The 56,099-nt window shown below is 63.0% G+C and carries 54 protein-coding genes and 1 pseudogene (2 of these 55 running past the window's edge); 29 read left to right on the top strand and 26 right to left on the bottom strand.

The annotated features are described in order from the left end of the window. Positions 1 to 182 carry the 3' portion of a zinc-dependent alcohol dehydrogenase family protein gene (locus NKH42_RS02800; protein WP_352740496.1) on the top strand. It extends 841 nt beyond the left edge of the window, so only the last 182 of its 1,023 coding nucleotides appear in the window; the start codon falls outside the window, past its left edge; its stop codon occupies positions 180 to 182. A gap of 66 nt (positions 183 to 248) precedes the next feature. Here the strand turns inward: NKH42_RS02800 and NKH42_RS02795 are convergent, their stop codons facing one another. Then, positions 249 to 1,358, bottom strand: a complete 1,110-nt coding sequence (locus NKH42_RS02795) for a TRAP transporter substrate-binding protein (RefSeq protein ID WP_352469878.1) — start codon at positions 1,356 to 1,358, stop codon at positions 249 to 251. 284 nt (positions 1,359 to 1,642) lie between these two features. Between NKH42_RS02795 and NKH42_RS02790 the strand changes: the two genes are divergently transcribed. Next, positions 1,643 to 2,416 (top strand): gamma-glutamyl-gamma-aminobutyrate hydrolase family protein, encoded by a 774-nt coding sequence (locus NKH42_RS02790; RefSeq protein WP_352480083.1) that lies wholly within the window; start codon positions 1,643 to 1,645, stop codon positions 2,414 to 2,416. Positions 2,417 to 2,422: 6 nt separating this feature from the next. On the opposite strand, the gene NKH42_RS02785 is transcribed toward NKH42_RS02790, so the two are convergent. The 5 genes from NKH42_RS02785 to NKH42_RS02765 form a co-directional block, all read right to left on the bottom strand. Beyond that, complete coding sequence (locus tag NKH42_RS02785) at positions 2,423 to 2,818, bottom strand: hypothetical protein (protein ID WP_352480082.1); 396 nt, start codon at positions 2,816 to 2,818, stop codon at positions 2,423 to 2,425. 152 nt (positions 2,819 to 2,970) lie between these two features. Beyond that, positions 2,971 to 3,951 (bottom strand): 2-hydroxyacid dehydrogenase, encoded by a 981-nt coding sequence (locus NKH42_RS02780; protein WP_352740490.1) that lies wholly within the window; start codon positions 3,949 to 3,951, stop codon positions 2,971 to 2,973. Further along, entirely contained in the window at positions 3,948 to 4,970 is a 1,023-nt protein-coding gene (locus NKH42_RS02775; protein ID WP_023676245.1) for a LacI family DNA-binding transcriptional regulator, read from the bottom strand. The genes NKH42_RS02780 and NKH42_RS02775 overlap by 4 nt, the downstream gene beginning before the upstream one ends. A 68-nt stretch (positions 4,971 to 5,038) precedes the next feature. Beyond that, positions 5,039 to 5,923 carry a DMT family transporter gene (locus NKH42_RS02770; RefSeq protein ID WP_352505889.1) on the bottom strand — a complete coding sequence of 295 codons (885 nt, stop codon included), beginning with the start codon at positions 5,921 to 5,923 and terminating at the stop codon, positions 5,039 to 5,041. A gap of 176 nt (positions 5,924 to 6,099) precedes the next feature. After that, positions 6,100 to 6,507 (bottom strand): DUF2000 family protein, encoded by a 408-nt coding sequence (locus tag NKH42_RS02765; RefSeq protein WP_352505890.1) that lies wholly within the window; start codon positions 6,505 to 6,507, stop codon positions 6,100 to 6,102. A gap of 50 nt (positions 6,508 to 6,557) precedes the next feature. Here NKH42_RS02765 and NKH42_RS02760 point away from each other — a divergent pair, with 50 nt between their 5' ends. Further along, a complete protein-coding gene (locus NKH42_RS02760) occupies positions 6,558 to 7,430 on the top strand; it encodes an AraC family transcriptional regulator (protein ID WP_352686621.1) in 873 nt (290 codons plus the stop codon). Between the two features lies 1 nt (position 7,431). Here the strand turns inward: NKH42_RS02760 and NKH42_RS02755 are convergent, their stop codons facing one another. Both NKH42_RS02755 and NKH42_RS02750 read right to left on the bottom strand, forming a co-directional pair. Further along, the gene (locus NKH42_RS02755) at positions 7,432 to 7,914 is read right to left on the bottom strand and encodes a MarR family winged helix-turn-helix transcriptional regulator (protein WP_352686618.1); all 483 of its coding nucleotides are present in this window, start codon (positions 7,912 to 7,914) and stop codon (positions 7,432 to 7,434) included. Positions 7,915 to 8,116: 202 nt separating this feature from the next. Next, the gene (locus NKH42_RS02750) at positions 8,117 to 8,839 is read right to left on the bottom strand and encodes an intradiol ring-cleavage dioxygenase (RefSeq protein ID WP_352686615.1); all 723 of its coding nucleotides are present in this window, start codon (positions 8,837 to 8,839) and stop codon (positions 8,117 to 8,119) included. A gap of 199 nt (positions 8,840 to 9,038) precedes the next feature. Here NKH42_RS02750 and NKH42_RS02745 point away from each other — a divergent pair, with 199 nt between their 5' ends. Together NKH42_RS02745 and NKH42_RS02740 are read left to right on the top strand one after the other, a co-directional pair. Next, on the top strand, positions 9,039 to 10,106 hold the full coding sequence (locus tag NKH42_RS02745) for a CobW family GTP-binding protein (RefSeq protein WP_352650084.1): 1,068 nt from the start codon (positions 9,039 to 9,041) through the stop codon (positions 10,104 to 10,106). Between the two features lie 152 nt (positions 10,107 to 10,258). Next, positions 10,259 to 11,233 carry a WD40 repeat domain-containing protein gene (locus NKH42_RS02740; protein ID WP_352686612.1) on the top strand — a complete coding sequence of 325 codons (975 nt, stop codon included), beginning with the start codon at positions 10,259 to 10,261 and terminating at the stop codon, positions 11,231 to 11,233. A gap of 8 nt (positions 11,234 to 11,241) precedes the next feature. On the opposite strand, the gene NKH42_RS02735 is transcribed toward NKH42_RS02740, so the two are convergent. Continuing rightward, positions 11,242 to 11,697, bottom strand: a complete 456-nt coding sequence (locus NKH42_RS02735; RefSeq protein ID WP_302893581.1) for a hypothetical protein — start codon at positions 11,695 to 11,697, stop codon at positions 11,242 to 11,244. A gap of 157 nt (positions 11,698 to 11,854) precedes the next feature. Here NKH42_RS02735 and NKH42_RS02730 point away from each other — a divergent pair, with 157 nt between their 5' ends. The 3 genes from NKH42_RS02730 to NKH42_RS02720 all read left to right on the top strand — a co-directional run bounded on the left by NKH42_RS02730 (position 11,855) and on the right by NKH42_RS02720 (position 15,482). Next, on the top strand, positions 11,855 to 13,237 hold the full coding sequence (locus tag NKH42_RS02730; RefSeq protein WP_352686609.1) for an aspartate aminotransferase family protein: 1,383 nt from the start codon (positions 11,855 to 11,857) through the stop codon (positions 13,235 to 13,237). Positions 13,238 to 13,251: 14 nt separating this feature from the next. Continuing rightward, complete coding sequence (locus tag NKH42_RS02725) at positions 13,252 to 14,673, top strand: glutamine synthetase family protein (protein WP_352686607.1); 1,422 nt, start codon at positions 13,252 to 13,254, stop codon at positions 14,671 to 14,673. A gap of 86 nt (positions 14,674 to 14,759) precedes the next feature. Next, positions 14,760 to 15,482 (top strand): UdgX family uracil-DNA binding protein, encoded by a 723-nt coding sequence (locus NKH42_RS02720; RefSeq protein ID WP_352686676.1) that lies wholly within the window; start codon positions 14,760 to 14,762, stop codon positions 15,480 to 15,482. 1 nt (position 15,483) lies between these two features. Here the strand turns inward: NKH42_RS02720 and NKH42_RS02715 are convergent, their stop codons facing one another. The 4 genes from NKH42_RS02715 to NKH42_RS02700 all read right to left on the bottom strand — a co-directional run bounded on the left by NKH42_RS02715 (position 15,484) and on the right by NKH42_RS02700 (position 19,856). Beyond that, positions 15,484 to 16,749 (bottom strand): glycerate kinase type-2 family protein, encoded by a 1,266-nt coding sequence (locus NKH42_RS02715; protein ID WP_352973918.1) that lies wholly within the window; start codon positions 16,747 to 16,749, stop codon positions 15,484 to 15,486. Continuing rightward, positions 16,746 to 17,249, bottom strand: a complete 504-nt coding sequence (locus tag NKH42_RS02710; protein ID WP_352505898.1) for a heme-degrading domain-containing protein — start codon at positions 17,247 to 17,249, stop codon at positions 16,746 to 16,748. The genes NKH42_RS02715 and NKH42_RS02710 overlap by 4 nt, the downstream gene beginning before the upstream one ends. A gap of 74 nt (positions 17,250 to 17,323) precedes the next feature. Continuing rightward, entirely contained in the window at positions 17,324 to 18,637 is a 1,314-nt protein-coding gene (gene guaD, locus NKH42_RS02705) for a guanine deaminase (RefSeq protein WP_352505899.1), read from the bottom strand. A gap of 1 nt (position 18,638) precedes the next feature. After that, positions 18,639 to 19,856 (bottom strand): urate hydroxylase PuuD, encoded by a 1,218-nt coding sequence (locus NKH42_RS02700; RefSeq protein ID WP_352751851.1) that lies wholly within the window; start codon positions 19,854 to 19,856, stop codon positions 18,639 to 18,641. A 139-nt stretch (positions 19,857 to 19,995) separates the two neighbouring features. On the opposite strand from NKH42_RS02700, the gene NKH42_RS02695 reads away from it, so the two are divergent. From NKH42_RS02695 to dps, 4 genes are all read left to right on the top strand, one after another. Beyond that, positions 19,996 to 20,916, top strand: coding sequence for a LysR family transcriptional regulator (locus NKH42_RS02695; protein WP_254816018.1), 921 nt, complete (start codon positions 19,996 to 19,998; stop codon positions 20,914 to 20,916). Between the two features lie 75 nt (positions 20,917 to 20,991). Further along, positions 20,992 to 22,005, top strand: a complete 1,014-nt coding sequence (locus NKH42_RS02690; RefSeq protein ID WP_352505901.1) for an LLM class flavin-dependent oxidoreductase — start codon at positions 20,992 to 20,994, stop codon at positions 22,003 to 22,005. Beyond that, positions 22,002 to 23,255, top strand: coding sequence for an LLM class flavin-dependent oxidoreductase (locus NKH42_RS02685; RefSeq protein WP_352505902.1), 1,254 nt, complete (start codon positions 22,002 to 22,004; stop codon positions 23,253 to 23,255). The genes NKH42_RS02690 and NKH42_RS02685 overlap by 4 nt, the downstream gene beginning before the upstream one ends. A 147-nt stretch (positions 23,256 to 23,402) precedes the next feature. Continuing rightward, positions 23,403 to 23,891, top strand: a complete 489-nt coding sequence (dps, locus tag NKH42_RS02680) for a DNA starvation/stationary phase protection protein Dps (protein WP_023676226.1) — start codon at positions 23,403 to 23,405, stop codon at positions 23,889 to 23,891. Between the two features lie 8 nt (positions 23,892 to 23,899). Here dps and xdhC read toward each other — a convergent pair whose 3' ends face one another. From xdhC to uraH, 4 genes are all read right to left on the bottom strand, one after another. Further along, the gene (gene xdhC, locus NKH42_RS02675; protein WP_352505903.1) at positions 23,900 to 24,880 is read right to left on the bottom strand and encodes a xanthine dehydrogenase accessory protein XdhC; all 981 of its coding nucleotides are present in this window, start codon (positions 24,878 to 24,880) and stop codon (positions 23,900 to 23,902) included. Between the two features lie 62 nt (positions 24,881 to 24,942). Then, positions 24,943 to 27,294: a xanthine dehydrogenase molybdopterin binding subunit gene (gene xdhB / locus NKH42_RS02670; protein ID WP_352505904.1), complete on the bottom strand. Its 2,352-nt coding sequence runs from the start codon at positions 27,292 to 27,294 to the stop codon at positions 24,943 to 24,945. After that, a complete protein-coding gene (xdhA, locus tag NKH42_RS02665; RefSeq protein ID WP_352505905.1) occupies positions 27,294 to 28,775 on the bottom strand; it encodes a xanthine dehydrogenase small subunit in 1,482 nt (493 codons plus the stop codon). Before xdhA ends, xdhB begins: the two co-directional genes overlap by 1 nt. A 1-nt stretch (position 28,776) precedes the next feature. Further along, positions 28,777 to 29,151: a hydroxyisourate hydrolase gene (gene uraH / locus NKH42_RS02660; protein WP_352505907.1), complete on the bottom strand. Its 375-nt coding sequence runs from the start codon at positions 29,149 to 29,151 to the stop codon at positions 28,777 to 28,779. A gap of 173 nt (positions 29,152 to 29,324) precedes the next feature. Between uraH and puuE the strand changes: the two genes are divergently transcribed. The 12 genes and pseudogenes from puuE to NKH42_RS02600 all read left to right on the top strand — a co-directional run bounded on the left by puuE (position 29,325) and on the right by NKH42_RS02600 (position 42,192). Next, positions 29,325 to 30,758: an allantoinase PuuE gene (gene puuE / locus NKH42_RS02655; RefSeq protein ID WP_352505908.1), complete on the top strand. Its 1,434-nt coding sequence runs from the start codon at positions 29,325 to 29,327 to the stop codon at positions 30,756 to 30,758. Between the two features lie 63 nt (positions 30,759 to 30,821). Then, complete coding sequence (locus tag NKH42_RS02650; RefSeq protein WP_502896203.1) at positions 30,822 to 31,670, top strand: bifunctional allantoicase/(S)-ureidoglycine aminohydrolase; 849 nt, start codon at positions 30,822 to 30,824, stop codon at positions 31,668 to 31,670. Then, the gene (locus NKH42_RS02645) at positions 31,667 to 32,170 is read left to right on the top strand and encodes an ureidoglycolate lyase (protein WP_352505910.1); all 504 of its coding nucleotides are present in this window, start codon (positions 31,667 to 31,669) and stop codon (positions 32,168 to 32,170) included. The genes NKH42_RS02650 and NKH42_RS02645 overlap by 4 nt, the downstream gene beginning before the upstream one ends. Further along, positions 32,170 to 32,763, top strand: coding sequence for a nucleoside deaminase (locus NKH42_RS02640; protein ID WP_352505911.1), 594 nt, complete (start codon positions 32,170 to 32,172; stop codon positions 32,761 to 32,763). The genes NKH42_RS02645 and NKH42_RS02640 overlap by 1 nt, the downstream gene beginning before the upstream one ends. 69 nt (positions 32,764 to 32,832) lie before the next feature. Then, positions 32,833 to 34,815: a CocE/NonD family hydrolase gene (locus NKH42_RS02635; protein WP_352973916.1), complete on the top strand. Its 1,983-nt coding sequence runs from the start codon at positions 32,833 to 32,835 to the stop codon at positions 34,813 to 34,815. A 155-nt stretch (positions 34,816 to 34,970) separates the two neighbouring features. Beyond that, positions 34,971 to 36,557, top strand: a complete 1,587-nt coding sequence (locus tag NKH42_RS02630; protein WP_254816007.1) for an ABC transporter substrate-binding protein — start codon at positions 34,971 to 34,973, stop codon at positions 36,555 to 36,557. 16 nt (positions 36,558 to 36,573) lie between these two features. Next, positions 36,574 to 37,533: an ABC transporter permease gene (locus NKH42_RS02625; protein WP_352505913.1), complete on the top strand. Its 960-nt coding sequence runs from the start codon at positions 36,574 to 36,576 to the stop codon at positions 37,531 to 37,533. A gap of 11 nt (positions 37,534 to 37,544) precedes the next feature. Continuing rightward, the gene (locus NKH42_RS02620; RefSeq protein WP_254816006.1) at positions 37,545 to 38,372 is read left to right on the top strand and encodes an ABC transporter permease; all 828 of its coding nucleotides are present in this window, start codon (positions 37,545 to 37,547) and stop codon (positions 38,370 to 38,372) included. Next, positions 38,372 to 40,057 (top strand): ABC transporter ATP-binding protein, encoded by a 1,686-nt coding sequence (locus NKH42_RS02615; protein WP_352736838.1) that lies wholly within the window; start codon positions 38,372 to 38,374, stop codon positions 40,055 to 40,057. Before NKH42_RS02620 ends, NKH42_RS02615 begins: the two co-directional genes overlap by 1 nt. 93 nt (positions 40,058 to 40,150) lie before the next feature. Further along, on the top strand, positions 40,151 to 40,990 hold the full coding sequence (locus tag NKH42_RS02610; protein ID WP_352686584.1) for an alkaline phosphatase family protein: 840 nt from the start codon (positions 40,151 to 40,153) through the stop codon (positions 40,988 to 40,990). 133 nt (positions 40,991 to 41,123) lie between these two features. Continuing rightward, a pseudogene (locus tag NKH42_RS02605) lies at positions 41,124 to 41,527 on the top strand (sigma-70 family RNA polymerase sigma factor). Continuing rightward, positions 41,524 to 42,192 (top strand): anti-sigma factor, encoded by a 669-nt coding sequence (locus NKH42_RS02600; RefSeq protein ID WP_352686581.1) that lies wholly within the window; start codon positions 41,524 to 41,526, stop codon positions 42,190 to 42,192. The pseudogene NKH42_RS02605 and the gene NKH42_RS02600 overlap by 4 nt, the downstream one beginning before the upstream one ends. A gap of 327 nt (positions 42,193 to 42,519) precedes the next feature. On the opposite strand, the gene NKH42_RS02595 is transcribed toward NKH42_RS02600, so the two are convergent. After that, positions 42,520 to 43,542, bottom strand: coding sequence for a substrate-binding domain-containing protein (locus NKH42_RS02595; protein WP_031213013.1), 1,023 nt, complete (start codon positions 43,540 to 43,542; stop codon positions 42,520 to 42,522). A gap of 353 nt (positions 43,543 to 43,895) precedes the next feature. On the opposite strand from NKH42_RS02595, the gene NKH42_RS02590 reads away from it, so the two are divergent. The 5 genes from NKH42_RS02590 to NKH42_RS02570 all read left to right on the top strand — a co-directional run bounded on the left by NKH42_RS02590 (position 43,896) and on the right by NKH42_RS02570 (position 50,453). After that, on the top strand, positions 43,896 to 45,251 hold the full coding sequence (locus NKH42_RS02590) for an ABC transporter substrate-binding protein (protein ID WP_352686578.1): 1,356 nt from the start codon (positions 43,896 to 43,898) through the stop codon (positions 45,249 to 45,251). Positions 45,252 to 45,476: 225 nt separating this feature from the next. Then, positions 45,477 to 46,490: a carbohydrate ABC transporter permease gene (locus tag NKH42_RS02585; protein ID WP_352505917.1), complete on the top strand. Its 1,014-nt coding sequence runs from the start codon at positions 45,477 to 45,479 to the stop codon at positions 46,488 to 46,490. Between the two features lies 1 nt (position 46,491). Next, positions 46,492 to 47,646, top strand: coding sequence for a carbohydrate ABC transporter permease (locus tag NKH42_RS02580; RefSeq protein ID WP_352505918.1), 1,155 nt, complete (start codon positions 46,492 to 46,494; stop codon positions 47,644 to 47,646). A gap of 4 nt (positions 47,647 to 47,650) precedes the next feature. Next, on the top strand, positions 47,651 to 49,315 hold the full coding sequence (gene bglA, locus NKH42_RS02575; RefSeq protein ID WP_352505919.1) for a beta-galactosidase BglA: 1,665 nt from the start codon (positions 47,651 to 47,653) through the stop codon (positions 49,313 to 49,315). 25 nt (positions 49,316 to 49,340) lie between these two features. Continuing rightward, positions 49,341 to 50,453: an ABC transporter ATP-binding protein gene (locus NKH42_RS02570; RefSeq protein WP_352480043.1), complete on the top strand. Its 1,113-nt coding sequence runs from the start codon at positions 49,341 to 49,343 to the stop codon at positions 50,451 to 50,453. A gap of 80 nt (positions 50,454 to 50,533) precedes the next feature. On the opposite strand, the gene NKH42_RS02565 is transcribed toward NKH42_RS02570, so the two are convergent. The 8 genes from NKH42_RS02565 to NKH42_RS02530 form a co-directional block, all read right to left on the bottom strand. Beyond that, complete coding sequence (locus NKH42_RS02565) at positions 50,534 to 50,773, bottom strand: DUF680 domain-containing protein (RefSeq protein ID WP_254815996.1); 240 nt, start codon at positions 50,771 to 50,773, stop codon at positions 50,534 to 50,536. A gap of 68 nt (positions 50,774 to 50,841) precedes the next feature. Then, positions 50,842 to 51,048 (bottom strand): DUF680 domain-containing protein, encoded by a 207-nt coding sequence (locus tag NKH42_RS02560; RefSeq protein ID WP_254815995.1) that lies wholly within the window; start codon positions 51,046 to 51,048, stop codon positions 50,842 to 50,844. A 71-nt stretch (positions 51,049 to 51,119) separates the two neighbouring features. Continuing rightward, positions 51,120 to 51,323, bottom strand: a complete 204-nt coding sequence (locus tag NKH42_RS02555) for a DUF680 domain-containing protein (protein WP_352480241.1) — start codon at positions 51,321 to 51,323, stop codon at positions 51,120 to 51,122. 440 nt (positions 51,324 to 51,763) lie between these two features. Continuing rightward, entirely contained in the window at positions 51,764 to 52,510 is a 747-nt protein-coding gene (locus NKH42_RS02550; protein ID WP_352480240.1) for an FAD-binding oxidoreductase, read from the bottom strand. Then, positions 52,507 to 53,118, bottom strand: a complete 612-nt coding sequence (locus NKH42_RS02545; protein ID WP_352505920.1) for a molybdopterin-dependent oxidoreductase — start codon at positions 53,116 to 53,118, stop codon at positions 52,507 to 52,509. The genes NKH42_RS02550 and NKH42_RS02545 overlap by 4 nt, the downstream gene beginning before the upstream one ends. 129 nt (positions 53,119 to 53,247) lie before the next feature. Further along, the gene (locus NKH42_RS02540; protein WP_352505921.1) at positions 53,248 to 54,786 is read right to left on the bottom strand and encodes a DegQ family serine endoprotease; all 1,539 of its coding nucleotides are present in this window, start codon (positions 54,784 to 54,786) and stop codon (positions 53,248 to 53,250) included. Between the two features lie 364 nt (positions 54,787 to 55,150). Beyond that, complete coding sequence (locus NKH42_RS02535; RefSeq protein ID WP_352505922.1) at positions 55,151 to 55,876, bottom strand: MBL fold metallo-hydrolase; 726 nt, start codon at positions 55,874 to 55,876, stop codon at positions 55,151 to 55,153. A 16-nt stretch (positions 55,877 to 55,892) separates the two neighbouring features. Then, a protein-coding gene (locus NKH42_RS02530) for a diphosphate--fructose-6-phosphate 1-phosphotransferase (RefSeq protein ID WP_352505923.1) crosses the window boundary here: on the bottom strand, positions 55,893 to 56,099 show its 3' end. The gene runs 960 nt beyond the window's last position; only the last 207 of its 1,167 coding nucleotides appear in the window; its start codon lies off the right edge, out of view; it ends in the stop codon at positions 55,893 to 55,895.

Raw genomic sequence — 56,099 nt, 5'->3', positions numbered from 1 at the left:
TGAAGGTCCTGGGCTCCTTCCTCAATCCCTTTACCCATCGCCGGGCCGCCGATCTTATCGCTTCGGGGGCTATCGAGGTAGACCGGCTGATATCGCGGCAGGTCACGCTTGAAGAGTCAGCTGCAGTGATCGCCAATCCGCCTGCGCCAGGCGAAGTCAAGGTTCTGGTGGTGCCCGGCTGATCGCAAACGGAATGCGCTGCGGCGCCAGCGTCCCGAAGGAACGCCGGCGCCGCAGAGCAGCAAGGTTCAGAGCTTGCTGTTGCGCTGCTGGACCATCATGAAGGTGTCGTAGTTGTACTCGGCCACCTGCGCCCAGAGATAATGCTCCTTGCGGAACGCCTTGATCGAGTCCCAGATCTTCTTGAACGGCGCGTTCGAGGCTTCCATCTCGGCATAGACCTCGTTGGCCTTTTCGAAGCAGGCGGCCATGATCTCCTGGCTGAACGGACTCAACTTGGCGCCGCCGGCAACCAGCCGCTTCACCGCCGCCGGGTTGAGGTAGTCGTATTTCTGCAGCATGTTGGCATCGGCCGCTTGGGCGGCAGTGTGCACCAGCGACTTGTAAGCCGGCGAAAGTTCGTCGTATTTCGCCTTGTTGAACATCAGATGGACGGTCGGTCCACCTTCCCACCAGCCGGGATAGTAGTAATAGGGCGCAACCTTGTAGAAGCCGAGCTTCTCGTCATCATAAGGGCCAACCCATTCGGCGGCATCGATCGTGCCCTTTTCCAGCGCCGGATAAATGTCGCCACCGGCGATCTGCTGCGGAACCACGCCGAGCCTTTGCACCACTTTGCCGGCAAAACCGCCGATGCGCATCTTGAGGCCGGAAAGGTCGGCAACCGTTTTGATCTCCTTGCGAAACCAGCCGCCCATCTGCACGCCGGTATTGCCGCCCGGCAGCCCGAACAGACCCTGCGTCGCCAGGAACTCGTTGAACAGATCGATGCCCCCGCCATGATAGTGCCAGGCGTTGATGCCGCGCGCGTTGAGCGAAAACGGAACCGCCGCTCCCAGCGCCCAGGTCGGGTCCTTGCCCCAGTAATAGTATGCCACAGTATGGCAGGCCTCGACCGTGCCGGCTGTGGTGGCATCGGCGGCCTGCAGGCCGGGAACGAGTTCGCCGGAGGCGAAGACCTGGACCTGGAAGTTGCCGTCGGTCGCCTCCGAAAGCATCTTGGAAAACACTTCGGCACCGCCGTAGATCGTATCGAGCGACTTCGGGAAGGACGACGCCAGCCGCCAGGTTACTTTCGGATTGGACTGGGCGATGGCCGGCGCAGCAAGTGTCGCGGCAGCGGCCGCAGCGCCGAAACCCGTGGTGCCGGCCTTGCGGATGAACGAACGACGATCCATGAAGTTCCTCCCGTTTGGATCAACTGACCGACGTTCGGGACGCTTCGGCGCCCGCATCGGCTTCGAGCCGACAATACACAGGCAAGGAGTCGAGTCCAGCGCGGCAGCCCGGTTTGAGTGGCGCATTTCGGAGAAATTCACGGCGTTGGGCCAGATCTTGCAACTATAGTCTAACGTCGATTAACTGGCCTACGCGACACGCCGAAACTTGCCATGGAAATGCACCTTCGGATCGCCTATTTTGCAGGCAGATAATTCGTTGCACCCGATGGGATCCGGACCAAATGCACCAGCCGCTCGTCGCCATATCGACCGACGTCCGCCAGTTCGACAATTACACCTGGCATGCCGCGCCGCAGCAATATCTTGAAGCGGCGCTTTCAGGGGCAGGCGTGTTCCCGCTGCTGGTACCGTCCTTCGGCGACCGGCTCGACTTCGATGAACTGCTTTCCGCCGTCGACGGCGTCATGGTCACCGGTTCGAAGTCCAACGTTCATCCCTCGCTCTACGGCGGTGACGCCAGTGAAGCCAATGGTCCCTACGACCCCGCCCGCGACGCCACCACGCTGCCGCTGATCCGCAGGGCGGTGGAGCGCGGAGTACCGCTGCTCGCGATCTGCCGCGGCATCCAGGAGATGAATGTGGCGCTGGGTGGCACGCTGGCCACTGAAATCCAGGAACGCGCCGGTTCGCTCGATCATCGTGCGCCTGCAAGCGACAATCAGGACGAACGCTTCGCCATCCGCCAGAGCGTGTCGATAAAACCCGGCAGCTGCCTGGCCGGGGTCTTCGGCGCCGGCGACATCATGGTCAATTCGGTGCATCGCCAGGCTGTCGACCGGCTTGGCCCAAAGCTGCAGGTCGAAGCGGTCGCCGCCGACGGCACTGTCGAGGCGGTCTCGGTGCGCGATGCACGGGCTTTCGCCGTCGGCGTCCAGTGGCATCCCGAATACTGGGTCAAATCGGACAGCATCTCGGTAAAGATATTTCGCGCTTTCGGTGACGCCGTGCGGCTGCATCAGGCGGCGAAATCGGGTGCGCGCGCTGCGGCAGAATAGGGCTCGTCAGTTGCCGGCCGACGCCAGGGTCAGCAGCGGCAGCACCGGCGCGTAGGATTCGTAACCGTCGCCATCGGCGACCGAGAACATGACGATCGGATCGTTGCCGTTGGCGCTGAATGTGACCGTGCCGTCATCCTGCTCTCGCCAGAACTTCGCCTGCTCGACACCGGGCAACACCCGGCGGCAATTCGCGGCGACCGTCAACAGCGACAGGCCTTGCGAAATCTCGGCGCCACGGGTGACCGCACAAGACGCCTCGTCACCATGGGCTACCAGCCTGTAGGTGCTGGACGAAGGTGCTGGCTCACTGGCTGCGCGGCTTTGACCGCTACCGGCGTAAAACAGCTGGACGCTGCCTAACAGCGCAGCAATCGCCATCAATGCGGGAAGCGTTTTCATCCTGTTTCTCCGCGCATTTCAAGCGCGCCGTGTTCGATGTCATCAGGAGGAGGCGCGCTTCATCTTGCTGCCATGTGCTGTCAAGGGGACATACACTAGCCAAGGAGGCAGAATGATTCCGAAGGGTTAAGCTGAAGTTAACAATAGGGCGGTCACGGCCTCGCCTTGACGTTTGCCGTCTCCGGCACCGGCGTCAGCGCCTTGCGCTGCGAAAACCACGAGACCAGATTGTCGACGCACAGGTCCGCCATGGCGCGGCGGGTGTGCTGCGAGGCCGAGCCGACATGAGGCAAAAGCGAGGTGTTGGGCGCGGCAAGCAACGCCGCAGGCACGTTCGGCTCGTCGGCAAAAACGTCTAGCCCGGCAGCGGCGATGCTGCCGCCGGCAAGTGCGGCGGCAAGAGCTGGTTCGTCGACCGTGCTGCCCCGGCCGATATTGACGAAGACGCCGTTCGGCCCCAGAGCCGAGAGGATTTCGGCATTGACGGCCTTGTCCGTCGAGGCCGCACCGGGCGCCACCGAGATCAGCGTGTCGACCGCCTCGGCGAGACCTTTCAGCGTCGGGTGATAGTCATAGGGCAGGCCTTCGACGCGGCGCCGGTTGTGATAGGCGATGGGCAGTCCGAAAGCATCGAGCCGGCGGGCAATGGCGAGGCCGATGCGGCCCATGCCGAAGATGCCGACATGGCGACCGCGCAAAGTCAGCCGGCTCAGCGGATAGTTGCCGTTGCGCAGCCAATTTCCATCGCGCAGCCAGGCCTCGGCGCGCGGCAGTTCGCGGATGGTATTGATCAACAGGCCGAGCGCCGTATCGGCGACCTCTTCGGTCAGCACATCCGGTGTGTTGGTGACCATGATGCCGCGCCGTGCGGCGTGGTGGACATCGACCGAATCATAGCCGACGCCGAAATTGGCGATAATCTCGAGCTTTGGCAGCGCGTCCATCAACGCGGCGCTTATGCCGCCAAAGGCGGCTATGCCGCGCACGGTAAGGCGCATCTCGTCGGTGACCAGCGACGGATCGGCGCGTTCGATCCGGACGCGGCTGAACGCCCCGTCGATGCGGCCGACCGCATGGTCGTTGAACTGGCCCGGCACCAGAATGGTAACAGCTTGCTGGTCGGTTTTTGTCATGCACGTTCCACCGGTTTGCCGGTCGACTGGCGCACATGCAGTTCCGGCTTGATCAGTTCCTGCGACGGCCGCACCGTCTGTCCGTTGAGTTTGTCGAGCAGCGCGCTGGCAGCGCGGCGGCCAACCTCACGCTGGCCGTTCCAGACCGTGGTTAGCGCCGGCGTCGCGATCGCCGCCTCCTCGAGGTCGTCATAGCCAGTGACCGAAATGTCGATGCCCGGCACCAGACCAGCGCGGGCAATGCCGTTCATCAGGCCGATGGCGACGAGGTCGTTCCAGCAGCAGGCCGCGGTCGGCCTGTCCTTTAGCGCCAGGAACTGCCCGGCAGCCTCGAAGCCGGCCTGCTTGGTGCGCGGGCCGGCGATGCGCCAGGACGGCCTGACCTCAAGCCCCGCCGCCTCCATGGCGTTGACATATCCCTGATAGCGGTCGCGGCCGGTCGACGTCTGATCGGTACCGCCGATCATTGCGATGCGCTTGTGGCCAAGCGAGATCAGATGGTTGGTGGCAAGCCCGGTGCCATAGGCATCGTCGCCGCGAAACACCGGCACGTCGGCACCTTCGACGGTGCGTGCAATCAGCACTGCCGGGAGACCGTTCTCCTCGGCCATGATTATGTCTTCGGGCGGCGTGCCGATGGCCGGCGACATGATGACCCCGTCAGCGCCGAGCTGCAGAAGCGTGTCGATGAAAGTGCGTTGTTTCTCGAGCTGGTCGTAGTGGTTCGACAGGATGAAGGTTTGCCGGCTGCGGTCGAGCTCGCTCTCTATCGAACGCAATATCTCGGCAAAGAACGGGTTCATGATGTCGTGGACGACAACGCCGACTATGCCCGAGCGCGAGGTGCGCAGGCTGGCGGCGCGGCGGTTGTAGATATAGCCGATGGCGCGGGCATGTTCCTTGATGCGGTCGCGGGTGCCGCCGGCGACCAGCGGGCTGTCGCGCAAGGCCAGCGAGACCGTGGCCGTGGACACGCCGAGCGCATCCGCGATGGTCGAAAGCTTGATCTTCTGTGCCAGCGCCCTGCGCTCCCGAAGCAATTTAAACTGTTTAAAGGCCGGCTCTTATGCCATCGATTCCGAGCAAATCAAAGTTTTTTTGCCAGCGCTTCCGCCTCCGCGTCCAGCGTCGCGCGGTTACGCAAACGAAGCCGGTGCTCACGGTGAACGATGTAGAGGCCGCTGGCGACGATGACTGTGGCACCGACCAGCGTCCAGCCATCGGGAAACTGGTTGAAGACGATCAGGCCGGAGATGATCATCCAGATCATCTGCGAATAGGGATAGGGAGCCAGGGCCGTGGTGGTGGCAAGGCGATAGGCCTGCACAAGAAGCCAATGACCGATGGCGCCGAAGACGCCAAGCATCAGCAATATGAACCAGTGCCAGCCATCCTGCGGCAGCGAAGGCGAAAACGGCAGTGTCGGCAAAAGCAGCACGGCCGGCGCCAGCGCCGAAAACAGGATGAGGCTTTCGGAGGTTTCCGTAGCCGACATGCGGCGCGTCATGATGACGTAGAAACTGTTCGACAGCATCGAGCCGAGCGCAAAGAGATGGCCGACGCCAAAAAGGCCGACGCCCGGCCGGGTGATGACGAGGACGCCGATAAAGCCGCTCATGATCGCCAGCCAGCGCCGCCAGCCGGCCCATTCGCCGAGCAACGGACCGGCAAGCGCGGTGATCACCATCGGGCCGAAGAAGTAGATCGAGGTGGTTTCCGCCAGTTGCAGCGTCCGCAGCGCCAGAATGTTGAACATCGTCGATCCGAACAGGAGCAGACCGCGCGTGATGTGCGCCGGCAGGTTGGCGGGACGAAAGCGCAGCGGCTCACGCCATCCGCGCAGAAAAACGCCGACGATCAGCACATGGACCGCGAAGCGGGTCCACGCGACGATCAGCGCCGAGACGCCGGCCAGGACAAGGTACTTGCTGCTGGTGTCGAGGAAGGTGAAAAACACATAGACGGAAAGCATGCACAGGATCGCCGCCGGCGATGTCGCGCTTTCGTCATGTCTTGGGGAAGCATTCAATTTCAGGCCGGACGGGAAGCAAGGCAGTCCTTCACCCATGCGGGAATTGTCGCCTGCGGGCAAGCCAAAAGAGGCTGGCACAACGACAGGCTAAGGTTTTGTTGCTGGTGGCCGACGAGTCAAGCGTGCATGCGGGCACCCTTGGTGATCCTGTCGACGAGTTTCTTTTCGGCGCGAAGCGCGATGCCGACCACCTTGGCGTCCTCCGGCGCAAACTCGGCAAAGACGGCACGGTTGGCCAGATCATAACCAGTCGAAAACATTTCCTCGACATAGAGCGATACCGTCACACCACGCTCCAGCGCCCGCCGCTGGATCGCGCCGAGCGTCTGGCCGTCCGCCGAAAGCACGATGACCGGCTGGATCGACAGCGGGTTGTAGATGTTGCCGGCGCGATCACGGTAGGGGTCGCCGATAATGTCGGGAAATTGCGCGACGATGCCGCTGGTCAGAAAGGCGGTGACATTGAGCTTTTGCCAGACGGGAAGATCATCCTTGAGCACGATTGCAAATTTCGTATCGAACATGCGACAGTTTCCAATCCGAAAGGGGCCAATCCGAGGCTGCGAGAAAAGCGATGCCGCACGGTCTAGACGGGGAAGCCTTTCAGGGTCTTGGACGTTTGTGCGTGGATGCAGCCGAAAACTGCATCGTACCGGCACCCCGTGCTGCCGGCATGGAACGCATCGAGGCCCGGTTCCACGGCAACGCCTTCGATCTCCATCGCCACGACACCTATGCGATCGGGGTGACGCTTTATGGCGTGCAGCGCTTCCGCTATCGCGGCCAAATGCATCAGAGCTTGCCTGGCCAGATCATTATCCTTCATCCCGACGAACTGCACGATGGCGGTGCCGGTACCGAAGACGGCTTGCGATACAGAATGCTCTATTTGGAGCCGTCTCTGATGCTCGATTGTCTCGGCGGCGGATCACTGCCGTTCGTCAGGAATGCCGTTGTGACAGACCGCGATCTCCGCGCGACGCTGCTTTCGGCGCTCGGGCCGCTGGATCAGCAACTGGACGAGCTGTTTGTCGTCGATTTCATGACGCAGCTTATGCAAAGCCTGGCCCGGCACGCCGGTCAGCCGGCGAAACCGGTAGCGAAAACGGCGTGGCGCGCCGCCAGCCTGGCGCGCGACTATCTGGAGGAAAATCTCGCGCGGATTGTACGTTCAGACGAATTGGAGGCGATAACCGGATTGGATCGTTATGCCCTGTCGCGGCATTTTCGCGCGACCTTCTCGACCAGCCCGCACCGGTTCCTGTTGATGCGCCGGCTTCAGCGAGCCCGTCGGATGATCGAAGCCGACGAGCCGCTGGCGCAAATCGCCATCGCCGCCGGCTTCAGTGATCAAAGCCATTTCAATCGGCATTTCAAGAAGGCGTTCGGCGTCACACCGGGACGTTGGTCGGCACTGACGCGGCGGCCGTCAGCGGCGAACGCGTGAGCTATTCAAGCATCTTTTCTTCTATATCCAGGTCGTCATCCGGGAGCACCATTTCGCCGTTCGACAGGTTCGCCTCGACGCGGGCAAGCAGCTTGAACAGCGCTTTCTGATCCTTCTTGTCGAGACCCTTCAATGCCTGCTTTTCGGTCTTCTTCACCGATTTCTCGATGGCGTGGATGATTTCGCGGCCGGTGTCGGTGAGGAAAATATGCGCCTGGCGGGCATCGGCGGAGGAGGCGCGCTTTTCCAGAAAACCCTGTGCCTGCAGCCGGTTGATGGTCTTGGTGATGGTCGGCGGACGCACGCCGAGGCGGCCGGCAAGGTTGCCGGGCGTCTGCCCGTCCTCGCGGTCGAGCGCCAGCATGATCTGGTCCTGGCCGGCATAGAAACCATGCGCCAGAAGCCGGGCGGCGAGCGCCGTGCGCGCCAGCCGCGCCGCCGAATGCAGCCGGCTCATTGTTGCAGTCTTGTCCGCCTTGGCCATGCTCATCCCTCCTCGGCCGAACCGGAGCGGACAGCATAGAAGCAGGCCGCCGGTTGGCAATGACCATCGAAAACATTCCGGCTCGGAAAATAGCTTTGCCGGCAAGCATCGCGGTGTTCGCCGTGGCTAATGCCAGATGTTTATTTCAGTTAGATGACAAACGACTTTCTGGAAGGGCTGGATGGGACATGACGAGGCGTTCTCAACCGGCCTTCACCGCGACCACCATCAAGGCCTGAAAGGCGTCCGCCATTTCCCGCAGCGCTGCCTGCGACAGCAGCCCGGCCTGCCGCGCAATGCCGTCCCGCGCGTTCGATGTATCGCGTTTGCCCGGGCGATCTTTATAGGGCGCGACGGTGGCGAATATCTGCTCGCTGAGGCTGTCGGGGAAGAACATCTGGCCGGTCATTACCGAGCGGTCGTCAGGGAAAATCTTGAAATGGATGTGGGTGGTGCGGCCGCGATACCAGCCGGGATAGATGGTGGCGAAAGAAGCGATGCCGCTTTCATCGGTTCTCTGCCAGCCCCGCAGAAAACTCTGGCCGGACGTGTCGATATCCTGCCCGTCGCCCTGTCCGGGATAACCGGAATAGGCGCCCTGGGCGTCGCAATGCCAGATGTCGACGCGTGCGCCGGGAAGCGGCCGGCAGGCGGCGTCGACGATTTGCAGCCGCACATTGAGGGCGATGCCCTTCTTGCCCTCGGTGATATCGGCGCGTTCGAGCTTCGGGTCGAAATAGAACGGCCCTTCGGCGACCTCGGGCGTGATGGCGCAGACGCCGGCACCGGCTTCGAACAAAGCAAGCCCGGCATAGGGCGAAACCTTCCCGGCCCTTGCACCGGCGGGCAGGAATATGCCGCCAGCGGTAACCGCAACGAGACGGAGCGCCTGCCGACGGCTTAGTGGCAAGGACTTGTCGGACATCTGGCGTCTCTTCAATGCGAACAGCCCTCGTGAATGACCCTTTGCCTGTCTAAGCCCACCGCCAACCCGCGCCAATGAAAGTTCGGCAATGTGAGGAAAGTTCGGCAATACCAGCCTCTCTTTGGTCCACCGGTTTGGCTCGTGCAAAAGCCGAGCACACATCCTATATGGAGCCGACAATCCCTATTCGAGGCACAATATGAGCGACGCACAGACGCAGATCCCCGTAACCGTCCTCACCGGCTATCTTGGCGCCGGCAAGACGACACTGCTCAACCGCATCCTTTCGGAAAACCATGGCAAGCGCTACGCGGTCATCGTCAATGAATTCGGCGAGATCGGCATCGACAACGAGCTGATCGTGGAATCCGACGAGGAAATCTACGAGATGAACAATGGCTGCGTCTGCTGCACCGTGCGCGGCGACCTGATCCGCGTCGTCGAAGGCCTGATGCGCCGGCCCGGCCGCTTCGACGCCATCGTCGTCGAGACCACAGGCCTCGCCGATCCCGTGCCGGTAGCACAAACCTTCTTCATGGACGACGACGTGCGTTCCAAGACCAGGCTCGATGCGGTGGTGGCGCTGGTCGACGCCAAGCACTTGCCGCTGCGCCTCAAGGATTCCCGCGAGGCCGAGGACCAGATCGCCTTTGCCGACGTCGTCGTGCTCAACAAGACCGATCTCGTCACCCCCGAAGAGCTGAGCAAGGTTGAGGCAACGATCCGCGCCATCAACCCGGCGGCACGCATCCATCGCACCACGCGCGCCAGCGTGGCGCTGTCCGAGGTGCTGGATCGCGGTGCGTTCGACCTGTCCCGAGCGCTGGAGAACGATCCGCACTTCCTCGAGGCGCATGACGATCACGACCATCATGATCATGATCATGACCACCACCACCATGATCACGACGGCCATGATCACCACGATCATGACGGCCATCATCATGCGCACCCTTCCGACATCCATGACGTGACCGTGCAGTCGGTGTCGCTGCGCGGTGGCGAGATGGACCCGAAAAAGTTCTTCCCGTGGATCGAGAAGGTCACCCAGATGGAAGGCCCGAACATCCTGCGGCTGAAAGGGATCATCGCGCTGAAAGGCGATGACGAGCGCTATGTCATCCAGGGCGTGCACATGATCATCGAGGGCGACCACCAGCGCGCCTGGAAGGACGGCGAGAAACACGAGAGCCGGCTGGTGTTCATCGGACGCGAACTCGATGCCGAGCGGCTGAAGACAAGCTTCGAGGCCTGCCAGGCCGCTTGATTTAGCTACCTTCTTCCTTTTCCCCCTTGTGGGAGGAGGGGCAGCCGCAACGCTGGCGCTCTCTACTCACGACGATCCGAAGCACGGGTTGAGACGGGCAGCTCAACCCCTTAAGGGTGAGGCAGCAGAAACCTCGGACGGAATTATCTCTCATGCCCACAGTCGCCCCGCTCGATCTCGAAGGCCACTGCCTCGCCGCCGTGTTCCTCGGCGACGTGCCGCACTTTGCGCTGGCTGACGGCACAATCCATCGGCTTGACCACGGCCACAAGACGGTGCAGGCCAATGACGGGATGCTCGCCGCCTTCCATGATGCGGCGAACGACCGGCTGATCACCGGTGGTGAGGACGGCAGGATCTTTGGCGTGACCGCTGGCGGCAATACCGCGGAATTGGCGACCGCAGGCAAAAAATGGATCACCAGCGTCGCCGCCGGGCCGCAAGGCGCTGTTGCCTATGCTTCGGGCAAGATTGCCTATGTGCGCTTTGCCGACGGCAAAACCAGGGAATTCTCGCATCCGCGCTCGGTCGAGGGGCTGGCCTTCTCGCCCAAGGGCATGCGCTTCGGCGTTGCCCGCTACAATGGCGCGACGCTGCATTTCCCGGCCGCCGACGGCAAGCCGGTCGAACTCGAATGGGCCGGTGCACACACCGGCATCACCTTCTCGCCGGACGGCGGCTTCGTCGTCACCACCATGCAGGAAAACGCGCTGCATGGCTGGAAGCTCGCCGACGGCAAGCACATGCGGATGTCCGGCTACCCCGGCAAGGTCAAAAGCCTGTCGTGGAGCGCCAAGGGCAAATGGCTGGCGAGTTCCGGCGCGCCGGCGGCGATCGTCTGGCCGTTTTCGGGCAAGGACGGGCCGATGGGCAAGGCGCCGCTGGAACTCGGCACGCGCGGCAATGCGATGGTCACCTCCGTCGCCTGTCACCCGAGCCAGGACGTCGTTGCTGTCGGCTATGATGACGGCATGGTGATGGCGGTGCGTTTCGCCGACGCCAGGGAAGTGCTTTTGCGCCGGCCGGGCAAGGGCGCCGTCACCTCGATGATGTGGGACAGGCAAGAGCGCCGCGTCGTCTTCGGCAGTGCTGCCGGCGACTGCGGCGTCATCGATATTGCGGCGTAGCCTGTTACTTACTCGGCTCCGCAAGATACTTTGCCGGTCAATTCATCCGGTTTGCCGTCCTTTTCGGCATCAGCCGTAACATCATAGATTGAGAGCAAATAGCGGCCGTCATAGACGCCTTCGTCGCTGGCCTTGGTCAGGATCGCCAGTTCGACATAGCCGTAGGCATTTTCGACCTGCCGTTCGTGGTAGACGAGCAGCCGCAATTCCTTGTTGTCGAGCCAATATTGCGTGAGGTTCTGATCCCCGAACACCGTCTTGCGCAGACTGTCGGCAGCCGGCCTGCCCAGAATTTCGAGCTCGCCGCTAAAATTGAAGGTCGGCCCGCCCATGCCTCTGGTGACCCCGGCACCGACCTGAAATTTGACGGCTGCATCCTCGGCGGAACACCAGATGCCGCCCGACGCCAGAGCCGCACCAACCGACGACAGCAGCGTTGCTGCGCAGACGATCGCCCGCACCATCTTGTCCCCTCCGGCCGAAGCAGCATTGGCGCCCGAAGGCGACTCGCGGTCAAGCGCCTGTTTCCATTTAAATACCGCTGACCCAACACAGGGCAGCCGCCCGGCCAATTGCGGTGGCGGATGCCGATTGTCTAAACTGCGACTGAGAGGGGCCGCCATGAACGTCATCGACCATGCAAAGACTTCCATCGGCGGCATCGGCCTGGCCCGGATCGCCGAGTTGTACGAGACCGAGGCAGAAGTCTTCCGCCGGGCGCGGCCGAAATCGATGGCCATAATCGGCAATGGCTTGCCCGGCTTCTTCGGCGGCGTGCCGATGCACTGGATGAACGACTGGCCGACGCCTTTCCCGATTCTGGTCGACAGCGCCAGGGGCGCCACGATCACCGACATCGACGGCAACCGACTGGACGATTTCTGTCTTGGCGACACCGGCTCGATGTTCGGCCATTCGCCGCCGCCGGTCGCCCGCGCCATCCGCCGGCAGGCCGGACGCGGCCTGACCTATATGCTGCCCAGCGAAGACGCACTGGCCATCGGGCCGCTGCTGAAACAGCGGTTCGGCCTGCCTTTCTGGCAGATCGCAACGACGGCGACCGACGCCAACCGCTTTGCGTTACGCGTTGCCCGCGCCGTCACCAGCCGCGAGAAGATTCTGGTCTTCAACGGCTGCTATCACGGCTCGGTCGACGAGACTATGGTGCGGCTGATCGACGGCAGACCGGTCAACCGGCCGGGATTGGCCGGCGAGTTCCGCGACCTGACACGGGCAACTGATGTCGTCGAGTTCAACGATCTGCCGGCGCTCGACGCGGCACTCCGGGGCAACGATGTCGCCTGCGTCATCACCGAGCCGGTGCTGACCAACTCCTGCATGGTGCTGCCCGAAGCCGGCTTTCATGATGGCTTGCGGCGTCTTACTCGTGCGACCGGCACGCTGCTGCTAATCGACGAGACGCATACCATCTCGACCGGTCCCGGCGGCTATACGAGAAAATTCGGGCTGGAGCCTGATCTGTTCGTGCTCGGCAAGCCGATCGCCGGCGGCGTGCCGGCCAGTGTGTGGGGGATGAGCGAGGACGTCGCGACCCGCTATGCCGCCTATAACAGGGTGAAGGAACCGGGCTATTCAGGCATGGGGACGACACTGTCGGGCAATCCGCTGCAATTCGCGGCGATGCGCGCCGCATTGGAAGAGGTGATGACCGACGAGGCCTACGGCCATATGGATCATCTGGCGCGGCGGCTCGACGCCGGACTGACCGCCGTCATCGACCGCTACCGGCTGCCCTGGCATGTCTCACGTGTCGGCGCCCGCGTCGAGTTCATCTGCGCGCCCGGCCCGCTGAGGAATGGCGGCCAAGCGGAAGCAGCCCATGCGCCCGAACTCGAAGCGGCGATGCATGTCGCGCTGGCCAATCGCGGCGTGTTGATCGCGCCCTTCCACAACATGATGCTGATCTCCCCGGCCACGAGTGCGGCCCAGGTGAACCGGCTGATGACCGCCTTCGCGGCGGTTGCGGCCAGGCTCACGGCGTGAGACAAGCTTGCGACATGAGAGAAGCACGCAAGCCAGATTTGAGTTCCATAGTGACGTCACCTTCGGGTTCCACGCCGGCAGAGGCGCGAGCCTTTCTCGAGGCCCATCCCGAGATCGAAGCCTTCGATATCGTGCTGACCGACGCCAACGGTGTCGGGCGCGGCAAGATCGTGCGCCGGCACGAACTGACGAGCATCTTCGAGAACGGCCGGCACATGCCAATCTCGATCCTCGGCCTCGATATCACCGGCGAGGACGTGCACGAGACCGGGCTGATCTGGAGGACTGGCGACGGCGATCTCCGGGCATGGCCGATCCCTGGCACGCTGGTGCCGCTGTTCGGCACGCAGCCGCCGCGCGGCCAGGTGCTGATGGCGATGTACCATCTCGACGGTCAGCCGATGTCGTCCGACCCGCGGCTGGCGCTCGCCCGCCAGGTGGATATCCTTGCGGCCAAGGGCCTGCATCCGGCCGGCGCCTTCGAGCTCGAATTCTTCCTGCTCGCCAACGAGCGCGATGCCGAAGGCAAGGTGCAGCCGGCGCACGCGGTGCTCGACGGACGCCGCTCGGCCAAGACGGAGGTCTATTCCGTCGACCATCTGCACGGCATGGAGCCACTGTTTTCCGACATCTATGCTGCAGCCAAGGTGCAAGGCATCCCGGCCGAGACGGTCATTTCCGAATATGCGCCGGGCCAGTACGAATTGACGCTCAACTACCGCAAGGATGTGATGCGGGCGGCTGACGATCTCGTCATGCTCAAGCGTCTGGTGCGGGCGCAGGCGCGCCGTCATGGTGTCACCGCTTGCTTCATGGCCAAGCCGATCGAGAAATATGCCGGCTCGGGCATGCATTTTCATGTCTCGCTGCTGGACGATGCCGGCAAGAATGTCTTTGCCGAAACCGGCGGTGAAAGCTGGTCGCTGCCGCTGCTGCGCGGCCTCGGCGGACTGATCCAGACGATGGCGGAATCGATGCTGGTCTTTGCGCCGCACGCCAACTCGTGGCGGCGCTTCGTCTCGCAATCCTATGCGCCGGTGGCGCCGACCTGGGGCGTCAACAACCGTTCGGTGGCACTGCGTGTGCCGGCCGGCGACGCAAAAAATCGGCGCATCGAGCACCGGCCGTCGGGCGTCGACGCGAATCCTTACCTTGTGGCAGCAACGGTGCTGGCAGGCATCGTCAAAGGCCTTGACGAAGGCCTCGATCCCGGTCCCGAAACCACCGGCAATGGCTACGAATCGGCCGTCACGCGCACGACGATGCCGGTCGACTGGCGTGCCGCGATCGAGGCGGCAAGGGCGTCGAGTTTCCTCAAGGGCGCATTGGGCGAAGACCTGCACCGGACGTTCGTGGCGATCAAGCAATCGGAATATCTGCGCGTGGCGCGCACGGTCAGCGAACTGGATTATCACCTCTATCTGCACGAGGTGTAGGGCATCACATCGTCGGCCATCCGCCGTCGAAGGCCCATGCGGAATAATTTCAGCGGAACCTTCGGCGGGCTTTGCTCATTGCGTGTCTGATTGCAGGAGCGAACAAGGCCGCCTTAGTCATGATCGCCAGGATGCAGCCAACCCCGACGCCGCACGATGCCAAGGTGCAGGCAAGAAGCTTGCCTCCAAGCAAGTCTCCGGAAACGACAGAAATCGACGCCAGAACGATTCCTGAACTGCGCGAAACGGCCAAGATCTGCCGCCGCTGTCCGCTATGGCACGACGCCACGCAGACGGTGTTCGGTGAAGGCCCTGATATAGCCAAGGTGATCTTCGTCGGCGAACAGCCGGGCGACCAGGAGGATCTGGCGGGCAAGCCTTTCGTCGGTCCGGCCGGCAAGGTGTTCGACGCGATCCTGGACGATGCGGGCGTCGATCGGCTGAAAGTCTACGTCACCAACGCGGTCAAGCATTTCAAGTTCGAGCCGCGCGGCAAGCGGCGCATCCACTCGAAGCCCAATGCCGGCGAGGTGCAGGCTTGCCGCTGGTGGCTCGACAAGGAGATCGATCTGATCAAGCCCAATCTGGCGGTAGCGCTCGGCGCGACGGCGGCGCAGGCGCTGCTCGGCAAGGTGGTGCCGATCATGAAGATGCGCGGGGCGGTGGTGGAGCGCGACGATGGCTTGCGTGTCTTCGTCACCATCCACCCGTCCTTCATCCTGCGCATTCGCGAGCCGGCGGATAAGCAGGCAGAACGCGACCGGTTCCTGCAGGATATGAGAGCGGTGAAAAAGCTGATGGCCGCCTGAGCTATTTGATCAATATCGCCCGGAAATCGTTGACGTTTGTGCCGGTCGGACCGGATACGAAAAGGTCGTCTACGGCATTGAATGCCGTCCAGGCGTTGTTGCCGGCAAGCATGGCCTTGGCATCGACGCCCGCCTTACGCATCCGCGACACCGTCGAGCCGTCGGCGAAGGCGCCGGCATTGTCTTCCGAACCGTCTATGCCGTCGGTGTCGGCGGCCAGTGCGTGCACGCCGACCATGCCGCTGATGCCAATGGCGAAGGCGAGCAGGAATTCCGAGTTGCGGCCGCCTTTGCCTTTCGCGCGCAAGGTCACCGTTGTCTCGCCGCCGGACAGGATCAGAACCGGCTTTGCAAACGGCCGGTTGCGCGTCGCCACTTCGCGCGCGATCGCGGCGTGGACGCCGCCGACCTCACGCGCTTCGCCCTCGATGGAATCGGAGAGAATGATCGCCTGAATGCCTTGGCGCTTCGCTTCGGCCGCTGCGGCTTCCAGCGAGACGCCGGCGGAAGCGATCAGATGCACCTCGTTGCGGATAAAACGCGGGTCGTCCGGTCGTGGCGCATCGGCCGCCGGCGAATTGATATGCGCCATGACCGAAGCCGGCAGGTTCATGCCATAGGCAGCGATCGACGCCAATGCGTCCTTACGACTGCCTATATCCGGTACGGTCGGACCAGAAGCGACCAGAGCCGGATCGTCGCCCGGAATGTCAGAAACAACCAGCGAGACCACCTTGGCCGGATATGCGGCGGCCGCCAGCCTGCCGCCCTTGATCGTGGAAAGATGTTTGCGGATGGTGTTCATCGCGGCGATCGGCGCGCCGGAGGCGAGCAGCGCCTCGCTGACGGCGATCTCGTCGGCCAGCGTCAGGCCTTCGGCAGGTGACGGCAGCAGCGCCGAGCCGCCGCCCGAAATGAGCGCCACGACGAGGTCGTCCGCAGTCAGTTCCTGGACTTTTTCGAGCAGCCGCCGGGAAGCTGCGAGCCCCGCGGCATCCGGCACCGGATGCGCCGCCTCGATGATCTCGATGCGCCGGCAGGCCGCGCCATAGCCGTAGCGGGTGACGACCAGCCCTTCGATCGGCCCGTCCCACACCTTCTCGAAAGCCGCCGCCATCTGCGCCGAGCCTTTTCCTGCACCGATGACGATCGTGCGGCCCTTGGGCCTTGCCGGCAGATGATCCTTGATCGTCCTCTGGGGATCGGCGGCGGCAACGGCGGCGTTGAAGATCGAAATGAGAAAGGATTTGGGGTCTACCTCTGTCATTTTGCTTCCGCCGGCAATGCCAGCTCGCGCGCGTCGATGCGGAGATGCTCACACAGCGCATCGACGACCACGCCATGGTCCTCACGCTCCGGCAGGCCGGAGACGGCGATCACGCCAATGACGCCGGCGCCCTTGACAGAGATGGGAAAGCCGCCGCCGGCCAGCACGTAGTCGGCAGTATCCAATCCCTCGCCTGGCTTGAAGCTGCGGTCGGGGCGCTGCTGCTCCAGCACCATGCGGTAGGTGCTTTTCAGGAACCGCCGCACCACGTTGATCTTGCGCCGCGCCCAATCCGGATTGGAAGCGTTCGAGCCGGGCATTGCCGCATAGAACAGCGGCCGGTCGAAGGTTCTGATATCGACGATGATCGGCAGGTTTTCCTTGAGAGCCCGGTCGCGGATCGCCGAGCCGATCTCGAAAGCTACGGCTTCATCGAAGGCCGAAAAGACAAGCGTGGCTTCCTGTTTCGTGATCAGAGCGATGTCGTCCGCAACGGCCATGTCGTTCCCCTGTCAACTTCGCCGCACGCTTTGCAGGATGGCTGCCGCACGGTCAAGCCGGTCGCATGCGACAGCTAAACCGCCATGTCCGTCTTGGCCGCGCGGCCGGCGACATAGACCTCGCGCACGGCGCGGTCGTCGCCGAGCGTCTGCAGCAGAAACAATTCCTCGGCGAGCGTGTCCGCCGTCTCCACCCGCAGCCGCATCGCCGGCGTGGCGCGGGCGTCGAGCACGACGATATCTGCGTCGCTGCCTTCCTCCAGGGTGCCGATCTTTTCCGCAAGCGACAGCGCCTCGGCATTGCCGCGGGTCAATTGCCAGAACGACTGGAACGGATTGAGCTTCTCGCCGTTCAGCGCGATCACCTTGTAGCCCTCGTCCATGGTGCGCAGCATCGAATAGTTGGTGCCACCGCCGACATCGGTGGCGGCGGCGATGCGAAGCGGCTTCTCGCGGCGGCGAAAGCGCTGATAATCGAAAAGGCCCGAGCCGAGAAACAGGTTGGAGGTCGGGCAGAACACCGCCACCGAGCCGCTATCGGAAAGCGCGTCCGCCTCGCGTTCCGAGAGATGGATGCAATGGCCGAACATGCTTCTGCGGCCGAGCAGCCCGTAATGCTCATAGACATCGGTATAGTCGCGCGCCTGCGGATGAAGCTGCTGCGTGAAGGCGATCTCGGCATGGTTTTCCGACAAATGCGTCTGCATGTGCAGATCAGGATATTCGCGGCAGAGCGCGCCCGCCATCTCCAATTGCTCGGGCGACGAGGTGATGGCGAAGCGCGGGGTGATGGCATAGTGCTGGCGCCCCTTGCCGTGCCATTCCTCGATCAACGCCTTGCTGTCGTCATAACCCGATTGCGGCGTGTCGAGCACGCCTTCCGGCGCGTTGCGGTCCATCATCACCTTGCCGGCGATGTTGAGCATGTTGCGGTCATGCGACTCGGCAAAGAACGCTTCGGCAGATTCCTTGTGCACCGAGCAATAGGCTGCGACAGTCGTCGTGCCGTGGCGCAACACTTCATCCAGGAACAGCCTGGCGATACGGCGGCCATGCTGGGCGTTCTGGAATTTGGCCTCTTCCGGAAAGGTGTAGGTGTTCAGCCAGTCGAGCAGCTCGGCGCCGAAGGAAGCGATGACCTGCATCTGCGGAAAATGTGCATGCGCATCGATGAACCCGGGCAGCAGCAGATGTGGCCTATGGTCGATCTTTTTTGTTCCCTCGCCCGCCTTTTTCTCGACTTCGGCATAGGCGCCAGCGGCAACGATCCTTCCGTCGCGCATCAGCAGGCCGCCATCTTGCTCGTAGCGCCAGGCGGAATGGTCGTCGATAGTTTCTGGCCAGCGCAAAAACGACAGCGTGCGGCCGCGCAGGAGCGTGCTGGTCATGCTATTTCCCCGCGCCTTCGAACCAGGCTACCAGCAGTGCCCGTTCCTTGTCGGTGATCTGGGTGACGTTGGCGGGCGGCATGGCGTGGCTGCGTCCGGCCTGCAGGTAGATCTCGCCGGCGTGCTCGGCGATGCCGGCATCGGTATCGAGCATCACGCCCTTAGGCGCGTGGTAAATGCCCTCGTAGGACGGCTCCGCCGCATGGCACATCGAACAGCGGCCAAGCACCGTATCACGCACGGCGGGAAAATGCGCCGAGGCGACGTAGACCTGTGCCGCCGAGGACGTTTTGACCTCGCCGGTCAGCAGCTTCGGTGCCGTCGACAGCCAGATGATGACGACGAACAGGACGGCGGCGGCCAGCCAGATCCAGGTCGGATTGCCTTTGCGCGCATGCCTGGTGTTGAAATAGTGCCGGATCAGCACGCCGATGATGAACACCAGCGAGGCAATGACCCAGTTGAACTCTGTGCCGAACGCCAGCGGATAATGGTTCGACAGCATCAGGAACAAAACCGGCAGCGTCAGGTAGTTGTTGTGCAGCGAGCGCTGTTTGGCGATCTTGCCGTATTTCGGATCGGGCTTACGGCCGGCGATCAGGTCGGCGACGACGATCTTCTGGTTGGGGATGATGACCATGAAAACGTTGGCCGACATGATCGTCGCGGTGATGGCGCCGAGATGCAGGAAAGCGGCGCGGCCGGTGAACAGGTGGGTCAGGCCCCAGGCGATGAACACCAGCACGCCGTAGAGCACCAGCATCAGGCCGGTGTCGCTGTTGCCAAGCGGCGAACGGCACAAGAGATCGTAAACCACCCAGCCGACGCCGATCGTCGCCAGCGACAGCAAGATGCCTGCAGGCACCGACATGGCAAGCACATTCGGATCGATCAGGAACAGGTCCGCCCCGGCATAGTAGACGATGCACAGCATGGCGAAGCCCGACAGCCAGGTGGCGTAGGATTCCCATTTGAACCAGGTCAGGTGCTCGGGCATTTCGGCCGGCGCCACCAGGTATTTCTGCACGTGGTAGAAGCCGCCGCCATGCACCTGCCATTCCTCGCCGAAGGCTCCGGCAGGCATGCCCGGACGCTGGCGCAGCCCGAGGTCGAGCGCGACGAAATAAAAGGACGATCCAATCCAGGCGATACCGGTGACGACGTGCAGCCAGCGCACGGCGAAACTCAGCCAATCCCAGAATATCGCGAAATCCATCATGAAAAATCGTCCCTGCCGATCGGCTGACTTTACGGGTTGGAGCGCAAACGGAAAGGGCCGAGACGCACGATGACTTTCAAAAAAAATTGGAAAATACTAGGCTGATCATACGCAGCTACATGAGAGCCACGAAAGCCGCATGGCCTATCTCGATAACATCGCCGTTTTCGTCCGTGTCGTCGAGCTCGGCAATTTGTCGGCGGCTGGGCGCGACATGCGCATTTCGCCGGCGGTCGCTTCCAACCGGATCAAGGAGCTCGAGAAGCATCTTGGGGTCAGGCTGTTCAACCGCACAACGCGGCAATTGATGCCGACCGAGCACGGCACGGTGTTCTACTCCGGCGCCAAGCAGGTACTGGATGCGGTCACCGAGGCGGAAGCGGCAGTCAGCGCGTTATCCGGCCAGCCGCGCGGCACGATAAAGGTGACAGCTCCGCTCGGCCTCGGGCGGCGGCTGGTGGCATCGGGCATTCCGGATTTCCACGACAGGTACCCCGATATCGAGGTGCGGCTCCGGCTTTCCGACCACAATGTCGACATCATGAAAGAAGGCATCGACGTTGCGTTCCGGCTGGGCATCATCGAGGATTCCAGCCTGAGAATGCGCGGCATTATGGAATGCGAGCGCGTGCTGGTGGCGGCCCCACAATATCTGGAGGCGCGCGGCGAACCGAGAGAGCCGCAGGAACTGATCGGCAAGAAGCACGATTGCCTGATGCTGCGCTATTCCGGCGCGCGCGAATATGTCTGGACGCTGCAGACGCCGAACGGGCCGCAAAAGTTCGAGGTGCACGGCCCCTACGATACCGATGATGGCGACGTGCTGACCGGCTGGGCGCTGTCCGGCCGCGGCATCATCAACAAACCGCGCTTCGAGGTCGAGCCGTTTATCCGCGACCAGCGGCTGAAGGTGATCCTGAGCAACACGCCGCCGACGCCGGTGCAGTTTGCCGCCGTCTATCCACACAAAAAGCTGCAGGATCCGAAGGTGCGGCTGCTGCTCGATTTCATGGCCGAGCGCTGCCAGCGGCTGATCCGGGATATTCTGGCCGGCAAATGATCGCCGGCTGGCCGGTTGCTTTCCGTCCGGCCGACGAGATAATTCCCAAGGAATCTCGCTCAACAGGGAAAAGCGATGGCCGACGGCGCCACAATGTGTCTCGCCGTTTCACTGTCTCCGGAAGCCGCCCCTTCCCATCCGCCCGGCGCCGGCCCGGACTTCAGTCTGCTGGCGCGGTTCGTGCAAGAAGCCGAAGCGGCCGGCCTGGACATGGTGTTGCGCGGCGATTCCGCGCCGGTTGCAAGTGGGCCGAACCGGCAAATGCGCTTCGAAGCGACGACCTTGCTGGCAGCGCTGGCTACGGTGACAAGCAGGATCGGCCTCGTCGCGGCAGCGTCGACGGTCGCCCACCAGCCCTACAATCTCGCGCGTCGTTTCGCCTCGCTCGATATTATCAGCCATGGTCGCGCCGGCTGGAACGCGAGCATGACGCCCGACCCGCGCGAGGCGGCCAATTTCAGCCGGCCGGAAGGGTTTTTCGGCGACGATCTCCGCCTGCGCGCAGAGGAATTCATCGGCATCGTGCAAGGTTTATGGAAAGGCTGGGACGCAGACGCGCTGCTGTTCGACAAAGTTGGCGGCCGCTTCTTCGATCCCGAGAAGATGCACCTTCTCGACCACAAGGGCGAATATTTTTCCGTGCGCGGGCCGCTCAACGTGGCGCGGTCGCCGCAGGACACGCCGGTGCTGGTCATGTCCGGCCTGTCCGAACCCGCCATGGATATCGCCGCCCGCACCGCCGATGTCGTCCTGCTGGATGAGCCATCGATCGAGCCGGCCAAGTCGGGCGATCTGAAGCGCCGTGCGCTTACTTTCGGGCGCAGGCCGGAGGCGCTGAAAGTGCTGATGAACGTTACCGGCAGCGCCGAAATAACCGCCGCGCCGGACCGGTTTGCGGACAGGCTCGAAGAGTGCTTTCGCTCGAAAGCCTGCGACGGTTTCAACGTCGCCATGCCGTTCACATCGGCGCTCGACGATTTCGTCGGTCTCGTGCTGCCGGAGCTTCGCCGCCGCGGCCTTGTCCGGTCCGGCTACAGCACGACGACACTGCGCGCCCATCTCGGGCTTGCAGGGGAGGATCGGCAATGAGCGCCCCTCGGGGCCAGATGAAGCTCGGCGCCTTCCTGTGGGCGACAGGCCACCACATCGCCGCCTGGCGCCATCCGCAAGCGCATGTCACGGCCGGTATCGACATCCATCATTACATCCAGCTGGCGCGGACGGCGGAAGCGGCAAAGTTCGACATGATCTTCTGCGAGGACGCCGCCGGCGTGCGCGAAGCCAATGTCAACATCGCCAGCCAAACGTCGCGCTCGATCGGCTTCGAGCCGATCAGCCTGCTTGCGGCGCTCGCGGTGCAGACGGAGCGCATCGGCCTCGTCTCAACGGCGTCGACGAGCTATAACGAGCCTTACGGGCTTGCGCGAACCTTCCTGTCGCTCGACCATCTGAGCGGCGGCCGAGCCGGCTGGAACCTTGTCACTTCGGCCAGCCAGATCGAGGCCGCCAATTTCGGCTCGACCGGACTGCGCCCACATGCGGACCGCTACGAACGCGCGCGCGAATTCGCTGCCGTGGTTGCTGGCCTTTGGCAAGGCCAGGGTGGACACGAAGGCAGAAGTTTTTCGGCGCGTGACCCGCTCGATCTGCCGCGCTCGCCACAAGGTGCACCGGTTATGGTCCAGGCGGGAGCGTCGGATGAGGGCCGCGATCTCGCCGCCCGGACCGCCGATGTGGTGTTCACTGCGGCGCAAACATTCGAGGAGGCAAAGGCCTTCTACGACGACCTCAAGGGACGGCTGGCTGCCCATGGGCGCGAGCCGGAGGACGTCAAGATCATGCCCGGCGTCGCGCCGGTCGTCGCGGCAAGCGAAGCGGAAGCCCGGGCAAAACATGATGAGCTGCAGGAGCTGATACCGGACGATGTCGGTGTCGCGCTGCTTTCCAGCTATCTCAGCATATCCGATCTCGCGCGCTATCCCATCGACGGACCGCTGCCCGAACTGCCGGCCAGCGAAGGCATGCAGAGCCGGCAGGCGCTCGTCATCGAGCAATCACGCCGCGACAAGCTGTCCATTCGCCAGCTTGCCCGTCATTTCGCCGGCGCGCGCGGCCATTGGCGCGTCGTCGGAACGCCCGCCCAGATCGCCGACGAGCTCGAGGCACGCTTCGAGGGCGGCGCGGCAGACGGTTTCAACGTCATGCCATCCTATTTTCCCGGCCAACTCGATGCCTTTGCCACACTAGTCGTGCCGGAGCTGCAGCGGCGCGGGCTGTTCCGTACGGATTATGAAGGCAGCACGCTGCGCGACCATCTGGGCTTGAAAAGGCCGGCGTAAACGACGAGCGGAACGAAAGTCGGAGATCGCCGTTTTGGCATGCTGTGCCGCGCGGCGATGAGGGCGTCTGCGCGCATGTTCGATTGACCTTCCACAAACTTCGCCCTTTTTCAAACCAAGCGGACGCAACCGCCACAGGAGCCGATCATGGATGCCATCGCCACCCGCAACGACCTGCAATCCAATGCCAAGAAAGAGTGTATCGATCTTCTCAATGCCCGCCTTGCCGACGCCATCGATCTGGCCTTGATCACCAAGCAGGCGCACTGGAACGTCAAGGGACCGCAATTCATCGCCATCCACGAGATGCTCGACACGTTCCGCGAGGAGATCGACGGCCATGTCGACACCATTGCCGAGCGCGCCGTACAACTCGGCGGGACGGCGCTCGGCACATCGCAAGAGGTGTCGAAGGCGACTATGCTCGAGGCCTATCCGACCGACATCCACAAGACCCGGGATCATCTGGCGGCGCTGATCGACCGCTATGCCGCAACCGCCAAGCGGGCACGCGCGGCGATCGACGAGGCGGCTGGCGCGGGCGATGCCGACACCGCCGACATCTTCACCGCCTATTCACGCTCGCTCGACAAATTGCTGTGGTTCCTTGAGGCGCACACGCAGGAGAAGGAATAGCCAAAACGTCAGCCGGCCATCGCCTTGCGGTGAGGGGCTTTGGATTGAGCGGACGGTGCCGCCGCATGGCCGGCCAACGCCGTCATAATCTCGGCTACGGCGAGTGCGGCGATCACCTGCGGGCGCTTGTCCTTAACGGCATCGCCGCCGATCGGCGAGACGAGGCGGGCAAATTCCGCCTCGCTTCCTTCCGCCGATTTCAGGAACCAGTTCCGGAGCGTCGCCTTCTTGGTTCTGGAGCCGATCATGCCGACATAGGCGGCATCCCGGCGTTTCAGAGCCTCGGCGACGATCAGGAAGTCCAGCGCGTGGTCATGGGTGAGGACGACGAAGGCCGATCCAGCCGGGGCTTCGCGCACCATCGCCTCAGGCATCGGCGTCAGCTTGGTTTCGACTGCTTCCGGCATGCCTTTGAGCGCCTCGGCTCGTGTCTCGACAACGACGATATGCACCGGCAGCAAGGCCATCGCCGAGGCCAGCGCTTGGCCGACATGGCCGCCGCCGAGGATGTAGACATGCGGTAGCTGCGCTTCCTCGGCTTCCGCCGCCGCAACCAGCTTGGCTTCAAGCGCGGGGTCGACCAGCTGGATCAGCAGCTCGACCCTGCCGCCGCAGCACTGCCCGATCTCCGGGCCGAGCGCGATGTCGAGGGTATCCCTCCCCCTTGAGGGGAGGGTGGCGGCGAAGCCGCCGGGTGGGGTCGCTGCGGCAGTGCTCGACGCACCGGCGGTGCCTTCTGAGACGACCCCCTCTGGCCGCTCCGCGGCCATCTCCCCCTCAAGGGGGGAGAAAAGCATCTGCCGCGCTTTGTCGATCGCCATGTATTCGAGCTGGCCGCCGCCGATCGTGCCGAAAGTGGCCGATCCTGAGACGAGCATGAAGGCACCCGTCTCGCGCGGCGTCGAACCTTTTGTCCCGGCCACCTCAACTAAGGCGACCCGGCGGGCGCCGGCAAGAAAGGCTTTCAGGCTCTGCACTTTCGCGTTCATAATTTCGTGTTCCCTATCGGGAAATATAGAGTTTTTCGGCCTGAATTGCACGTTTCCGGGATTCAAGTGCCGGTCCTGGCTTCCCGCTTCAGCCGTTCGATCGCCATCAGCACACGCTCCGGCGTGGCCGGCGGGTCGAGGCGTGGGCAGATCTTGTGGCCGGCAACGCTCGCCACTGCGTCCGACAGCGCATGCAGCACCGACATTGCGAGCGGAAAGGGCGGCTCGCCGACCGCCTTGGAGCGGTACACCGTCGGCTCGCCTGCTTGCGCCCAGTCGGCCAAAGTCACATTAAAGATCTTCGGCCGGTCCGACGCGAGCGGGATCTTGTAGGTCGATGGCGCATGGGTGCGCAGCCGCCCCTTGTCGTCCCACCACAGTTCCTCCGTTGTAAGCCAGCCCATGCCCTGGACGAAGCCGCCCTCGATCTGGCCGAGGTCGATGGCGCGGTTCAGCGAGCGGCCGGTTTCGTGCAGAATGTCGGTGCGCTCGACGATATATTCGCCGGTCAGCGTGTCGACAGAGACTTCCGAGCACGCGGCGCCATAGGCGAAATAGTAGAAGGGACGGCCCTCGCCCTTGTCGCGGTCCCAATGGATTTTCGGCGTCTTGTAGAAACCCGCCGCCGAAAGCTGGATGCGCGCCATATAGGCCTGCCTGACGAGATCGGCGAAGGCGATCTCCTGGTTGCCGATGCGCACGCGGTTGGGCAGGAACAGCACCTGGTCGCGCGGCACCTGGTATCTCTCGACGGCAAAATTGGTCAACCGGTCCTTGATCTGGCGGGCGGCATTCTGCGCCGCCATGCCGTTGAGATCGGAGCCGGAAGACGCGGCGGTGGCCGAGGTATTCGGCACCTTGCCGGTCGTCGTCGCGGTGATCTTGACCTGATCGAGGTCGATCTGGAACTCTTCCGCCACAACCTGCGCCACCTTGACATAGAGGCCCTGCCCCATCTCGGTGCCGCCGTGGTTCAGATGCACCGAACCATCGGTATAGACATGCACCAGCGCGCCGGCCTGGTTGTAATGGGTGGCGGTGAACGAGATGCCGAACTTGACCGGCGTCAGCGCCAGTCCGCGCTTGATGAAGCGGCTGTTGGCATTGAAAGCATCGATAGTGCGGCGGCGCCTCGCATAGTTGGAACTCGCCTCCAGCTCGGCGACTATGCGGTGGATGATGTTGTCCTCGACCGTCTGGTGGTAGGGCGTGATGTTGCGGTCTGAGGTGCCGTAGAAATTCTTCTTGCGGATTTCGAGCGGGTCCTTGCCGACGGCAAACGCGACTTCGTCGATGACGCGCTCGGCGCCGACCATGCCTTGCGGGCCGCCGAAGCCGCGAAAGGCGGTGTTGGATACCGTATTGGTGTAGAGCGGCGCCGACTGCGCGTGCACCGCCGGCCAGAAATACGTGTTGTCGCAATGGAACAGCGCGCGGTCGGTGACCGGGCCGGAGAGGTCGGCCGAGAAGCCGCAGCGCGCCGCGAACACGAAATCTACGCCCAGAATATTGCCCTCATCGTCGAAGCCGACCTCGTAGTCGACGAGGAAATCGTGGCGTTTGCCGGTGGCGATCATGTCGTCGTCGCGGTCGGGCCGGATTTTTACGGCCCGATGATGTTTCTTCGCGGCGATAGCGGCCAATGCCGCAAACTGATTGCCTTGCGTTTCCTTACCGCCGAAAGCGCCGCCCATCCGGCGGATTTCCACCGTCACCGCGTGGCTCGGAACACCGAGCGCATGGCTGACCATGTGCTGGATTTCGCTCGGGTGCTGGGTCGAGGAATAGATGGTGACGTCGTGGTCCTCGCCAGGGATGGCCAAGGCGATATGGCCTTCGAGATAGAAATGCTCCTGGCCGCCAATGCGCATTTTTCCCTTCAGCCGGCGCGGCGCCGCATTGATCGCAGCCGCTGCGTCACCGCGCTTCAGCGTCAGCGGCGGCGTGACCAGCTTGTCTTTCCCGGGATTGAGCTCGCCGATATCGGCGACGAACGGCAATTCCTCGTATTCGACCTTGGCCAGCCTTGTCGCGCGGCGCGCCTGCTCGCGGGTTTCAGCGATGACACAGAAGATCGGCTGACCGAAAAATTGCACCTTGCCGTCGGCCAGCACCGGCTCGTCGTGACGGCCGGTCGGCGAAATGTCGTTCTCGCCTGGCACGTCGCTCGCGGTCAGCACATCGACGACGCCGGGTGCGGCGCGTACCGCCGAAAGATCCATGCTGGTGATGGTGGCATGCGTCGCCGTCGAAAGCCCAAGGCAGCCGTGCAGCGTGCCGGCCGGTTCCGGCATGTCGTCGATGTAAACGGCCGTGCCACTGACATGCTTGTGCGCGGAATCATGGCGCTGGTCAGTGGCGACGCCGCCGGCGATTTTTTGCGCCTTCAGGTTTGGCGTGGCGTGCTTGTTCATCATGCCGCCTCGTGCCGTGATACCTGGATCGGCGCCCGGGTGCCGGTGGTTTCGGCAAAGAAGCGCAGCAGCAGGTTGCGTGCCGCCAGCGCCCGGTATTCGGCGCTTGCCCGCATGTCGGTCAGCGGGGTGAAATCGCCGGCGTACGCGGCCATCGCCGCCTCGACCGTCGCTTCCGTCCAGGGCCTGCCCAGCAATGCCTTTTCGACGCCAAAGGCGCGCTTCGGCGTTGCCGCCATGCCGCCATAGGCGATGCGCACATCCGCCACCGTGCCATCCTCGGCGAGCTTCAGGAAAAACGCGCCCAGCGCTGCTGTGATGTCTTCGTCGCGGCGCTTGGTGATCTTGTAGACTGCAAATTTCGTCTCGCCGGCCGGCACCGGGACATGCACGGCCTCGACGAATTCGCCGGGCTGCCGGTCCTGTCGGCCATAAGCGATGAAGAAATCCTCCAGCGGGATCGTCCGCCGCTTGTCGCCGCGGCGCAGCGTCAGGCGGGCACCGAGTGCGATCAGCGGCGGCGGCGTGTCGCCGATCGGCGAACCGTTGGCGATATTGCCGCCGATGGTGCCCATGTTGCGCACCTGATCGCCGCCGATGCGATCGAACAGCGGGCCCAGCGCCGGGATGCGTTTCGCCAGCGTCGAGAAGGCCTCGCTATAGGTGACACCGGCGCCGATCGAGATGACGCCCTTGTCCTCGGAAATCCCGCACAGACCATCGAGATTGCCGATGAAAATCGCCGGCGCAATATCGCGCATGTGCTTGGTCACCCAAAGGCCGACATCGGTCGAACCCGCGACGATGGTGGCGCCCGGCTCCTTGATCAGCACGCTGGCCAGATCGTCGGCATCGGCCGGCACGATCAGCCGCTTGTTGCCGGAGCCGATCTCGATGCGCGAACCGTCCTTCATCGCTTCGAGCTTGGCCGTGACTGCCTTGCGCTCCACCGCCAACGGATCCTTTGCCGCCGTGCCGTAGCTGGAGATGGCACGTGCGGCGCGCATGATCGCCTCGTAGCCGGTGCAGCGGCAGAGATTGCCTTGCAGCGCCTTTTCTATTGGCGCGTCCGACGGCTCCGGCGACCGCATCCACAGCGCATAAAGCGACATGATGAAACCCGGCGTGCAGAAGCCGCATTGCGAGCCGTGAAAATCGACCATCGCCTGCTGCACGGGGTGCAGCTTTCCTGCGCCGCCGCGCAGATGCTCGACGGTCACGACATGCGTGCCGTCCAGCGAGCCAAGGAAGCGGATGCAGGCATTGACGCTTTCATAGACCAGTCTGCCGGCCGAGAGCCTGCCGACCAGCACCGTGCAGGCGCCGCAGTCGCCCTCGGCGCAGCCTTCCTTGGTGCCGCGCAGCGAGCGGTCGAGCCGCAGCCAGTCGAGCAGGGTCTGGTCGGGTGCAACCGTGCCGAGCGCGACGTCCTCGCCATTGAGGATGAAGCGGATTTCGTTGCGTGTCTTGATCCCGGCCATCTCAGCTTCCCCGGTAGGTCGAATAGCCGTACGGCGACAGAAGCAGCGGCACATGATAGTGCATCGGCTCGGCCATACCGAAGCGGATCGGCACATGGTCGAGGAAGGCCGGTTCCGCCAGTTTTGTCCCTTGCCCGCGCAGATAATCGCCGGCCGCAAAGACCAGCTCGTATTGGCCGGTGCGGAATTCCGCGCCGGCAAGCAGTGGAGCATCGCAGCGGCCGTCATCATTGGTGACAACCGTTTTCAGATGCGTCCGGGCCTGCCCGTCAAGATGATAGAGCTCGATCGACAGACCGGCCGCCGGTTTGCCGGCCGCTGTGTCGAGGACATGGGTCGTCAAGCGCCCGCCTTCGGCTTTCGACGTTTCCGCCACTGGCTGCTCCATTCCCTGAACGGTCGAACACTATTCATGAATTGTGCGCCAATTAAAGGCGATGCATAAGTCCCGGTCGAGCGGAGCGCGACAAAAACACTTTCAAAAATTTCGGGGGAATGCGCAGGCACTCCTTTCGACTATCCTGATCACAATTTCCGGCAGGAGCGAGAATGCGTTACGAACGAGACATGCGCGGCTACGGAGCCAATCCGCCGGATCCGAAATGGCCCGGCGGGGCGCATGTCGCGGTGCAGTTCGTCGTCAATTACGAAGAGGGCGGCGAGAATTGCGTCCTGCACGGCGACAAGGCTTCGGAGGCTTTCCTGTCGGAGATCGTCGGCGCCGCGCCCTGGCCCGGCCAGCGCCACTGGAATATGGAATCGATCTACGAATACGGCGCCCGAGCCGGCTTCTGGCGATTGCTGCGCCTGTTCAGCGAGGCACAGGTGCCGATCACCTGCTATGGCGTGGCCACGGCCCTGGCGCGTTCGCCCGACCAGGTTGCGGCGATGCAGGAGGCCGGGTGGGAGATCGCTTCGCACGGGCTGAAATGGATCGACTACCGCGACCATACCCCGGAAGACGAGCGTCGCGACATGGAGGCGGCGATCCGGCTGCATTATGAGGTCACAGGGGCGCGGCCGACCGGCTGGTACACCGGCCGCACCTCGATCAACACGGTGCGGCTGGCGGCGGAAGAGGGCGGCTTCGACTATGTGTCGGACACATATGACGACGAACTGCCCTACTGGTTCGAGCATGTGACACCGGACGGGTCGGCGAAGCCGCAGCTGATCATCCCCTACACGCTCGACGCCAACGACATGCGCTTTGCCACGCCGCAGGGCTTCAATTCGGGCGACCAGTTCTTTGCCTATCTCAGGGATAGTTTCGATACGCTCTATGCCGAGGGCAAGGCAGGGCGGCGGCGCATGATGAATATCGGCCTGCACTGCCGCCTGGTTGGGCGGCCGGGCCGGGTCGCGGCACTGAAGCGCTTCATCGACTACGTCAAATCGCACGACAAGGTCTGGCTGGCACGGCGCATCGACATTGCAAAACATTGGCAGGAGACGCATCCGTTCCGGTTGCCGGCGCTGCGCCCGTCGAAAATGGAATTCGAGGCCTTCGTCCACACATTCGGCGGCGTGTTCGAGCATTCGCCGTGGGTTGCCGAGCGCGCTTATGGGCTGGAGCTCGGCCCGGCCCATGACAGTGCCGGCGGCCTGCACAATGCGCTCTGCCGCGTGTTTCGCGCAGCAAGCGAGGCCGAGCGGCTTTCCGTGCTCAATGCCCACCCCGATCTTGCCGGAAAACTGGCGCAGGCCAGAAGGTTGACGGACGAATCGGCCAAGGAGCAAGCTTCGGCAGGGCTCGACGCGCTGACCGAGAAGGAGCGCGAGCTGTTCGCAAAACTCAATGCCGCCTACGTCACCAGTTTCGGTTTCCCCTTCATCATCGCGGTGAAAGGCAGGACCAAGGCGGAGATCCTGGCCGAGTTCGAAGCGCGTATCGGCAACAGCCACGACGTCGAATTCGAAACCGCCTGCAGACAGGTCGAGCGCATCGCGCTGCTTCGTCTCAAGGACATGCTTCCGCAATAGGCCTTGGCTGCCGCGATAGGCCCTGGCTTCCGCAACAGGCTTGAATTTATGGATATGATGAAAATGGCCGAGCGAACCTATTATGCGCCGCAAGGCGGACATCCCGGCCAGAGTGAATTGCTGACCGGCCGCGCTGTGTTCACACAGGCCTATGCCGTGATCCCCAAAGGCGTGATGCAGGACATCGTCACCAGCGCTTTGCCGTTCTGGGATGGGACACGGATCTGGGTGCTGTCTCGGCCGCTGTCGGGTTTTGCCGAGACGTTTTCGCAATACATCGTCGAGCTCGCGCCCGGCGGCGGCAGCGACCGCCCTGAGCTTGACGCCGCCGCCGAAGGTGCGCTGTTCGTGGTCGAAGGCGAGCTATGCGTTTCGCTTGCCGGCAAGAAACATAGCTTAAGGCCGGGCGGCTTTGCCTTCCTGCCGCCGGCGAGCGGATGGACGGTGCGCAATGAAAGCGGTGCCGCCGTCCGCTTCCACTGGATCCGCAAGACTTATGACGCAGTCGACGGCATCGACCAGCCGCAAGCGTTCTTCGCCAACGAACAGGACATCGCGCCGACGCCGATGCCGGGTACCGAAGGCCGATGGGCGACGACGCGCTTCGTCGATCCGGCCGACATGCGCCACGACATGCATGTCACCATCGTCACGCTCGAGCCTGGTGCGGTCATTCCCTTCGCCGAGACTCATGTGATGGAGCACGGGCTCTACGTGCTGGAAGGCAAGGCGGTCTACCGCCTCAACCAGGACTGGGTCGAGGTCGAGGCCGGCGACTATATGTGGCTGCGCGCCTTCTGCCCGCAGGCCTGCTATGCCGGCGGCCCCGGAAAATTCCGCTACCTGCTTTACAAGGACGTCAACCGGCATGCCAAGCTTGGCGGCGCCGGCGTCGCGAGGCGCGCGCCATGACCCGAATCGTCGCCCGGCCGCTGACCCGCGAGACCTTCGCCGAATTCGGCGACGTCATCGATATGGGCAGCGACAACCATTATCCGATCAATGGCGGCAAGGCCGAGCGCTACCACGACCTCGCCACCGCGGAAGCACGAGGGCCGAATGCGCGCGTGCTGATCTCCATGGTGCGTGGCACGCCCTATGAACTGCCGTTGAAGCTGACAATGGTGGAGCGCCATCCGTTCGGCAGCCAGGCCTTCATCCCGCTGTCACCACGGCCGTTCCTGGTCGTCGTCTGCCATGATGGCGAGGAAGGACCTGGCGAGCCGCACGCCTTCATCACCGCGCCCGGGCAAGGCGTCAACTACCCGCGCAATCTGTGGCACGGCGTGCTGACGCCGATCGGCGACGTCCAGGATTTTGTGGTCGTCGACCGCGGCGGCGACGGCTCCAATCTCGAAGAGTGTCATTTCTCGCATCCTTACGAAATCCATCTTCCCGACGGGAGCCGGTGATGACCGACAGTTCGCTGATCGATCGCCTGCTCGATGTCATCGAGCACGACATCGTGCCGAAGACCGTCGAAGGCGTCGCGCACGGCAACAAACTGTTCGGCGCGGCGATCCTGCGCAAGGACGACCGTTCGCTGGTGCTTGCCGAAACCAACAACGAGATCGAAAATCCGCTCTGGCACGGCGAGATGCACTGCCTGAAGCGCTTCTACGAAATGCCTAAGGCCGAACGCGTCGATACCAAGAACGCGATCTTTCTTGCCACGCACGAACCCTGCTCGCTCTGCCTGTCGGCGATCACCTGGACCGGCTTCGACAATTTCTACTATCTTTTCAGCCATGAGGATTCGCGCGACAGCTTCGACATCCCGCACGATCTGAAGATCCTGAAGGAGGTCTTCACCCTCGATCCCGGCGGCTACAATGCCGAGAATGCCTACTGGAGGAGCTTTTCGATCCGCAAATTGGTGCGATCGCTGCCTGAGACCGAACGCCTGCGACTGGAGACGCGGATCGGCAAAATCTCCGCACGCTACGACGAACTGTCCGGCGCCTACCAGGCTAGCAAGGCCGACAACGACATTCCGCTGAGTTGACGCGGATTGACCAGCCGAATTCGTTGGCTGGCCCACGACGCATCGGCAGCGGCTCCATCATGTGGCCGCATGAAAACCGTCACTGAATTCCCGCGCAAGGTCGTTGAATTTCCCGACATGGGGATCATCATGCCGGACGGCTGCCGGCTGTCGGCGCGGGTGTGGATGCCGGCCGATGCCGCCGACGATCCGGTGCCGGCAATCCTCGAACACCTGCCCTATCGCAAGCGCGACGGCACGATCTATCGTGATCAGCTGACGCATCCCTATTTTGCCGGCCATGGCTACGCCTCGATCCGCGTCGACATGCGCGGCAATGGCGATTCCGAAGGGCTGATGGACGACGAATATTCCGAGCAGGAATTGCAGGACGCTTGCGACGTCATCGCCTGGGCGGCGGACCAGCCCTGGTGCAACGGCAATGTCGGCATGATGGGCATTTCGTGGGGCGGCTTCAACTGCCTGCAGGTGGCGTCTAAGCAGCCGCCAGCGCTGAAGGCGGTCATCAGTCTCTGTTCGACGGTCGACCGCTATGCCGACGACATCCACTACAAGGGCGGCTGCCTGCTGATCCAGAATTTCGGCTGGGCCTCGACCATGCTGTCCTATTCGTCAAGGCCGCCGGATCCGTTGCTGGCCGGCGACAACAGATGGCGCGACCTGTGGCTGACCAGGCTGGAGAACCAGCCCTTTCTGGCACCGCTGTGGCTGAAGCACCAATATCGCGATGCCTATTGGAAGCGCGGCTCGATCTGCGAGGACTATTCCGCCATCCATGCCGCGGTGCTGTCGATCGGCGGCTGGCATGACGGCTATCGCAATACGATTTCCCATCTCGCCGCCAATATCGAGGCACCGGTCAAGGGCATCGTCGGCCCGTGGATCCACAAATACCCGCATTACGCCGCGCCCGAACCGCGCATCGGCTTCCTGCAGGAGGCCTTGCGCTGGTGGGACCGCTGGCTCAAGGACATCGACACCGGCGTCGAGGCCGACCCCGCCTACCGCGCCTATCTCATGGACAGCGTGCGTCCGGCGCGCTGGCATCCCGCGCGGCCGGGCCGCTGGGTCGCTGAATCGGAATGGCCGTCACCCAACATCCGGACGCAAGAGGTTGAGCTTATCGCTGAAGGCAATCACGCTATCGTCGCGTCGCCGCAAAACTGCGGCCTTGCCGGCGGCGAATATTTCCCCTTCACCTTCGGCCCGGAACTGCCGGGTGACCAGCGCCCCGACGACGCGCTGTCGGTGTGTTTCGACCAGCCGGTGCTGACCGAAGCGATCGACATTGTCGGTGCTCCCGAAGTTTTGGTCAGAGTCTCGTCGGACCGGCGCCAGGCGAACATCGCGGTTCGGCTGTGCGACGTCCACCCGGACGGAGCGTCGGAGCTGATCTCGTACGGCGTGCTTAACCTTACGCATCGCAACTCGCACGAATTTCCCGAAGCGCTGGTGCCCGGCGAAACCGTCAGCGCCCGGGTGGTGCTCGACCAATGCGCCTATCGGGCGCCGGCCGGCCACCGCTTGCGCGTTGCCATCTCCAACAGCTATTGGCCGATGATCTGGCCGTCGCCGGAGCCGGTCCGGCTCGAATTGTCGGCCGCGACATTGATGCTGCCGCTGCGCCCGCCGGCGACGGGCGATGAGGTCACCTTCCCCGCCCCCGAAGGCGCGACGCCCTGGGCAACGGAGACACTTCGGCCCGCCAATTCCGAACGTCATGTCGATCGCGACGAAAAGACCGGACTGATCACGCTTTCCATCGTCGACGATTTCGGCGAAGTGCGCGACCTGGAGCATGGCCTCACCCACGGGAGCATCGCCAGAGAGACATGGGCGATCCATCCCGACAATCCGCTGTCAGCGTCGGGCAAGACGCATTGGACCCAGACGCTGTCGCGAAATGAATGGTCGATGCGCACCGAAACGTTCGCCGAAATGCGCTCCGACGCGCAAAGCTTCATGGTTAGCGCCAGAATTGAAGCCTATGAAGGCGAGAAACTGGTCTTCGAGCGCAACTTCAAGGAGAAAATCCCGCGCGTACTGCTTTGAGCGCTTATAGCGATTGGTCCAATTGCGACGCACGATTTACGCCACGGCATGTCGCATTCGGTCTTGCTTACCGCTTTCCCTTACGGTCATTATTCTCCCGATCGAAATGAGAAAAAACGACCATAAGGTCGGACCAACAGAGTGAGGAACTTAACATGTCGAACGAACTGGAATATCTGAGCCGGCGCGTTGCGTCCGGCAAGCTGAGCCGTCGCGATTTTCTCGGCCGGGCAGCTGCGCTTGGCGTCACCGCAACCTTCGCCAATTCGCTGCTATCCAGCGCTTCCCGCGCGGCGGGTCCGGTCAAGGGCGGCACGCTGAAGGCCGGCCTGGTCGGTGGCGAGTCCACCAACAGTCTCGATCCGGCGCTGTTCATGACGCAGGTGCCGTTCGCCTTCGGCAAGATGTGGGGCGAACTGATCGTCGAACTGTCTCCTGAAGGCAAGCTCGAGAACCGCATTGCCGAGGAGATCGGCTCGTCGGACGACGCCAAGACCTGGACGCTGAAGATCCGCGATGGCGTCGAGTTCCACAACGGCAAGAAGGTGACCGCAGAGGACGTGGCCGCCACCCTCGAACGCCATTCGGACGAGAAGTCGAAGTCCGGCGCGCTCGGTTATATGAAAGGCATCGAGAGCATAAAGGCCAGCGGCAAGGAAGTGGTGCTGACGCTGAAGGAGCCGAATGCCGATCTTCCCTATCTGCTTAGCGACTATCACCTGATCATCCAGCCGAACGGCGGCAAGGATAAGGCCGATGCCGGTATCTCGGCGGGTCCTTACAAGGTCACCACCAACGAGCCCGGCGTGCGCCATGGCGGCGAGCGCTTCGCCAATTACTGGCAGGGCGACAAGATGGGCCATGCCGACCAGATCGAGATCATCGTCATCAACGACGCCACGGCGCGTACGGCGGCGCTGCAGGGCGGCCAGGTCCACATGATCAACCGCGTCGAGCCGAAGATCGTCGATCTGATCAAGCGTGTGCCCGGCGTCACCATCCGCAACCATTCGGGACCGGGCCACTACGTTTTCATCATGCACTGCGACACCGCGCCGTTCGACAACAACGACTTGCGCATGGCGTTGAAGCTGGCGATCGACCGCGAGGAAATGCTGAACAAGGTGCTGCGTGGCTATGGCTCGCTCGGCAACGACTTCCCGATCAATGCATCGTACCCGCTATTCACCGAGATCGAGCAGCGCAAATACGATCCCGACAAGGCCAAGTTCCACTACAAGAAGTCGGGCCATGACGGTGCCGTCCTGCTCCGGACGTCGGATGTCGCCTTCCCCGGTGCCGTCGATGCCGCACAGCTGTTCCAGCAAAGCGCGGCCAAGGCCGGCATCAAGCTGGAGATCAAGCGCGAACCGGGCGACGGCTACTGGTCGGAAGTCTGGAACAAGCAGCCGTTCTGCGCCTCCTACTGGGGTGGCCGGTCGACGCAGGACCAGATGTACTCTACCGCCTATCTGTCGACGGCCGACTGGAACGACACACGGTTCAAGCGTCCGGATTTCGACAAGATGGTCCTGGCGGCTCGCGCCGAGCTTGACGAGGCCAAGCGCAAGGCAATGTACCACGACATGGCTGTGATGGTGCGCGACGAGGGCGGCCTGATTCTGCCGATGTTCAATCAGTTCATCGACGCGACGGGCGCCAAGGTTGCCGGCTGGGTGGATGATCCGCATCAGGAGTTGATGAACGGATATGCTCTGGCGAAGTGCTGGCTCGAAGCCTGAGCCCGGCCTTGCGGATATGTCCTCACCCATCGTGAAACTGGTGGCCCAGCGCATTGCGCTGGGCATCATCCTTCTATTGGCCGTTTCGGTCCTGATCTTCGCCGGCACCCAGATCCTGCCCGGCGACGTCGCGCAAGCCATTCTCGGGCAGTCGGCAACACCGGAGTCGCTCGCCAATCTGCGCGAGCAGCTCGGCCTCAATGATCCCGCCTACATCCGTTATTTTCGCTGGCTCGGCGGCATCCTGACCGGTGATCTCGGCACGGCTATGTCGAGCGGTCAGGATATCGCAACCTCGATCAAGGGAAGGCTGTGGAACACGCTGTTCCTCGCCTTCTGGGCGGCGATCGTCGCGGTGCCGCTGGCGATCATCCTCGGGCTGATCGCGGTGCGTTACCGCAATGGCTGGGTCGACAAGCTGATCTCGGGACTGGCGCTGGCCTCGACGTCCTTCCCGGAATTCTTCGTCGGCTATGTGCTCGTCTTTTTCTTCGCAGTGCAACATCAATGGTTTCCCGCCATTTCCACCGTCTATGAGGGGATGCCGTTCGGCGAACGCATCCAGGCCATAGCACTGCCGGCGGCGGCGCTGACCCTGGTGGTGCTCGCCCATATGATGCGCATGACGCGCGCTGCGATCCTCAACGTCATGCAGTCGGCCTATGTCGAGACGGCGGAGCTCAAGGGGCTTTCGGCCTTCGCGGTTATCCGCAGGCATGCCTTCCCCAATGCGATTGCGCCGATCATCAACGTCGTCATGCTCAACCTTGCCTATCTGATCGTCGGCGTCGTCGTCGTCGAAGTGATCTTCGTCTATCCGGGTATGGGGCAATACTTGGTCGACCACGTCACCAAGCGTGACGTGCCTGTGGTGCAGGCGGTCGGGCTGATCTTCGCCGCCGTCTACATCAGCCTGAACATCATCGCGGACATTGCGGCAATCGTCGCCAATCCGCGCCTCAGACATCCGAAATGAGGGGGTCGGGTATGCTCGTCATCAAACGCATTCCCATCCCGGCGCTGGTCGGACTGGTGTTGACGGCGCTGTTTGTGTTGGCGGCGATCTTTGCGCCGTGGATCGCGCCGCACGGCAATGCCGAGATCGTCAGCGACGTCCCTTGGGAGCCAATGTCGGCGGCGCATTGGCTGGGCACCGACAATCTCGGCCGCGATCTGTTGTCGCGCATGATCTATGGCGCCCGCATCACTCTGTTCATCGCGGTGCTGGCGACGGCGCTGTCGTTCTCGCTCGGCGCCATCCTCGGCTTCTCGGCAGCGGTTTTCGGTGGCTGGTTCGACACGCTGCTGTCGCGTCTCGTCGATCTCCTAATGTCGATCCCGACGCTGATCATGGCCCTTGTCGTGCTGTCGGTGCTGCCATCCAATCTGGTGACGCTGATCCTGGTCATGGGCGTTCTCGACTCGACCCGCGTCTACCGCCTGTCGAGGGCGGTCGCCGTTGACATCAACGTCATGGATTACGTCGAGGCGGCCAAATTGCGCGGCGAAGGCAGCGGCTGGATCATCTTTCGCGAAATCCTGCCCAACGCGCTGTCGCCGCTGGTTTCGGAACTCGGCCTGCGCTTCATCTATGCCGTGCTGTTCCTGTCGACGCTGTCCTTCCTCGGTCTTGGCGTGCAGCCGCCGGACGCCGATTGGGGCGGCATGGTCAAGGAAAACAAGGATGGCATCGTCTTCGGCATAGGCGCCGCCCTCATTCCGGCGGCGGCGATCGCAGCGCTGGCAATTTCCGTCAATCTCGTCGCCGACTGGGTGCTCAACCGCACGACAAGCCTGAAGGGAGGACGCGGGTAATGGCCGACAAGCAACCGAAGCCCGGGCAACCGAAGCCCGGGCAACCGAAGTCCGGCGTGCTGCTCGACATCCGCAATCTGCGCATCGAGGCCACGGTATATCCGCCGGGCGAGGCGCCGAAGAACATCGTGCTGGTGCACGATGTCTCGCTGACGCTCGAAAAGGGCAAGGTGCTCGGATTGATCGGCGAGTCCGGCGCCGGCAAATCGACCATCGGCCTGTCGTCGATGGGTTACGGCCGCGGCGGCGTGCGCATCACCGGCGGCGAGGTCATCCTCAATGGCCGCGACATCCTGAAGGGCGGCAACGAAGGGTTCCGCAAATTGCGCGGCCGCGAGGTCTGCTATGTCGCGCAATCGGCGGCAGCGGCCTTCAATCCGGCGCACAGGCTGATGGACCAGGTGGTCGAGGCAGCACTCCTGCACGGTACGGCGACGCGGGCCGAAGCCGAAAAGCGCGCCGTGGCGCTGTTCAAGAAGCTCAGCCTGCCGAACCCCGAAAGCATCGGCGAGCGCTTCCCCCACCAGGTGTCGGGCGGTCAGCTGCAGCGCGTGATGACGGCAATGGCGCTGTGCTCGGAACCCGACCTGATCGTCTTCGACGAGCCGACCACGGCGCTCGACGTGACGACGCAGATCGACGTGTTAGCGGCGATCAAGGATGCCATCCGCGACACGCATGTGGCGGCACTCTACATCACCCATGACCTTGCCGTCGTCGCCCAGGTCTCGGACGAGATCATGGTGCTGCGCCACGGCCGGCTGGTCGAATGGGGCGGCACGCGCCAGATCATCAAGGAGCCGCGCCAGGAATACACCAACGCGCTGGTTTCGGTGCATGAGATCGAACATCAGGAGCAGAAGCCCGGCCCGAGCCCGTTCCTGTCGGTCAAGAACATCACCGCCGCCTATGGCCGCAGCCACATCAAGGTGCTGAAGAACGTCTCGGTCGATATTTTCCCGGGCCAGACGCTGGCGGTGGTCGGCGAGTCCGGCTCCGGCAAATCGACGCTGGCGCGCGCCATCACCGGCCTCCTGCCGCCCGAACAAGGCACCGTCACCTTCGACGGACGGCCGCTCGCCAACCGGCTTGCCGACCGGCCGAAGGAGGATCTGCGCCAGTTGCAGATGATCTATCAGATGGCCGATGTCGCGATGAATCCGCGCCAGACGGTCGGCACCATCATCGGCCGGCCGCTGGAATTCTATTTTGGGATGCGCGGGCGCGAGCGCGACAAACGGGTCGCCGAACTGCTCGACAAGATCGAAATGGGTAAAGGCTATGTCGACCGCTATCCGGCCGAGCTTTCGGGCGGCCAGAAGCAGCGCGTCTGCATCGCTCGTTCGCTCGCCGCCAAGCCGAAGCTCATCATCTGCGACGAGGTGACATCGGCGCTCGACCCGTTGGTGGCCCACGGCATACTGGAGCTGTTGCTCGAGCTGCAGAAAGAGGAAAACGTCGCTTATCTGTTCATCACTCATGATCTCGCAACAGTGAAGTCGATCGCCGATTCGATCGCGGTGATGTATCGCGGCGAGGTGGTGCGCTACGGCCCCAAGAGCAAGGTTCTGACGCCGCCGTTCGACGCCTACACAGACCTTTTGCTGTCGTCGGTGCCCGAAATGGAGATTGGCTGGTTAGAGAAAGCGATCAAGGGACGGCGCATGGCCAGCGCGGGGAACTAGCCGGCTGCCCCTTGTGCCCGACGATCCTGTCCGGGCGTGGATTGAACGGCAGGCCCGCCCTGACTTTTCCGATCAAGCCGCATGGAGGCGCCCTTGGCGCTCAACACAAAACTTCTGCTCATCATCCTAGACGGCGTGCCTTACCGGAACTGGCGACGGCTGATGGGCAATCTCGAAGGCTGGGTGCAATCCGGCGACGCGCGCGTGTGGAAGATGCGCTCCGTGCTGCCGTCGACCTCGGCATCCTGCTATGCCTCGATCCACACCGGCGTGCCGCCTCAAGTGCACGGCATCCTGTCCAACGAGAACCGGTTTCGCGTCGAACAGCCGGACATTTTTTCCGAAGTCAGTAGGGCCGGCGGCAAGACGGGTGCGGTCACCCATTCCTACTGGTCCGAATTCTTCCGAGCCTATCCGTTCGACCTGGTTGAGGACATAGAGTTCGACCAGCCGGGCAGGCCGATCAGCCATGGCCGGTTCCACACCATGACCGGCTACAACGCCAGCAACCAGATGACGCCGAGCGACGTCGACCTGTTCGCGACGTTGACCCTGCTGACCAGGCGCTACGGCATCGACTACGGCATCCTGCACAGCTGCACGCTGGACTCGATGGGCCACCGGTTCGGCCATGACTGCCGCGAGATGGATCATGCCGTCTATGCAATAGACGCCATGCTCGCCGGCTTCCTGCCGCGCTGGCGGGAGGCCGGCTACGAGGTGATCGTCACAGCCGATCATGGCCAGACCGATCGCGGCCATCACGGTGGCCACGACGAAGAGATGCAGGATTTCGCACTTTATTACTTCGGATCGGGCGAGGGCCCGGAGGCCAATACGCTGCTCGATCAGCTGCAGCTCGCGCCGACAGTGCTTGCGCGCCTCGGCGTGCCGGTGCCGGTCACCATGAAGGCAAAGCCGTTCCTGAGTTGAGCGCGCGCCCTCTTCTCCCTCTGGCGACGCTCCCGCTCTTCAGTTAGCCTCCGCAAATATACCGGCGGATGCGGTGAACCTTTTTGGGCCGATCAGCGACAGAGCAGGCAGGAGCCAGGCGGCTCGACCGGCGATGACTGCCGCGGAGACCGATCGCGCGCTCGTCGAGCGCGTCGCGAAGGGCGACCGTGCCGCCGTGCGGCTCCTGTTCATGCGCCACCACGCGCGCGTCTACCGCTTCGCCGCACGCCAGACGGGATCGGAACTGATGGCCGACGATATCGCCGACGGTGCCGACACGCCGGAAATCGTGACGATGAAAGAAGACAAGGCCGCTGCCTTGCGACGCTTCATCGATGCCATACCGGAAGAGCACCGTACGGTGATCGACCTTGCCTATTATCACGGGCAATCGGTGAGCGAGATCGGCGAGGTACTCGGCATCCCGGTCGCCAGGTCAAGACCAGGATGTTCTTCGCCCGCAAGAAACTCGGCGAAGCCCTCAAGGCCGCCGGTTACGACAGGGGGTGGCCATGAGCGCCGCTGAAAAGATGTCGCGCCGCGACGAAATGGAAATGCTGCTGCCGTTTTATCTGAACGGCTCGCTGGAGGGCACCGAGCTCGAAGCCATCGAGGAATGGCTGGCAAGCGATCCGGCGGCGATGGCCGCACTAGGCGAGGCCGAGGCCGAATTCTCCGGCACCGCTGCCGCAAACGAGGCAATCCGCCCGCCTGCCGATGCGCTCAGCCGCTTTGCCAAGGCGCTCGATGCCGAGGCCGGCCCCGCCCGCGGGCCGGCGGCATCGTCCTGGCTGGCGCAGGCCTGGAGCCGCTTCATGGCGGCGCCCGCCGGCATTGCCTGGGCCGCGGCCGCGGTGCTGCTGGCCCTGGTCGTCACGCAATCCTTTGTGCAGACCGGCAACAGAGATGGCGATTTCGAGATTGCCGGATCGGACGACGATCTGGCCAAAATGCCGTTTGCCCTTGTGAAGTTCAAACCGGATGCGAAGCTGTCCGACATCGTCGCTTTTCTCGACAAGAACCAGTTGACGATCGCCGGCGGGCCCACCGCCGACGGCGTTTTCCGGCTCGGCGTTCCGGCCAAAACCGCCGCCGACTATCAGAAACTGCTTGGCCTTATTGCCGCCCAGCCTTTCACCGAAGCTGCCCTGGAGGGAAGGAAACCGGCTGATGGCGGCTAAGGCGGTCGTTCGATTGACGGCGACGATTACAATCTTCGCCACGTCTGCCGTCGCACAAACCAACGATCCTAACCTCACCCAGGCGGAGATCGACTGCCTGAACCGGGGACGTGCTGCCGACGCCGACTGCGCCAAGGCGGCTGCTCGGCAACACGCTGGTGCGCTTCGGCATTCCGGATGGCCGCCCGGTCGGCGTCATGCCGTTCTCCCGAAGCCGCTGCATAATGTTGGGCATCAGATATTGGGGGCAAAACTCAATCGGCCGGTTACCTCAAATGACCGATATGGGCTCGAACTCGGTCGCTCAGGGTAATTGAGTTTTGATCCCTAGGCCGGTGCGCCGGCGACCGATCCCCTGACCACCAGGTCGACCGGCCAGACCTCGCCGCGAGCGCCCTCCTCCAAGCCGGAAATCCGCGCCGCCAGCCGTTCGGCGATGCGTGCGCCGGCCAGGCGGATCGATGAACGCGTCGTCGACAGCGGCACCGAAAAATTTTCCGGCTTCAGCCAGGGAAAGACGTCGTCATGGGCGATCAGCGACAGGTCGCCCGGAATGGTCAGGCCGAGATCGCGCACCGCGCGCACCACGCCGAGCGCCATGATCAGGCTGGAGCAGGCGATCGCCGTCGGCGCGTCGCTTTGTTCCAGCAGACGCCTGGCGGCGCGATAACCGTTCTCCTCGGTCATTGTCAGGGAACAGACATGCTGATCACGAAGCACCAGGCCGCTTGCCGCAAGCGCGCGCCGCACGCCGCGCTCGCGATGTATGGCGAAGGTCTCGCGATCGTCGCCATTGATAAGCGCCAGACGCCTGTGACCGAGCTGGACGAGAAGCCGCGCCGCCTCGTGGAAGGCGCCTTCATTGTCGATGTCGGTGAAGGGATAGTCGAAATCGAAGCCTTCGCTGCGGCCGTGGACGATGAAGGGAATGCCGAGCGTATTGACCAGCGCCACCCGGCGGTCGGCCGGCCTCGGCGAGGAGATATAGACCGCGTCGACCTGCCGGTTGGCAACAATGCGGCGGTAGGTCGTCTCCTGGTCGTCGGCATCGGCCGGTGACAGCACCAGGTCGAGCTCGTGCGAACGCGCATAGTCGCCGAGGCCGGACAGGAACTCGACGAAATGCGGGTCGATATCAACGGTCGTTCCCGTCGGCAGCACATAGCCGATCATGCCGGTCTTGCCGGTCGCCAGCCGGCGGGCGCTCGGATTGGGGCGATAGCCATGACGCTTGGCGGCATCGACCACCCGCCGGCGCGTTTCCTCGTTGACTTCCGGGTAGCCGTTCAATGCGCGGCTCACCGTGGTCTGCGAAAGCGCTAGCATGTGGGAGAGCTGCTTGAGGTTCACCGGAGGCCTCCAAACCTCAAAGCGCTTTTAATCTGAAACGATCTGGCCGCGTTGCCGAGCGCAGTGACCATACGCACGGTTCGGACCGGTTTGAAGCCGAATTTGCTGCTGCACCGCCAGAAAACTCTGCTGCAGCGCACTTTTGCCGGCACCCGGCCGGAGAAATTAAATCGATTAGCCTGGCTTCCTCTTGACTCGCGATCAATTCAGTGGCGAGATCAAAAATGACCAAAGCGCTTTGGAAGACTCCACGAAAGGTTGCAGTTCCTTTCCGACTGAGTCACAGTCCTGCGGCGCCGGCGGACGGAATGGAGGTTTCGTTCGGTGTTTGTCACCACTGGGAGGGAATACCGATGAAAAAAATGCTTCTGCTGGGCGCTGCGTTTGCCACGCTCGCCCTGGCCATGCCCGCGCAAGCCGAACTGAAGTTCAAGCCGGGCGAAGATCCCCGTTTCAACTGGGCCAACTACGAAGAGCTCAAGAAGGTCGACCTCAAGGGCGAGACACTGACGATCTTCGGGCCGTGGCGCGGCGAGGACGAAGGGCTTATCCGCACCGTTCTCGATTACTTCTCCGAAGCCACCGGCGCCGAGATCAAGTATTCCTCGTCGGAGAATTACGAGCAGCAGATCGTCATCGACACGCAGGCTGGCAGCCCGCCCAACATCGCCGTGCTGCCGCAGCCGGGCCTGATCCAGGATCTGGCATCGAAAGGCCTATTGACGCCGCTCGGCGACGACACGGCCAACTGGGTCAAGGACAATTACGGCGCGGGCCAATCCTGGGTCGACCTCGGCACCTTCAAGGACAAGGACGGCAAGCCCGGCTTCTTCGCCTTTCCTTATAAGGCCGACGTGAAATCGCTGGTCTGGTACTCGCCGGACAATTTCGAGGAAGCCGGCTACAAGGTGCCGAAGACGCAGGAAGAGCTTGCCGAGCTCGAAAAGAAGATCATCGCCGACGGCGGCACGCCATGGTGCATCGGGCTTGGTTCGGGCGGCGCCACCGGCTGGCCGGCGACCGACTGGGTCGAAGACATCATGCTGCGCACCCAGACGCCCGAGATCTACGACAAATGGGTAAAGAACGAAATTCCGTTCAACGATCCGGCCGTGGTCAACGCCATCGACATTTTCGGCAAGATCGCGACCGACGACAAGATGGTCGAGGGCGGCGCCAAGGCGGTTGCGGCGACCGATTTCCGCGACAGCCCGAAGGGCCTCTTCTCGGTGCCGCCGAAATGCTATCTGCACCACCAGGCATCGTTCATCCCGACCTTCTTCCCGCAAGGCACCAAGATCGGCGAGGATGCCGACTTCTTCTATTACCCGCCCTACGCCTCCAAGCCCGAGCTCGGCACTCCGGTGCTCGGCGCCGGCACGCTGGCCATGATCACCAAAGATAGCAAGAGTGCCCGCGCGTTCATCGAATTCCTGAAGCTGCCGCTCGCTCATGAGATCTGGATGGCACAGGGCGGCTTCGTGACGCCGTTCAAGTCGGTCAACAAGGACGCCTATGCCAGCGACGCGCTGAAGAAGCAGGGCGAGATCCTGGCCAACGCCTCGACCTTCCGCTTCGATGGGTCCGACCTGATGCCGGGCAAGATCGGCGCCGGCGCGTTCTGGACCGGCATGATCGACCTGGTCGGTGGCAAGTCCGCCCAGGACGTCGCCACCGACATCCAGAAAAGCTGGGACGCGATCAAGTAAGCGGCCGGCTCGAGTCCCATGTGATGCGGTCCGGGCCTCAAACGGCCCGGACCTTCTTCGGTGCCTGGCGTCGCGTCGATTGTCGTGAGCACGACGCATTCCGGCATGACGCGCGCCCAGTGACCTGCTTTTCGGCTGGTCGCGCTCCAGACAACTGAATCGGCGCATGATCCCGTCGCCAAAGCCATTCTCGACTGGCGGATCCGTGCGCAGGGGGAGGGACCCATGGCGGCTCAGATTTTTTCGGCGATATTCGTCATCATCATCGGCGTGGGCGGCTGCGTCGCCTATTTCTGGGGTGCCAACAAGGCACTCGACACGATCTTTCCGGCACGCGGCGTTTCCGGCAAGGCGGCGATCGACAATCTGCGCTGGCAGGGGGTGATCCGGCCCTGGCTGTTCGTCGGCCCGGCGATGATCATCCTCACTATCTACCTGATCTACCCGGTGGTGGAGACGCTGAGGCTGTCGTTCCTCGATCGCGGCGGCGCCCATTTCGTCGGCCTGGCCAACTATCAATGGGCGTTCGGCGACCGTGAGTTCCGCAATTCGATCCTCAACAACATCATGTGGCTGGCGGTGGTGCCAGCCGCCTGCACCTTCCTCGGCCTGATCATCGCCGTGCTCACCGACAAGATCTGGTGGGGCACCATCGCCAAGAGCCTGATCTTCCTGCCGCTCGCCATCTCCTTCGTCGGCGCCAGCGTCATCTGGAAATTCATCTACGAGTATCGCGGCGAGGGCCAGACACAGATCGGCCTGCTCAACGCCATCATCCAGTATTTCGGCGGCCAGCCGCAGGTCTGGATATCGCTGCCGTTCTGGAACAACTTCTTCCTGATGGTCATCCTGATCTGGATCCAGACCGGCTTTGCCATGGTCATCCTGTCGTCGGCCTTGCGCGGCATTCCGGAAGAGACGCTGGAAGCCGCCGTGATCGACGGCGCCAACCCCTTCCAGATCTTCTGGAAGATCATGGTGCCGCAGATCTGGGGCACCATCGCCGTCGTCTGGACCACCATCACCATCCTGGTGCTGAAGGTTTTCGACATCGTGCTGACCATGACCAACGGCCAGTGGAACAGCCAGGTGCTGGCCAATCTGATGTTCGACTGGATGTTCCGCGGCGGCGGCGATTTCGGCCGCGGCGCCACCATCGCCATCATCATCATGATAGCGGTCATTCCGATCATGGTCTGGAACATCCGCCAGGCGAACAAAGAGACGGAGGGACATTGAGATGGCCGTGGCGACCGGAAAGTCCTTTGTCAGCCGTTTCGGCGTCCATATCGCCGTCTTCATCTTCGTTGCGATCTGGACGATCCCGACGCTCGGCATTCTGGTCTCGTCGCTGCGCGACAAGGACCAGATCATCGCTTCGGGCTGGTGGAACTCGTTCACCAGTTCCAGCCAGACGGAAGCCGGACGGCTGCCGCCCGCCTCGGCGCAGGTCGAGAAGGACGGCAAGTTCGTTCTGCAAGGCAATATCTTCGGCGACGGCCCTGCCCGCAACATCAGCGCCTTCGGCATCAAGTCGGCAGCGCCGACGCAATATCCCGCCGGCACGACAGCCGATCTCGGCGACGGCGTGACCCTGCAGCTCAATGCCGACGGCAGTTTCGTCATGACCTCGCCGAAGGCTTTCGAAGGCGAACGCGGCCAGCGCGTCTATTACGCCTCCTCGGCGCCGCCGAAATTCACCACCGATAATTACGACACGGTGCTGTTTTCGGAAGGCATCGGCCGCTCCTTCATGAACTCGCTGACCGTCACCATTCCGGCCACCGTCATCCCGATCCTGATCGCCGCGTTCGCAGCCTACGCGCTGGCCTGGATGCGCTTTCCTGGCCGGGCTCTGCTCATCGCCGTCATCATCGGCCTCCTGGTCGTGCCGCTGCAGATGTCGCTGATCCCGCTGCTGAAGCTCTACAACGGCGTCGGCAGCTTCTTCGGAGTGCCGTCGAAGACCTATCTCGGCATCTGGCTGGCGCATACCGGCTTCGGCCTGCCCTTCGCCATCTATCTGTTGAGGAGTTATATTGCCGGCCTGCCACGCGAGATCATGGAATCGGCGCGCATCGACGGCGCCAGCGATTTCGAGATCTTCGTCAAGATCGTGCTGCCATTGTCGTTCCCGGTGCTGGCCTCGTTCGCCATCTTCCAGTTTCTCTGGGTGTGGAACGATCTGCTGGTGGCAATGGTTTTCCTTGGTACCGAGGGCGACCAGATCGTGCTGACCGCCAAGCTCAATGCGTTGCTCGGCTCGCGCGGCGGCGACTGGGAGATCCTGACGACATCGGCCTTCGTTACCATCATCGTGCCGCTGATCGTGTTCTTCTCGCTGCAGCGCTATTTCGTCCGCGGGCTGCTTGCCGGCTCGGTGAAAGGAGGTTGAGATCATGCAATCCGCTTTGAAGGCCACTCCGAAGCCCGATCTTGCTATCGATCGCGACTGGTGGCGAGGTGCCGTGATCTACCAGATCTATCCGCGCAGCTATCAGGATTCGAACAGCGACGGCATCGGCGACCTCAGGGGCATCATCGGCCGGCTGCCCTACATCGCCTCGCTCGGCGTCGACGCCATCTGGATCTCGCCGTTCTTCAAATCGCCGATGAAGGACTTTGGCTACGACGTGTCGGATTATTGCGACGTCGATCCGATGTTCGGCACGCTCGCCGACTTCGACGCGCTCACCGCCGAGGCGCACCGGCTTGGCCTCAAGGTGATGATCGACGAGGTGCTCTCGCACACCGCCGACGTCCATCCCTGGTTCAAGGAGAGCCGCTCCAGCCGAAGCAATCCAAAAGCCGACTGGTATGTTTGGGCGGACGCCAAGCCGGACGGCACGCCGCCCAACAACTGGCTCTCGATCTTCGGCGGCTCGGCCTGGCAGTGGGACACCAGCCGCCAGCAATATTACCTGCATAATTTCCTGGCCGAGCAGCCCGACCTCAATTTCCACAGCCGCGCGGTCCAGGACGCGCTGCTCGATGTCACCCGCTTCTGGCTGGAGCGCGGCGTCGATGGTTTCCGCCTCGATACCATCAATTTCTACTTCCACAGCCAAGGCCTGGAAGACAATCCGCCGCTGCCGCCCGAGCAGCGCAACGACCAGACGGCGCCGGCCGTCAACCCCTACAACTACCAAGACCATCTCTACGACAAGAGCCGGCCTGAAAACCTCGGCTTCCTCGAACGCTTCCGCGCCTTGCTCGACGAATATCCGGCCACGGCCGCGGTTGGCGAAGTCGGCGATTCGCAGCGTGGGCTGGAAGTCGTGGCGGCCTATACGGCCGGCGGCAAGCGCGTCCATATGTGTTACTCCTTCGACTTCCTGGCGCCGGAGAAGATCAGCGCGGCAAAGGTGCGCTCGGTGCTGGAAACCTTCGGCAAGGTGGCCAGCGATGGCTGGTCGTGCTGGGCCTTCTCCAACCATGACGTGATGCGCCCTGCCTCGCGCTGGGCAGCCGGCGAGCCGGACCCGACCGCGTACCTCAGGGTCATCTCGGCGCTGCTGATGTCGTTGCGCGGCTCGGTCTGCATCTATCAGGGCGAGGAGCTCGGGCTCAGCGAGGCCGAACTCAGCTTCGAGGATCTGCAGGACCCGTACGGCATCCGCTTCTGGCCGGAATTCAAGGGCCGCGACGGCTGCCGCACGCCAATGGTTTGGGACGGCGCTGCCCGCAATGGCGGCTTCTCGACGGCAAAGCCCTGGCTGCCGGTGCCGGCCAAGCACCTTGCGCAAGCGGTCAATGTGCAGCAAGGCAACGACGGCTCGCTGCTCGAGCACTACCGGCGCTTCCTGGCTTTCCGCCGTGCTCATCCGGCACTGGCCAAGGGCGATATCGAGTTCATCGAAAGCGAGGGCGACACCGTCGCCTTCACACGCCGCGAAGGCAACGAGCAGATCGTCTGCGCCTTCAATCTCGGCGCAAAGCCGGCCGAGGTCGATCTTGACGGCCGCTCACTGCAGCCCTTGCCGGGACACGGGTTTTCGGGACAGACTGGCGCCGGCACTATCCGCCTCGGCGGCTACGGCGCCTGGTTCGGGCGTATCGACTGAATTCAAGGAAGAACTGGAGAGTACCATGGCCGATGTCACGCTAAGGCAAGTGAGGAAATCATATGGCAATCTCAACATTCTGCACGGCGTCGACCTCGACATAAAGTCGGGCGAATTCATCGTCTTCGTCGGTCCGTCTGGTTGCGGCAAGTCCACCTTGCTGCGCTGCATCGCCGGGCTGGAGGAGATCACCTCGGGCGAGCTCAAGATCGACGGCGAGATTGTCAACGACGTGCCGCCGTCAAAGCGCGGCATCGCGATGGTGTTCCAGTCCTATGCGCTCTATCCGCACATGACCGTCTACGACAACATGGCGTTCTCGATGAAGATCGGCAAGGAAAGCAAGGCCGAGATCGACAAGCGGGTGCGCCAGGCGGCCGAGATCCTGCAGCTGACCAAATATCTCGACCGCCTGCCCAAGGCGATGTCGGGCGGCCAGCGCCAGCGTGTCGCCATCGGCCGCGCCATCGTGCGCAATCCCAAGGTCTTCTTGTTCGACGAGCCGCTATCCAACCTCGATGCGGCGCTGCGGGTCGCCACTCGCATCGAGATCGCCAAGCTCAAGGAATCGATGCCGGCCACAACGATGATCTATGTCACCCACGACCAGGTCGAGGCCATGACGCTGGCCGACCGCATCGTGGTGCTGAAGGAAGGCCATATCGAACAGGTCGGCACGCCGATGGAGCTCTACAAGCGGCCCGGCAACCTGTTCGTCGCCCAGTTCATCGGCTCGCCGGCGATGAACATCCTGCCGGCGACGATCGACAGGACCGGCAACCCGACGGTCGTCAGCCATGTCGGCGGCCGCAAGGCAACGGTGCCGATCGCAACGCCTGCCTCGGCGAAAGGCGCTGCGGTGAGCTTCGGGGTGCGGCCGGAGGATCTGATGATCGCAGCCGGCGCCGACTATTTGTTCGAAGGGACGGTCGACTATGTCGAGCAACTCGGCGAGGTCCAACTCGTCTATGTCGACATCGGCCGCGCCGACCTGCCGCTGGTGACCAAGCTGCCGGGCAATGTCGAGGTCAAGCGCGGGGCGTCGATGCGGCTGACGGCGGATGCCGGCGACCTGCATATTTTCGACGCGGACGGACACTCCTTCGCGCTCCATGAAGCAGAAGCAAAGGCGGCTTGAGGCAGGCGTTTTTCCGCCACGCAAAAGACAAGAGCGGCGGGCATGGCCCGCCGCTCTTATCTGGAATTCCGGTTCGGCTGTTAGTTGTTGCCGAAGAGGTTGCGGTCGGCGCCCTGAGGCGCGGACTTGGGCACATCGCCAGACGAATTCAGCAACTTGTAGATCGGCGAGTTGCTGTCACGCACCGAATACGTCTGCGTCTTGTCGACATTGACGGTCGACTGCTTATTGATGTCGCTCCCGCCAACATTGTCGTTTTGGGCATAGGCGCCGCCGGCGGCAATCAAGAGAGCGGCGGCAGTAAGAACAATCTTTTTCATTTGGATACTCCTGGATTTCGGATCAAAGCGGCGGGCATGCCCGCCCGCCTTGATGGTGGGATCGGCTGTTAGTTGTTGCCGAAGAGGTTGCGATCGGCGCCCTGGCCGACCGGCTGCTTTTCAGCCTGATCCGACTTCTTGAGGGAGGCCGTGTACGAGCTGTCGACCGCGACAGCCGGCTGGTTGGCTCCGTTGGAACCATAATTGTCGCTGCCGGCGAAAGCGCTGCCGGTGATGGCCAAAACGGCGACGGCGGCAAGAAAGATCTTTTTCATTTCAATACTCCTGAATTTTTTCAGATCCCGGGCGGCGGATATGCCCGCCGCCCTGATGCTGGGATCGGCTGTTAGTTGTTGCCGAAGAGGTTCCGGTCGGCGCCCTGGACAGGCTGCTTGTCAGCATCAGCCGGCTTCTGAATGGAAGCCGTGTACGAGCTGTCGCCCGAGGCGGCAGGCTGGTTCGCACCATTGGAACCATAATTGTCGCTGCCGGCGAAGGCGCTGCCGGTGATGGCCAAAACGGCGACGGCGGCAAGAGCGATCTTTTTCATTTTTAGTACTCCAGTATCTTAGTCTCAGTCCGTCTAGCGGCGTGTCTTGGGAGGAGTTCGCGTCGTTCGGACCGCCCCGATGTGGGAAAGCCAATGGCCAGTTTCCAATCACGAAGTTGTTTGGTGTGGACCAAGAATCTACACCTTGAAATTGTGCCACGGACTCCCTCCGCCACATTTTTACCGTTTAATGTCAACAAGATAGCCCATCGCCTCGGTCTGACTGCAAGGGGAGTTGGAAGGCAGCGTTCACAGCGTCCTGCACGCATTGTCAACAGAAACGAACCGTTCGGTTCGATTTTTTAAACCGATAAAAGTCGCAGCCGGGGTTGTTTGTCGAATCGTTAACCATTTCAGCCAAGCGCGGCCTCGCCGTTCTGCCGGTTTTCGGCCCGTTTAGGCCGGCCGGCAAAGGCAGCAACCGGGCAAGCAGAACCGGGTCAGACCCCGTAGCGTTCGGTGCGGATGAGAGCCGCAGGCACCCCGGCATCGATCAGTGCCTCGGCGGCGGCCGTCACGAATGCGTTCGAGCCGCAGACAAAGGCCAGCTTCGGCGGCGCGGGCAACCTGGTCATGGCTTGCACCATCATCGCGGCGTCGACCCGCCGCGCATAATCCGCCGGACGGCGGGCCGGCTCGCGCGTCAGCGTCAGCACCAGGTCGAAGCCATCCCGGCGCTCGGCGAGGTCGATCAGCTCATCGCGAAAGATCACCTCGTCCCAGACCCGCGCCGAAACCACCAGGGCGGCGGCAACCAGCGACCCCCGCATCGCCCGGTGACGGACCATCGACATCAACGGCACCACGCCCGACCCACCGCCGACGAGCAGGAGCGGTCCGCCATCGCCGTCGGACCAGACGAAATGGCCGCCGAGCGGCCCGCGCAATTCGAACTCGTCGCCCACCGCCGCGATCTCGTGAAAGAACGGCGAGACCTCCCCGTCCTCGAGTTTTTCAATCGCCAGCTCGATGGTCTCGCCGGTCTCCGGTGCCGAGGCGATGGAGTAGGAGCGCCGCGCCTGATAACCGTCAGGCGCCGTCAGCCTGACATCTACATGCTGTCCGGCACGGTAGGCGAAGGGCCGCGACGGCTGCAGGAAAAAGCTGGTGACGCGCGGCGTGCGCTTTTGGATGCGGGTGATGGTCACTATCTGCCAGGGCGACTGCGCCGCCGGTGCGTCGCTCATGGATCGTTCGTGTAGCGCTGCTCGCGCCACGGGTCGCCATAGATATGATAGCCTCGCAACTCCCAGAAACCCGGCTCGTCACGCTCGGTGAACTGCAGCCCGTTCAGCCATTTGGCCGATTTCCAGAAATAGAGATGCGGAACGAGCAGCCGCGCCGGGCCGCCATGGTCGGGGGTGATCGGCTTGCCCTCGTAAAGCAGCGCCACCATCGCCTTGCCGCCGGTGAGATCCTTCGTCGGCACGTTGGTGGAATAGCCGTCGAAACCCAACGCCAGCGTGAAGGCGGTGGGCGGCTCGATGCCGGCGTCGGCAAGGATGTCGTCGACCAGCACGCCCTGCCACGCCGTGTCGAACTTGGTCCATGCGGTGACGCAATGGATGTCGCGCGTCATCTTGGTCAGGGGCAGCGCGTTGAACTCGGCCCAGTTCCACTTCTTGATCGGCCGCGGCCCGTGCTTAAGCGTGAACGACCAATCCTCGGTGCGCACATGCGGCGTCGGGCCGGCCGACAGGACCGGGAAACCGTGCTCGAGATATTGCCCCGGCGGGATACGTGCACCCGTATCCGTCGGCGGCTTTCGTCCGGAAGAGAAGCCTCGGGTAGCCATCAAGAATATCCGTTTGCGCAAGGTCCAATCGACCTTTGTCAGTTTTCTCGAAGACGCGCGCGCGGGCAACCGAAATCTTGGCTCGGCCGGCAATGCCCCTCCATCGATCTTGGCAGCGCGGCGCCTGCCTCAGCCACTGGCGAAGGGGACGGCGACAAACATCTGGGCGTCGCCGCGCTGGACAAGCAGCAGCACCGATTTCTTGCCGGATTTGGCAGCCTGCACGATCGCCTGGTTAGCCTGCCTGGCGCTTCTCACCGGATGCTGGTCGACGGCGACGATGATATCGCCGGGCTGGATGCCGGAAGCCGATGCCGCCTTGTTCGGGTCGACGCGCTCGACCAGTGCGCCGTGCTGGTTGCCTGCCAGGTTCATTGCCTGGCGTACATCCGGGGTGACATCCATCAGGCGGAGACCGAGCGCCGGTGCACGGAGGCCCTGCTCCGTCGACGGCTGACCTTGATCGCCGGTCACCGATCCCGTTGCCATGTCGTCTTCGTTGCGCCCGATCTCGACCGAGATCTGCAGGCTTTGGCCCTTGCGCCAGACATTGAGGGTTTCCCTTGTGCCGGGCGCAACGTCGGCGACGGCGCGCGACAGGTCCCTTGGGTCCTTTATGTCGCGATCGGCGAAGCTGGTGATGACGTCGCCGGTCTCGATGCCGGCCTTGGCGGCCGGCGATCCGTCGCTGACCTGCGCGACGAGCACGCCGGCGGGGTGATCGAGGCCGATGGCGGTCGCCATATCAGGCGTCACCGGCTGGATCTGGACGCCGAGGTAGCCGTACTGGATGGAGCCGCCCTTCATCAGCTTGGCGACGACCTTTTGCGCCTGGTCCGAGGGGATGGCGAAGCCGACGCCGACGCTGCCGCCATTCGGCGAAAAGATCGCCGTGTTGATGCCGACGACATTGCCGTTCACATCCGTCAGCGGGCCGCCGGAATTGCCCCGGTTGATCGGTGCGTCGATCTGGATGAAGTCGTCAAACGGCCCGCTGTGCAGGTCGCGGCCGCGCGCCGAGACGATGCCGGCCGTGACCGTGGTGCCAAGGCCGAACGGATTGCCGAAGGCGAGCACCTGGTCACCCGGCATGAGCTTGTCGGAATCACCCCATCTGACGGTCGGCAAGGGCTTGCCGGCTTTGACCTTGAGCACGGCAAGATCGTTCTTGGCGTCATGGCCGATCAATTTGGCGGGAAGCTCGGTGCCGTCGTCGAGCGTCACCTTGATCGATTGGGCGCCATCGACAACGTGATTGTTGGTGACGATGGTGCCGTCGCTGGCGACGATGAAGCCTGAACCGAGCGCCTCGGTGCGCGGCGCCTGTTCCGGCGGTGTTTTGGGAGCGGGCAATCCCTGGTCACCGAAGAAATGGCGGAAATAGTCGTCGAAAGGGGAGGTTCCGCCAAAGGGAGAGGCGTCGCTCATGGTGTCGGGCTGTTGTACTTTCATGACCGTCGTGATTGTCACCACCGCCGGCTTATCGGCCGCCACGACCGGCGCGAACGAGCCGCTCGGCGCCGTCATGCCGGTGACGGGAGGGGTGACCGTTGCCGCCAGGACATCATTCAGCCTGGGAGCGAGAGGCAGGGCGAAAGGGCTGACGATCAACGCTGCGCCCAGCAGAGCGGCGACGCGATGTCTGCGAAGGGTCTGAATTGGTGACATGGCCGTTGTCCGGGCGAGAGATTGGTGAAGCGCCCTAACGTTCCGTCACCGGAACAATTCATCGGCGCGTCGGTCGTCGGCCTTGCCTGTCTCGCCTGTCAGGCAGCCGACCGGATCGACAGCCCCGCATCTAGGGCGCCGATCATGGTTTCCAGATAATGTTACGAAGATTTAATTTTCGGCTGGCAACCGCCGTGCCGGGCTGGCGCCGAAACCCGAAAACAAAAACCCGCCTTGCGGCGGGTCGTTGGGGCAAATCAGCACCATACCCAAATTACTAGCATAGCTGCCGGCACAAAGCAAGAACAAAATAGCTACCCAAGCCAAATAGCTTCAGGCCCCCCTCACTGCCCCGCCAAGGCTTCTATGCCGCTGTCCCGTCCGTTCGCCTGAGATACGCCGAGGCGATCTCGCGCATCCGCCTGCCGTCGAAGCTCGGTCCATGGCCGCCATGACCGATCCGGATCGGCAGGTCGAGCAGTCGCTGCATGGTGCGGCGGTAGGCGGCACGATCGGAATCCGGCAGGTCGTCGATCAGTGTGGCGTCATAGATGGCGTCGCCGGCGAAGAACAGGCCGTCTGCCTCATCGAACAGCGCGATCGAATCCGGAGAGTGGCCGGGCAGGTGCAGGACGCGGAATTGCCGGTCGCCGAGGTCGATCCTATCGCCCTCGTCCAGGGTCCGGTCCAGCGGCGCCGGTGGAATCCTGTAATCGGCCGCTTTCCAGCCCTTTGCCGGCAGTCTGGAGACGGCGCCTTCCAGATCATGGAACATGTAGGCGTAGGTCACCGCTTCGTCCATGCTGTCGAACTGCGTGGCGCTGTGGCGCGGACCTGCCCGCAACGGAAACTCGTGCAGCGAGCCGACATGATCGAGATGGATATGCGTGGCGACGACGAGCAGCGGCTTGCCGGCCGGCGTGTCGATCTGCGGCGCCAGCGGGCAGATCCCCATGCCGGTGTCGACCAGCAGGTCGACATCGCGGCCGCGCACATGCCAGATGTTGGCGCGCATGAAATCATGCACGAAGGGCTCGGTCAGCATCATCGTCTTGGCGTCGACGATGGTTTTGCTGAACCAGCTGTCCATCAGATCAAGGCCGGCATCAGACGAACGGCTTGCCGACCTTGTACTTTCGCGGAACCAGCCGCTTCAGATAGGCCATGCCCGCATCGGACAGCCGGTTGACGTCGGGCAGCATGAAATCATCCGGCATATGGCGCGTCTTGCCGGCGACGTTCTTCAGCGGCACCTTCTTCAGTACGGTTTTTTTGCCGTCATATTGCAGCGCCACCGAACCGCCGCCCTCGTC

The organism is Mesorhizobium sp. M1142 (genome assembly GCF_040318565.1).
In the GTDB taxonomy this organism is placed as follows: domain Bacteria; phylum Pseudomonadota; class Alphaproteobacteria; order Rhizobiales; family Rhizobiaceae; genus Mesorhizobium.
Note: the sequence above shows the minus strand (reverse complement) of the source record. Positions and strands in the feature narration are given on the sequence as shown.

Bases quoted from the DNA above. Each gene is read 5' to 3' on its own strand.
- NKH42_RS02795 (WP_352469878.1), bottom strand. From the start codon at position 1,358: ATGGATCGTCGTTCGTTCATCCGCAAGGCCGGCACCACGGGTTTCGGC.
- NKH42_RS02790 (WP_352480083.1), top strand. From the start codon at position 1,643: ATGCACCAGCCGCTCGTCGCCATATCGACCGACGTCCGCCAGTTCGAC.
- NKH42_RS02785 (WP_352480082.1), bottom strand. From the start codon at position 2,818: ATGAAAACGCTTCCCGCATTGATGGCGATTGCTGCGCTGTTAGGCAGC.
- NKH42_RS02780 (WP_352740490.1), bottom strand. From the start codon at position 3,951: ATGACAAAAACCGACCAGCAAGCTGTTACCATTCTGGTGCCGGGCCAG.
- NKH42_RS02770 (WP_352505889.1), bottom strand. From the start codon at position 5,923: ATGCTTTCCGTCTATGTGTTTTTCACCTTCCTCGACACCAGCAGCAAG.
- NKH42_RS02765 (WP_352505890.1), bottom strand. From the start codon at position 6,507: ATGTTCGATACGAAATTTGCAATCGTGCTCAAGGATGATCTTCCCGTC.
- NKH42_RS02760 (WP_352686621.1), top strand. From the start codon at position 6,558: ATGCCGCACGGTCTAGACGGGGAAGCCTTTCAGGGTCTTGGACGTTTG.
- NKH42_RS02755 (WP_352686618.1), bottom strand. From the start codon at position 7,914: ATGGCCAAGGCGGACAAGACTGCAACAATGAGCCGGCTGCATTCGGCG.
- NKH42_RS02750 (WP_352686615.1), bottom strand. From the start codon at position 8,839: ATGTCCGACAAGTCCTTGCCACTAAGCCGTCGGCAGGCGCTCCGTCTC.
- NKH42_RS02745 (WP_352650084.1), top strand. From the start codon at position 9,039: ATGAGCGACGCACAGACGCAGATCCCCGTAACCGTCCTCACCGGCTAT.
- NKH42_RS02740 (WP_352686612.1), top strand. From the start codon at position 10,259: ATGCCCACAGTCGCCCCGCTCGATCTCGAAGGCCACTGCCTCGCCGCC.
- NKH42_RS02735 (WP_302893581.1), bottom strand. From the start codon at position 11,697: ATGGTGCGGGCGATCGTCTGCGCAGCAACGCTGCTGTCGTCGGTTGGT.
- NKH42_RS02730 (WP_352686609.1), top strand. From the start codon at position 11,855: ATGAACGTCATCGACCATGCAAAGACTTCCATCGGCGGCATCGGCCTG.
- NKH42_RS02725 (WP_352686607.1), top strand. From the start codon at position 13,252: ATGAGAGAAGCACGCAAGCCAGATTTGAGTTCCATAGTGACGTCACCT.
- NKH42_RS02715 (WP_352973918.1), bottom strand. From the start codon at position 16,749: ATGACAGAGGTAGACCCCAAATCCTTTCTCATTTCGATCTTCAACGCC.
- NKH42_RS02710 (WP_352505898.1), bottom strand. From the start codon at position 17,249: ATGGCCGTTGCGGACGACATCGCTCTGATCACGAAACAGGAAGCCACG.
- guaD (WP_352505899.1), bottom strand. From the start codon at position 18,637: ATGACCAGCACGCTCCTGCGCGGCCGCACGCTGTCGTTTTTGCGCTGG.
- NKH42_RS02700 (WP_352751851.1), bottom strand. From the start codon at position 19,856: ATGATGGATTTCGCGATATTCTGGGATTGGCTGAGTTTCGCCGTGCGC.
- NKH42_RS02695 (WP_254816018.1), top strand. From the start codon at position 19,996: ATGGCCTATCTCGATAACATCGCCGTTTTCGTCCGTGTCGTCGAGCTC.
- NKH42_RS02690 (WP_352505901.1), top strand. From the start codon at position 20,992: ATGGCCGACGGCGCCACAATGTGTCTCGCCGTTTCACTGTCTCCGGAA.
- NKH42_RS02685 (WP_352505902.1), top strand. From the start codon at position 22,002: ATGAGCGCCCCTCGGGGCCAGATGAAGCTCGGCGCCTTCCTGTGGGCG.
- dps (WP_023676226.1), top strand. From the start codon at position 23,403: ATGGATGCCATCGCCACCCGCAACGACCTGCAATCCAATGCCAAGAAA.
- xdhC (WP_352505903.1), bottom strand. From the start codon at position 24,880: ATGAACGCGAAAGTGCAGAGCCTGAAAGCCTTTCTTGCCGGCGCCCGC.
- xdhB (WP_352505904.1), bottom strand. From the start codon at position 27,294: ATGAACAAGCACGCCACGCCAAACCTGAAGGCGCAAAAAATCGCCGGC.
- xdhA (WP_352505905.1), bottom strand. From the start codon at position 28,775: ATGGCCGGGATCAAGACACGCAACGAAATCCGCTTCATCCTCAATGGC.
- puuE (WP_352505908.1), top strand. From the start codon at position 29,325: ATGCGTTACGAACGAGACATGCGCGGCTACGGAGCCAATCCGCCGGAT.
- NKH42_RS02650 (WP_502896203.1), top strand. From the start codon at position 30,822: ATGGCCGAGCGAACCTATTATGCGCCGCAAGGCGGACATCCCGGCCAG.
- NKH42_RS02645 (WP_352505910.1), top strand. From the start codon at position 31,667: ATGACCCGAATCGTCGCCCGGCCGCTGACCCGCGAGACCTTCGCCGAA.
- NKH42_RS02640 (WP_352505911.1), top strand. From the start codon at position 32,170: ATGACCGACAGTTCGCTGATCGATCGCCTGCTCGATGTCATCGAGCAC.
- NKH42_RS02635 (WP_352973916.1), top strand. From the start codon at position 32,833: ATGAAAACCGTCACTGAATTCCCGCGCAAGGTCGTTGAATTTCCCGAC.
- NKH42_RS02630 (WP_254816007.1), top strand. From the start codon at position 34,971: ATGTCGAACGAACTGGAATATCTGAGCCGGCGCGTTGCGTCCGGCAAG.
- NKH42_RS02625 (WP_352505913.1), top strand. From the start codon at position 36,574: ATGTCCTCACCCATCGTGAAACTGGTGGCCCAGCGCATTGCGCTGGGC.
- NKH42_RS02620 (WP_254816006.1), top strand. From the start codon at position 37,545: ATGCTCGTCATCAAACGCATTCCCATCCCGGCGCTGGTCGGACTGGTG.
- NKH42_RS02615 (WP_352736838.1), top strand. From the start codon at position 38,372: ATGGCCGACAAGCAACCGAAGCCCGGGCAACCGAAGCCCGGGCAACCG.
- NKH42_RS02600 (WP_352686581.1), top strand. From the start codon at position 41,524: ATGAGCGCCGCTGAAAAGATGTCGCGCCGCGACGAAATGGAAATGCTG.
- NKH42_RS02590 (WP_352686578.1), top strand. From the start codon at position 43,896: ATGAAAAAAATGCTTCTGCTGGGCGCTGCGTTTGCCACGCTCGCCCTG.
- NKH42_RS02585 (WP_352505917.1), top strand. From the start codon at position 45,477: ATGGCGGCTCAGATTTTTTCGGCGATATTCGTCATCATCATCGGCGTG.
- NKH42_RS02580 (WP_352505918.1), top strand. From the start codon at position 46,492: ATGGCCGTGGCGACCGGAAAGTCCTTTGTCAGCCGTTTCGGCGTCCAT.
- bglA (WP_352505919.1), top strand. From the start codon at position 47,651: ATGCAATCCGCTTTGAAGGCCACTCCGAAGCCCGATCTTGCTATCGAT.
- NKH42_RS02570 (WP_352480043.1), top strand. From the start codon at position 49,341: ATGGCCGATGTCACGCTAAGGCAAGTGAGGAAATCATATGGCAATCTC.
- NKH42_RS02565 (WP_254815996.1), bottom strand. From the start codon at position 50,773: ATGAAAAAGATTGTTCTTACTGCCGCCGCTCTCTTGATTGCCGCCGGC.
- NKH42_RS02560 (WP_254815995.1), bottom strand. From the start codon at position 51,048: ATGAAAAAGATCTTTCTTGCCGCCGTCGCCGTTTTGGCCATCACCGGC.
- NKH42_RS02555 (WP_352480241.1), bottom strand. From the start codon at position 51,323: ATGAAAAAGATCGCTCTTGCCGCCGTCGCCGTTTTGGCCATCACCGGC.
- NKH42_RS02550 (WP_352480240.1), bottom strand. From the start codon at position 52,510: ATGAGCGACGCACCGGCGGCGCAGTCGCCCTGGCAGATAGTGACCATC.
- NKH42_RS02545 (WP_352505920.1), bottom strand. From the start codon at position 53,118: ATGGCTACCCGAGGCTTCTCTTCCGGACGAAAGCCGCCGACGGATACG.
- NKH42_RS02540 (WP_352505921.1), bottom strand. From the start codon at position 54,786: ATGTCACCAATTCAGACCCTTCGCAGACATCGCGTCGCCGCTCTGCTG.
- NKH42_RS02535 (WP_352505922.1), bottom strand. From the start codon at position 55,876: ATGGACAGCTGGTTCAGCAAAACCATCGTCGACGCCAAGACGATGATG.